We start from the raw sequence: 55,881 nt of genomic DNA on the forward strand, positions 1-55,881 counted from the left end.
TTCCCCACAAGACGCTCTTCCGATCTGGCTGCGCCGCGCCCGCCGACAGCGCGGCGGCCGACGCGGCCACTTCGGACGCCGGCACCCATTCCTCGACGATGCCCCCGGATGCCGCTTCGGGCACCGAGGCGGCCGATGCGGCCGACGCCTCGTCGGTATCCGCCTCGGGCGCCCGCTCCACCCGCTGCGTCCTGACCGGTGCGGGCGACTTCTTCGCGTCGGGCGGGAACCACGTGTCGAACAGGTCCGTCGCGCGTTCGCGCAGCGACGCGAACCAGCCCGGCGACGGCTCGGTGTCGAATTTCGCCTTCGTATCGACGAGCCGGGCGCGCTGCGCACGCTGGAAGAAATCGCCGACGATCGGCAGCGCACTGTGCGCGCCCTGCCCCCAGTAGTCGCTGCGCAGCGTCACGCGGCCGTCGTCGAAACCGACCCACGCACCGGCCACGAGGCCGGGCTGCATCAGGATGAACCAGCCATCCGCGTTGTCCTGCGTCGTGCCCGTCTTGCCGGCCACGTCACCGCGGATCCCGAAGCGCGTGCGGATGCTGCCGCCCGTGCCGCGCGTCACGACGTCGCGCATCACGCTGAGCAGCGTCTTGTCGGTTTCGGCGTCGAGCGCGCGCTCGGGCGGCGCCGGCGCGTATTCGGCGAGCACGTCGCCCTGACGGTTCTCGATGCGCGTCACCATCTGCGGCTCGACGTACAGCCCGCCATTCGCGATCGTCGCGTACGACGCGACCATCTCCTTCAGCGTGACCGGGCTCGTGCCGAGCGCCAGCGACGGCACGCGTTCGAGCGGGCTTTCGCGCACGCCCATGTCGCGTGCAAGTCGGGCCACGGCAGCCGGCCCGACTTTCTCCATCACCTGCGCGGTGATCCGGTTGCGCGACAGCGCGACCGCGTCGCGCAGCGTCATCGGCTTGCCGGTGGGCGGCACGTCGTCGTTCGGCCGCCAGATCTCGCCACCCTTCAACGGGATCTCGACCGGCTGGTCGATGAACGTGTCGTCCGGCTTCATCCCGTTCGCGAACGCGACGCCATAGACGAACGGCTTGAACGTCGAGCCCGGCTGGCGCCGCGCCTGCGCGACGTGGTCGAACGGCTCGTTGGTGAAGTCGCGGCTGCCGACCCACGCACGGATCTGCCCGTCGCGCGGATCGATCGCGAGGAAGCCGGCCTGCACGTCGGTCTTTGTCTTGCACAGCGTGCGCATGAAGCCGCGGTCGGCCGCGAGCAGCTTCATCGCGGCCGCGTCGTCCTTGCCGGCGTCCTGCGCGGCCTTGTACTCGGGCGACTCGCGCATGAAGGTGCGGAACACCTCGTTGTCGGTGCCGCAGCCGTCGCGGCCGCTCCACGCGCTGTTCGCGATGCCCTGCAGCTGGTTGCCCTGCAGCGTGAGCGCCTGCGTCGCCATCTGCTGCAGCCGCGCGTCGATCGTCGTGCGCACGATCAGCCCGTCCGAGTAGATGTTGTAGTCGTTGCGGTCGGCCCACGCGATCAGCCATTTGCGCAGCTGCTGCGCGAAGTGCGGCGCCGGCCCCGGCGGCTCCTTCTGGCGCTCGAAGTCGATCCGCAGCGGCCGGCGTTGCAGCTGCGCGAACTGCGCGGGCGACAGCTTGCCGTACTTCACCATCTGGCCGAGCACCGTATTGCGCCGCTGCAGCGCGCGCTCCGGGTTCAGCACCGGGTTGTAGTAGCTGTTGCCCTTCAGCATCCCGACCAGCGTCGCGCTGTCGAGCACGTCGAGCTCGTCGGCCGACTTGTCGAAATAGGTGCGCGCGGCCATCTCGACACCGTACGCGTTGTACAGGAACGGCACCGTGTTCAGGTAGGTTTCGAGAATCTGATCCTTGCTGTAGACCGCCTCGATCTTCAGCGCGGTGATCGCCTCCTTCACCTTGCGCGTGAGCGTCGGCGCACGGCCGATCTCGTCCGGATACAGGTTGCGCGCGAGCTGCTGCGTGATCGTCGAGCCGCCCTGGCGGCTGCCCGAGAACGTGTGGAGCGCGGCCGACGCCGTGCGCTTCCAGTCGAGGCCGTGGTGCTCGTAAAAGCGGTGATCCTCGGTCGCGATCAGTGCGTCGACCATGTGCGGCGAGATCTGCTTGAGCGACACCCACTCGCGGTTCGACGGCTTGAATTCGGCCAGCAGCTTGCCGTCGGCGGACAGCACCTGCGCGGGCTGGTCGACGCGCGCCTTGCGGATGTCGCCGATGCCCGGCGTGAACGGGATGAGCACGACCACGTACACCACGAACAGCGCCGGCACGGCGGCGCCGGCGAGCAGTACGCCGCGGCGCGTCGGGTGACGGAGATGGCGCCACGCGGTGGCGGCGAGAGGCTTGACCCGCGCGACGGCGGCAGCCGCGACGGGTTGGGCGCGCGCGACCCATCTGGCACAGAAGGCACGCACTGACGACACGTTTCGGCGATTCACGCGGGTGGAGCTCGGCTGAAAAGGGTGCATCGTACCAAACTCGCGCGGTCCGCCGGACGGCGATGGCCTGGCGGCGACCTACCCGGGGCGCCTGCACGGGCGGTCCCCACGCAAAAAAGGCGCGCGCCCCGCAACGGGAACGACACGCCAAGCCTGGTACGACAAACGGGTGGCCGCGCCGCGCGCAGCCGATCGGCGCGGCTGCTCAGCGCACGAGAAAACCGTAGGTCAGCGGATCGCGTTCGTCGACGATCCAGTTCGCGAATCCGCAGATATGGGCGCTGCCTTCCACTTCCGGAATCACGGCCGGGATGTCGCCGACCGTCGTTTCGCGCAGCACGCGCCCCTTGAAGACCGTGCCGACGATCGATTCGTTGACGAGTGTATCGCCGGCCGCGAGCAGCCCGCGCTGGTAGAGCTGCGCAACCCGGCCGCCGGTGCCGGAACCCGTCGGCGAACGGTCGACCTCGCGATCCGCGAACACGCAGCAGTTCGCCTGCGTCGAGCCCGGGTGGCGCGGCGCATTCGCGATGATCGTGCCGTAGATGTGGTTGATTTCCGGGATCTCCGGATGCACGACCGGGTACTTCGCGTTCGCGGCGGCCTTCACTTCCGCGCCGAAGCGGATCAGCCGTTCCACCGCCGCTTCGCGCACCGGCAGGTCGAACGGCGCACCGTCGACGTAGAAATAGAACGCGCCGCCGTACGCGATGTCGCCGGTCACTGTGCCGAACGACGGCGTCTCGACCGACACGTCGCGCTGCCAGATGAACGACGGCACGTTGACGAAGCGCACCGGCCCCGCATGCTCGCCGTCCCACTTGACGAACGCCTCGATGAAGCCGCACGGCGCGTCGATGCCGACCCGCGTTTCCGGCACCGTGCGCTGCACCCAGCCGAGCTCGACCGCCGCGGTCGACAGCGCGATCACGCCGTGTCCGCAATGGTCGCTGTAGCCCTCGTTGTGTACGAAGATCACGCCGAAATCCGCGTTCGGCGACACGGGCTCGGTCAGGTAGCCGCCGTACATGTCGGCATGGCCGCGCGGTTCGAACATCAGCGCGCGGCGGATCTCGTCGGCGTTGTCCTTGAGCCACGCGCGGCGCTGGACGATCGTGTCGCCGGGCGCGCGCGGCAGCCCGCTCGTGACGATGCGGAACGCTTCGCCGCCCGTATGGACTTCGACGGTGGAAAGGGATCGGGAAATTTTCATGAGGGAATCGAAAGCGTTGAAACGACGAACGGCGGCCGCGCCGCCGTCCGATGGCAGGCTGGCCGTTACTTCGCGTACGGTTCCGGCAGGCCGTTGCGGATCACGTAGACGGTGGTCGGTGCGCCCTTCAGGTCGCCGTTCGCGTCGAACGAATAGGTGCCCGCGACGCCCGTGTAGTTCGATTTCGCAAGCTGCGCGATCAGCTTCGCCTTGTCGGTGGTCGTGCCGGCCTTGACCATCGCGTCGGCGAGCAGCTTCATCCCGTCGTAGTAGTTCACGCCGTAGACCTGCGTATCGGTGTGATACGTGTCGTGGTACTTCTTCAGGAATTCGCGGCCGGCCGCCGTCTTCTCGAGCGCGACGCCGCCCTGCGCGCAGTAGACGATCGACGCCGCGTCGCCCGCGACCTTGCCCATGTCGGCCGAGCAGATGCCGTCGCCACCGAGCAGCTTCGCGCGCAGGCCGCGCTGCTTCATCTGCTTGGCCATCGGCGCGCCCTGTGCCGCATAGCCGCCGAGGAAGATCACGTCAGGGTTGCCGGCCTTGATCTTGGTGAGAATGCCGAGGAAATCGGTGGCCGACGAACTCGTGAATTCCTGGTCGACGATCTTGATCCCGTTCGCCTTCGCGACGTTCATGAACTGCTCGGCCACGCCCTGCCCGTACGCGGTGCGATCGTCGATCACGGCGGCGGTCTTGGCGTTCAGCGTCTTCGCGGCGAAGGTGGCCATCGTGCCGCCGAGCTGCTCGTCGCTCGCGCCGATCCGGAAGATGTTCTTGAAGCCCTGCTTGGTCAGTGCCGGGTTCGACGCGACCGGCAGCATCGGCACGCCGGCGCTCGAGTATACGCGCGAGGCGGGAATCGCGACGCCCGAGTTGTACGGCCCGAGCACCGCGACGACGCCCTTGTCGACGAGGTTCTGCGCCACCTGCACGCCGGCCTTCGGATCGGCCTGGTCGTCGTCGGAGACCAGTTTGAAGGTGATGGTCTTGCCGGCGACCTTGATGCCGGCCTTGTTGAGTTCGTCGACGGCCAGGCGCGCGCCGTTTTCATTGTCCTTGCCGTTCGCGGCCTGTGGACCGGTCAGCGGCGCCGAATGGCCGATCATGACAACTTCCTGCGCGTGCGCGGAAGTCAGCGCGCCGGCGGCGAGGGCCACCGAGAGCGCGGTAACGAGGTGTCGCATGATGTCTCCTGATTGGTTTTGTGTGAAACCAATGTAGGATACGCGTGGTCACCATGCAAGCAATTTCAAAATAAAAATGTCGATTCTGGTCATTTTTCAGACCAGAACGAGCCCGGCACGGTCACTTCGGCGTGATGTCGCGCCGCACGCGGCGGATGTGCTGCTCGACATAGAATGCCGCCGCATCGGCGTCGCCGGACACGATCGCCTCGTAGATCAGCCGGTGTTCGGACACGTAGAGCCGGATCCGGCCCGCATCGTAGATGCCGTCGTCCTTCAGCCGCTTCCACAGCGGCTGGTCCATCGTCTTCGCGACTTCGTCCGCGATCTTCACGATCAGCGCGTCGCCGGTCATCAGCGCGAGCTGCCGGTGGAACAACCGGTCGCTCTCGTTCCACAGCGCGCGCTGATGCGGATCGTCGACGTCGGTAATGGTTTCCATCTGGGCCAGATAGCGTTCGGCGCCGGGATCGGCTCGGCCGTGCGCAGCCGCGAGGCGCGCGATCGCGGGCTCCAGGATCAGCCGCACGTCGAGCGTCGACGTCGGGCTGAAATCGGCTTCGGACGCCCGGTGCGTGTCGCCGCGCGCCGCGAGCACGTCGAGAGGCGACGCGACGACGTAGGTGCCCGAATTGCGCTTCGTGAACACGAGCCCTTCGTTCTGCAGTGCGCCGAGCGCCTCGCGCACGGCCGGCCGGCCGACCTGGAACAGCCCCGCGAGCTCGCGCTCGGACGGCAGCCGCGATTCGGCGGCATAGCGCCCCGCGCGGATTTCGTCGCGGATCTTCTCGGCCACCTGCTCGTAGATCTGCAGCGGCCTGAAACCGCCTTCGAGTGTGTCGGGACGCGCGGACATCATCGTATGGCTCCTGCCCGGTCGCGGGCGTGAATCTGGAATGGGTTCGCACTATACCGGAGCGCGCCCGCATCGAGGCCATGGCGGCCCTTCTGGATAGATATTAGAACCAAAACCGGCGAGGCGCTTTATTTTCTGGGTTGCGGGTGGGCCAGCAAGTGGTATAGATTCGATCCACACTGCCCTGTGTCACGGTATCCGGCAGCTCTTGGCGGGCGCGGCATGCGCCCGTCGTCCACGCTCACCGACGCATGCGACGTACACGATGACCGCTCTTTCCCCGATTCCCGTTTTCGATGCGGCCGACACGGCTGCGCTGCTCGACTACCCGGCGCTGCTCGCCACGCTCAGGCAGGCCGTCGCCGACTATGCGGCCGGCGAGATCGTCAGCCCCGAACGCCTGGTCGTGCCGCTGCAGGCCGGCGGCGTGATGCTGTCGATGCCGTCGAGCGCACGCGACCTCGCGACCCACAAGCTCGTGAACGTGTGCCCGGGCAACGGCGCGCGCGGGCTGCCGACGATCCTCGGCCAGGTCACCGCCTACGACGCGACCACCGGCGAGATGCGCTTCGCGCTCGACGGCCCGACGGTCACCGGGCGCCGCACGGCGGCCATCACCGCGCTCGGCATCCAGGCGCTGCATGGCGCCGCGCCGCGCGACATCCTGCTGATCGGCACCGGCAAGCAGGCGGCCAATCACGCGGAAGCGCTCGCCGCGATCTTTCCCGAAGCGCGCCTTCACGTGCGCGGCACGCGCGCCGACAGCGCAGCGGCATTCTGCGCCGCGCACCGCGCACAGGCGCCGCATCTCGTGCCGCTCGACGGCGACGCGATTCCCGATGCGATCGACGTGGTCGTCACGCTGACGACGAGCCGCACGCCCGTCTATCGCGAAGCCGCGCGCGAAGGCCGGCTCGTGGTCGGCGTCGGCGCGTTCACCGCGGACGCGGCCGAGATCGACGCGAACACGGTGCGCGCCAGCCGGCTGGTCGTCGACGATCCGGCCGGCGCGCGCCACGAGGCCGGCGACCTGATCGTCGCGCAGGTCGACTGGCAGCACGTCGCGTCGCTCGCCGACGTGCTGGGCGGCGCATTCGACCGCAACGGGCCGCTGCTGTTCAAGAGCGTCGGCTGTGCGGCGTGGGATCTCGCCGCATGCCGCACGGCGCGCGATGCGCTGGCTGCGCGCCAGGCCGGCTGACCCGGCAACGTCCCCTTCAGCCGCGCTCGCGGCATCGCCCCCTCGGGGCCGCGCCGGCGATTTCCCGTGCGCGTTGTAGGAATCGCCCTACAACGCGTCGCAGCGGCCTACATCAACTTCCAATTCGGCCGATTTCATTTTCGGCGGCGCAACACGATACTGCCGGCATGAATGCCAGCCAGTTACCCGCCGCGCTCCGGGTGTTTCTCGTCGATCATGCCGCTGCCGTCCGGCAGCGGATCGCGCTGCTCGTCGGCGCGATCCGCGGTGTCGCCGTCGTCGGCGAGGCGGAAGACGGCCAGGACGCGTGGACCCATATCCGCAGCAGCCAGGCGGACGTGGTGATCGTCGACCTGCGGCTGGCGGACGGCAGCGGCCTCGAGCTGATCGGGACGCTGTCGAAGGCCGCGCCGCGCATCGTCACGATCGTGCTGACGAATCACTCGGCGCCGGCATTCAGAGAGGCATGCGCGTTGGCCGGAGCCGACTACTTCTTCGACAAGACCGTCGAATTCGACGCCGCATGCCAGGTCATCGAATCCCTGGTGCACGCTCGCGTGCACCACCCCTGACGAGCCGGAGTGACTCATGTCCACAGCCACCCCCTGCGCCGCCGACGTATCCATCACGCCCCGGCCGACGATTCCGCTTCGCGCGGTCACGCGCGCCGACGCCGCCAAACATCCCGCCGCGCGCTGCTCGGTGTGCGCGATGCGCTCGATGTGCCTGCCGCCGCACCTGACCGCGGCCGAATACGGCCGCCTCGACTCGATTATCTGCACGACCCGGCAGGTGCGCCAGGGTGAGGCACTGTTCCGCACCGACGATCCGTTCCAGAGCATCTATGCGGTGCGCGCGGGTTCGTTCAAGACGGTGATGATGCATCGCGACGGCCGCGAACACGTGACGGGCTTCCAGATTGCCGGTGAAACGCTCGGGATGGACGGCATCGGCGGCGGCCAGCATTGCTGCGACGCGATCGCGCTCGAGGACAGCGTCGTGTGCATCATCCCGTTCGGTGCTCTCGAAGCGGCGTGCCGCGAGATCAAGCCGATGCAGCACTTCCTCTACCAGATGCTGAGCAGCGAGATCGTCCGCGAATCGAGCCAGATGCTGCTGCTCGGCACGATGTCGGCCGAGCAGCGCGTCGCGCATTTCCTGCTGAACCTGTCGTCGCGCTTCGAGGCGCGCGGCTATTCGGCGACGGAATTCAACCTGCGGATGACGCGCGAGGAAATCGGCTGCTATCTCGGGATGAAGCTCGAAACCGTGAGCCGAATGTTCTCGCGGTTCCATCGCGAAGCGCTGGTCGAAACGCGCGGCAAGCGCGTGCGCATCATCGACTCGCAAGCGCTCGCACGGGTCTGACAACCCGGAACCCAGGCCGCGGCTGACGGCACCGCGCGCGATGCATCATCGCACCGCGCCATCGGCCGCCGCGTTGCGCAGCCCCACCCTTGCACCGGCCGCCGAGCACGCGAGCAGCGCCTGTTCGGCCTGCATGAACGCGCGGCGCAGCGCGTCGTCCAGGTTGCCGCCGACGCACGGCGGCAGCGGCCAGCGCGCCGTGTCGTGCATCACGAGGTCGAGTCGTACGTCGTACACGCGTGCGCCATCGGCGTCGGCGCTCGCTTCAATGGCGAGGTGACAGCCGTCGATCAGCGCGCGAAACCGTTCGAGCCGCACCAGCTGCGCGCCGGCTTCGGCTTCGACCGCGGCGGTCCCCGCGAATCCCAGGCAGGCGATCTGCATGCCTACGCCCATGTCGTGTCTCCTGACGGGGCCGCCCGCTCGTCGACCGCCTTGCATGTGCCGCCCGCACCGAAAGGCGGCGGCACGTGTTGCCCGTGGCACGGCGCGATTTCTGCGATCGCTGCCCGGCCGATAGTCTGCCCGTGCCGTCGCCGGCGCGGGTCCGTTCATACGTTGAAGGTCTGCGACGTCTTCATCTCGATCCACGTCATGCCGGCCCGCAGCCCTTCGATCATCGCCTCGCGTTCGGTCGGATACGCATGGCTGTGCTCGAACGTATGATGAAAACGCGCGGCGCCGGTGCCGTGCTCGACCGACACGCGGCAGCGGAATTCGCCCGATTCGCACGGGCGCGTCTCGACTTCGACGGACCAGTCGCGTTCGTGAATGTTGCCCTGCAGTGTCATGCGCCCTCCTGCGGTATCAGTCTCCGAGCCGGAAGTGCCCGCTGTGCAGCAGCACCGGCCGGCCGCCGATTTCCTCGAGCATGCGTCGTGCCATCGCCTCGATCGCCGACCGGTGCGCGTCGAATGCGGCCAGCAGGTCGCGTTCGAGCAGCGACGGCGCGCCGAAATGATCCTCCAGCGCTTCGGCCGTGACCGCGCACTGTACGCACCGTCCGTCGACCAGTGCCGAAAACGCCACGACCAGGTCGCGTGCGCAATATTCGGGGGGTTCCGGCGGGAAAACAATCTGCATCTGTCGGCCTGTCATCGTCGTGATGGCTCCATGACAAGAGCATAGTGGGGCGCGCGCCCGCACGCTTGACCCACGTCAACCGGTTCGCTGCACCGCACGATAACGACGCGGCAGCGTGCCGGCGCGGCTGCGCGATGCCGCTACGAACGGTTTTCAGCCCGCGTCGGGCTCGATCGCCGCGCCGCGCTCCGCGAGCAGCTCGCGCAGCACGCTGCGGTGGCAATGGCGCTCGTCGTCGCAGTAGCAGCCGATCGAGAACGCGGTGGTCGCCGACAGCGCCGCCAGCAGGTCGAGCACCTTCGGCGCATCGCCATGCGCCATCTCCGCACGGAAGTGACGCCGGAACGCGTTCCATTCGGCATCGGTTGCGGCGGCCTGCGCCTGGGCGACGAGTTCGGGGCTCGGCGACAACGTCGGCAGCCATACATCATAGTAGTTGCGCGACGCGAATTCCGCCTTCGGCACGCCGCGCGGCGGCCGCCGCACCGTGCCGATCCGCAGGCCCTCGCCGGCCGCGCGCGGCGTGCCGAGCTGGATGATCCGGATGCCCATGAGCTTCCTTCCGAGTTGGGTGGGATGCCGTGATCGTACCGCCGTGCGTGCCCCCGCGTCAGCCGGATGGCGCACCCTGCGGCCGCACAACGAAAAACCGGCTGCCCCCTTGCGGAGACAGCCGGTTCGGCCAGCCGTGTTGCGCGCCGGGGCGCGCCGCGCTCAGACGCCGCTCTTCAGCACCTTGCCGATAGCATCCGCGACGATGGCGACGTTCGAGTCGTTCAGGCCCGCGACGCACATCCGGCCCGAACGCAGGACGTACACGCCGTGCACTTCGCGCAGCGCATCGACCTGCGATTCGGTCAGGCCCGTGTACGTGAACATCCCGCGCTGCTTCACGTAGCGCGTGAGTGCCTCGCCGCTGACGTGGTCGCGCAGGCCGTCATGGATCGACTGGCGCATCCGCGCGATGCGGCGGCACATCGCCGCCAGTTCCTCTTCCCACTGCTTGCGCAGCGCGGGAGTGCCGAGCACGGTTGCCACGACCTTCGCGCCGTAGGTTTGCGGGTTGCTGTAGTTCGAGCGCACGGCGCCGGCCAGCTGGCCGAGCACGCGGTCGGCCGCGGCGGCATCCTCGCAGACGACGCTCAGGCCGCCCACGCGCTCGCCGTACAGCGAGAAGTTCTTCGAGAACGAGTTCGCGACCAGCGCCGGCACGCCCCGGCGGGCCAGTTCACGCACCGCGAACGCATCCGCGTCGAGGCCCGCGCCGAAGCCCTGGTACGCCATGTCGACGAACGGCAGCAGCCCGCGCGCCTCGATCACGTCGATCAGCTTCTCCCACTGGCCTTCGTCGAGGTCGACGCCGGTCGGGTTGTGGCAGCACGCGTGCAGCAGCACGATGCTGCGCGCCGGCAGCGCGTCGATCGCCGCGAGCATCGCGTCGAACTTCAGGCCGCCCGTCGCTTCGTCGTAGTACGGATACGTGTTCACCGTGAAGCCGGCGCGCTCGAAGATGAAGCGGTGGTTTTCCCAGCTCGGATCGCTGAGCCACACCTGCGAATCCGGGAAGTAGCGCTTCAGGAAATCGGCGCCCACCTTCAGTGCGCCGGAGCCGCCGAGCGTCTGCAGCGTTGCGATGCGGCCGGCCGCGCGGGCCGGGTGATCGGCGCCGAACACGAGCGCCTGCACGGCGTCGCGATACGCGGCCAGGCCGACCATCGGCAGGTACGGCTTCGCGCCGCTGTCGCGCTGCAGCGCGGTTTCGGCTTCGCGCACGGCGCCCATCACCGGAATCCGGCCTTCGGCGTCGAAGTAGATGCCGATGCTCAGGTTGACCTTCTGGTCGCGCGGATCTTTCTGGAAGTTCTCGTTGAGCGTCAGGATCGGGTCGCCCGGGTACGCGTCGATGTGTTCGAACATGGCTTGAATCGGTCTCGTTTGGAAGAGTGGTCGGTCGTGGCCTGTATCAGCGTGCGGATGCGCCGTCATGCACCGCATAGCCTGCATTCTTCTGACGGAAGCGATACCCGACCGCGAGCACCGCGAGCCATACCGGGATCAGGTACACCGACAGACGGAGATCCGGCGTCAGGTACATCACGACGAGAATGCCGGCCATGAAAGCCAGGCACAGGTAATTCGTGAAAGGATAGCCCAGACTGCGGAAGGAAGTCTCCTCCCCGGCCGCGCGCTTGGCCTGGCGGAACTTCAGGTGGATCAGCGTGATCATCGCCCAGTTGATGATCAGCGCCGACACGACGAGGCCCATCAGCACCTCGAACGCCTTGCCCGGCATGAAGTAGTTGACCAGCACGCACACGCCGGTCGCGAGCGCCGACGCGCCGAGCGCGGCGAGCGGAATGCCGCGCTTGTTCACCGAGCACAGCACCTTCGGCGCGTTACCTTGCTTCGCGAGGCCGAACAGCATCCGGCTGTTGCTGTACACGCCGCTGTTGTAGACCGACAGCGCCGCCGTCAGCACGACCACGTTCAGCACGTTGGCCACCAGGTTGCTGCTCAGCGCGTGGAAAATCAGCACGAACGGGCTGCCGCCGGTGACGACCTTTTCCCACGGATACAGCGACAGCAGCACGGCGAGCGCGCCGATGTAGAAAATCAGGATGCGGTAGATCACCTGGTTGGTCGCGCGCGGAATGCTGCGCTTCGGATCGTCGGCCTCGGCCGCGGTGATGCCGATCAGCTCCAGCCCGCCGAACGAGAACATGATCGCGGCCATCGACATCACGAGCCCCGACACGCCGTTCGGGAAGAAGCCGCCGTGCTGCCACAGGTTCCGGACACTCGCCTCCGGCCCCGCATGGCCGCTCGCGAGCAGCCAGCCGCCGAAGCCGATCATCCCGACGATCGCGGCGACCTTGATGATCGAGAACCAGAATTCCGTCTCGCCGTACGACTTCACGCTGGCCAGGTTGAGCAGGTTGATCGCGACGAAGAAGACCAGCGCCGACACCCAGGTCGGCACGCCGGGCCACCAGTACTGCACGTAGATCCCGACGGCCGACAGCTCGGCCATGCTGACGAGGATGTACAGCACCCAGTAGTTCCAGCCCGACAGGAAGCCGGTGAAGTGGCCGACGTATTTGTTGGCGAAGTAGCTGAACGAGCCGGCGACGGGCTCGTCGACGACCATCTCGCCGAGCTGGCGCATGATGAAGAACGCGACGATGCCGGCCACCGCGTAGCCGAGCAGCACGGACGGGCCCGCCATCTTGATCGTCTGCGCGATGCCGAGGAACAGCCCCGTGCCGAGCGCGCCGCCGAGCGCAATCAGCTGGATGTGCCGGTTCTTCAGCCCGCGCTTCAGGCCGTCGCTCTCGTTTCCAGAAACCATGTCTTCTCCACTCTGTCCGCGCCCGCCTGCAGCGGGGTGCGGCGCGCCTCGGTGTGCCGGGCGCTGTTTTGGTGTGCCGGGGCCGTTCGTGGAGCCGCCGGGTTGGGGACTGCAATCTTCGCGTGGCGGCGCCCGATTCGCGTCGGCGTGCCCGCCAGACCGGCCGCCGACCGTCGCCGCGCCCGCCTTGCTGCGCTCGCACACGAAAATCCGGCGTCAGTTTAGCGTCGCGACGGCGAAATCGGGTTGCGTAACCCGTTCATGCAAACCCTACATTATGAGATAAGATTGCATCCAGGAGACGGATGAGGAAACAAAAATGCATGAACCGGTTCTGGATCGCCTCGATCGCCACTTGCTCGCGATCCTGCAGGAGAACGGCCGCGCGTCGAACCTCGACCTGGCGAAGGCCGTCGGCCTGTCGCCCGCGCAGACGCTGCGCCGCCACCGGCGGCTGGAGGAAATCGGTGCGATCCGTCGCTATGAAACCCGGCTGTGCCCCGACACGCTCGGTTTCGGCGTGACCGCTTTCGTGCACGTGACGATGGAGCGCGGGCATATCCGCGACCTGTCGAAGTTCCAGAAACTGGTGTCCGATCTCGCGCAGATCCAGGAATGCTTCTCGGTGACGGGCGACATCGACTACGTGTTGAAGGTCGTCGCGCACGATCTGAAAGGCTTGTCGCGATTCCTGCTCGAGACGCTGATGCGCATTCCCGGCGTGAGCGGCGTGCATTCGAGCGTGTGCCTCGACGAGATCAAGTGCACGAGCGCGATGCCGGTCGAGGCCTGATGGGGCGGGCCGCGCGCCAGGCGGGCCCCGTTATCTCACCGCTTCAAACGCACTGATCAGCAACGCCCCCGCCGCGATCACCATGCAACCGGCCGCCCGGCGCGGCGTCAGCCGCTCGCCGAGAGACACGCGCGCGATCAGCGCCGCGAACACCACGCTCGTTTCGCGCAGCGCCGACACCGGCCCCATCGGCGCGCGATCCATCGCCCAGATCACGATGCCGTACGCGAGCGCCGCGAACACGCCGCCGCACGCGGCCTTCGCCGTTTCCCCGACCTCCTGCGTCAGCCGCAGCGGCCCTGCCCGCAGCCGGTAATAAGCGGCCATCATCGCGCCCGTCAGCACGAACATCCACGCGGTATAGCCGACCGTATTGCCGCTTTCCCGCACGCCGATTCCGTCGACCACGCTGTAGGCCGCGATCGACACGCCGGTCGCGAACGCGGTCGGCAGCACCTGCATCATCCGGTGCTTTGCGCCGCGCCCGCGCTCCAGGCCGATCGCCAGGATGCCCGCGCAGATCAGCACGAGCCCTGCCTGCGCGCCCAGGTTCAGCCGCTCGCCCGCGAACGCCGCCGCGCCGAGCGTGACGAGCAGCGGCGCGGTGCCGCGCGCGACCGGATATGCGACGGTGAGGTCGCCGTGCTCGTATGCGCGCACCAGCAGCAGCGTATAGACGACGTGCAGCACGGCCGACGCGACGACGCACGCCCAGCTTGCCGCCGTGATCGGCGCCGCGGCCGGCAGGAACAGCAGCGCGAACAACCCGATCGCGATCTGCAGCACCGTGGCCGACCGGAGCCGGTCGCCGCTGCTGCGGACGAGCGCATTCCACGATGCGTGCAGGAACGCCGCACACAGGACGGCAAACAGAACGGGGATCGGCACGGTGAATACTCGTTGACGGTCGGCCACGCGAAATCGTCGCCGCAGGGCGTTCATCGTAGGAATACGTCATCCGATTGTCAAAAAGCGGGCGCAGCACCGCATCGTGCGCCAACCGGTCGACGACGCGCTTTCGCCCGCCCCGCGCGGCATCCGCGGCAACCGGCCCATGCGCCGCGAGATGTGACGCGAGATGTGACGCGAAGGTGGCATGCGGCCCACCCCTTTCCGTTCGCTTTCGCATCGCATTCCGCCGTAATGAAATCGATACCGCAACGCAATCGCGACGAAACCACTCCGTCCCCATATCTTCATACGGGGCTGTTCCAATGCGCGTGCTCTCTCACGAGCTTCGCGCCGAACCGACACGGCGACGGGGCCGCTCTCCACCATCGAAGACCTTACCTGGAGTTTCCCGATGTTCCGTCAAGCTTTGCTCGTCACCGCCTGCGCAGCCGCGGCGCTGGCGCTGTTCGCCTGCGGCGGCAGCGACGATCCCACGTCGACGCCTGCCGTGTCGTCGCAGGATGCGCTGCAGACCGCCACGCCGATCAAGCACGTCGTCGTGATCTACGGTGAAAACATCTCGTTCGACCACTACTTCGGCACCTACCCGAACGCGACGAACCCGTCGGGCGAACCGGCGTTCACCGCCAAGTCCGGCACGCCGGCGATCAACGGGCTGACGGGCACGCTGCTCACCGCGAACCCGAACTTCACGAACACGGCCAACGGCACCGACGCGGCGAACCCGTTCCGCCTCGACCGCACGCAGGCCGCGACCGCCGACCAGAACCACGCGTACACGGCCGAGCAGCAGGCCGAGGACAACGGCCTCGCCGACCTGTTCCCGAAATACACCGGCAAGGGCTCGTCCGGCGGCGCCGGCGCATTCGGCACGAAGGGCCAGGTGATGGGCTACTTCGACGGCAACACCGTGACCGCGCTGTGGAACTACGCGCAGCGCTTCGCGATGAGCGACAACACGTTCACGACGGTCTACGGCCCGTCGACGCCGGGCGCGCTGAACGTCGTGTCGGGCCAGACCAACGGGATGCAGATCGTCAAGACGTCGAAGCAGCCGTCGACGCTCGCCGCGACCTCGTACTACATCAACGACGGCCAGGGCGGCCTCACGATGATCAACGACGTCGACCCGGGCTACGACGTGTGCTCGAGCACGACCGACCAGGCGATGATGACCGGCAAGAACATCGGCGACCTGCTGAACAGCGCGAAGATCACGTGGGGCGGCTTCATGGGCGGCTTCAACCTGTCGACGACGAACGGCAACGGTACGACGGGCTGCGCGCGCAGCACGGTCGCCACCGCCGTGAACGCCGCGACGGCCGACTACATCCCGCACCACAACTGGTTCCAGTACTACGCGTCGACCGCGAACCCGCAGCACACGCGCCCGAGCTCGGTCGCGGCGATCGGTTCGAGCTTCCAGACGGACGGCAAGACCGCCGAACCCGCGAACCACCAGTACGACTCGGACGACTTCTTCGCCGCCGTGAAGGCCGGCAACTTCCCGTCGGTCAGCTACCTGAAGGCGCCGGCCGCGCAGGACGGGCATGCGGGCTATTCGGATCCGCTCGACGAGCAGGCGTTCGTGACGAAGGTCGTCAACTTCCTGCAGCAGCAGCCGGACTGGCAGAACACGGCCGTGATCGTCACCTATGACGACTCGGACGGCTGGTACGACCACGTGTACACCGCGCCGACGCACGCATCGTCGGACCCGGTCGACCAGGTCAACGGCAGCGGCAAGTGCGGCACGGGCGGCACCACCGGCGTGAACGGCGCGACCGTGAACGGCCGCTGCGGCCCGGGCGTGCGCATTCCGCTCGTCGTGATCTCGCCGTACGCGAAGCAGAACTACGTCGACCACACGATGCTCGACCAGGCGTCCGTCGTGCGCTTCATCGAGGACAACTGGCTCGGCGGCCAGCGCATCGGCGGCGGCTCGTTCGATGCGACGGCAGGCGACCTGCGCGCATTGTTCGACTTCACGTCGAAGCCGAACACGACGCCGCTGTACCTCGACCCGACGCTTGGCACTGCATTGAGCGCGGCACCGGCGATCTGACCGGTACGTCGTGACCGCATGGCCGGCGCAGTAAGCGCCGGCCGTTTCCATTTCAACGCGTCGCTTCGTGCGGCGCCCGTTTTTCGACCGACAGCATGACAGCCCGCCCCGCGTTTCCGTCTCCCGATGCCGCCGGCACGCCCGCGCCGCGCGCCCCTTCCCGCCTGCTGCGCCGCGCGGCGTTCGTGATCGGCGCCGCCGTGCTCGGCTACGGCGCGTTCGCGATCGCGTTCCCCGCGCAGGTGCCCGCGGCGATCGGCACCGTCGTCGCCGACTGGACGGGCGCGAACCCGCATCCGGTCGTGCTGCAGCGGCCCGCCGCGCAACCGCTGTCGGCGGTCGCGCAGCTCGGCCGCGCGCTGTTCGCCGATCCGTCGCTGTCCGCGTCGGGCAAGCAGTCGTGCGCGTCGTGCCACAGCCCCGATCATGCGTATGGCCCGCCGAATGCGCTCGACGTGCAGCCGGGCGGCCTCGCGATGACGCAGCAGGGCTATCGCCCGCCGCCGTCGCTGATGTACCTGTACCGCCAGCCGAACTTCAGCATCGGCCCCGATGCCGGTGAAAACGACGCCGCGCCGAGCGTCGCGCAGCAGGCTGCATCCGCGGCCGGTGTCGTCAAGGCGCAGAAGGTGGCCGGCACGTCGGCCGCGCCGCAACTCGTGCCGCAGGGCGGGTTGTTCTGGGATGGCCGCGCCGATACGCTGCAGCAACAGGCGTTCGGCCCGCTGCTGAATCCGGTCGAGATGGCAAACGCGAGCGTCGACGACGTCGCGCGCAAGCTCAAGCAGTCGTCGCACCGCGCGCAGCTCGAGCAACTGTTCGGCCCGCGCGTGTTCGACAGCCCGCAGCTCGCGGTGTCGGAGGCGATGTTCGCGATCGCGCGCTACCAGGTGGAAGATCCGTCGTTCCATCCGTACAACAGCAAGTACGACCGCTGGCTCGAAGGCCGTGCACGCTTCACGCAGGCCGAACTGCGCGGGCTGCGCCTGTTCAACGATCCGGACAAGGCGAATTGCGCGGGCTGCCACCTGTCGAAACCCGGCAAGGACGGGCTGCCGCCGATGTTGACCGACTACCAGTACGAGGCGCTCGGCGCGCCGCGCAACAAGGAACTGGCGCAGAACCGCAACCCGGCGTTCCACGATCTCGGCGTGTGCGGGCCGTTCCGCGACGACCTGAAGGACCAGACCCAGTATTGCGGGATGTTCCTGACGCCGACGCTGCGCAACGCGGCGACGCGCCACGTGTTCTTCCACAACGGCGTATTCCACACGCTCGACCAGGTGATGGCGTTCTACAACGAGCGCAGCATCTCGCCGCAGAAGTTCTATTCGCGCGGCGCGGACGGCAAGGTCGACGAGTACGACGACATCCCGCCGAAGTATCGCGCGAACGTCGACGTGACCGATGCGCCGTTCGATCGCAAGCCGGGTGACCAGCCCGCGATGACGGCGCAGGACATCAAGGATATCGAAGCATTCCTCGGCACGCTGAACGACGAGCCGGTGCAGCATTGAGTGCGGGATGACCGCCGCGCCGCGTCGTGTCGTGTCAGCGGCGCGCGCGGATGCAGAGGAACGCCGGGGCCAGCGACAGCTCCGCATGAAGCCGCTCCGAGGCGGCCTTCATCTCCGGCAGCGGCTTCGGCTCGACGAACCGGTCGAGCTGCCAGCCGCTGTCGGCCACGGCGTTCAGGATGTCGGCGAGCGGCCGCCGCCATGCTTCGACATAGGGTTTCGGTTCGCCGAAACCCGACCAGTGGAAGCCGAAGCGGGACGTATCGAAATAGGTGCCCTCGCCGCGCGTGCGTTCGTCCATCCAGTCGCGCATCGGATGCGCCATCGAAAACACGAGCGTGGCGCCCGGCCGTGCGACCCGCCGGAATTCGCGCAGCGCCGGCGCAAGGTCGCGCACGTAGTCGAACGCGAGCGAACAGACGATCTTGTCGAACGCTTCGTCGGGCAACCACGTGAGCGGCCCCTCCAGATCGCCCTCCACGATGTCGACCGCGAGGCCCTCGCAGCGCGTTCTCGCGAGCGCGACCATCTCCGGCGTGACGTCGAACGCATGCACCGTCGCGCCCTGGCGTGCGAGGTGTTCGCTGCAGATGCCGGGCCCGCAGCCGGCGTCGAGCACCGCCAGGCCGGCGACGTCGCCCAGCAGCGCCATCGTTGCCGGACGTTCGTAGAGCGCGTTGTGCGCCTTCGTCGGCGCGATGTCGGCGTAGCGTTGCGCGAAGCTCGCGTATGCCTGGCGGCCGGGTGGTTCGTTCGGATCGGTCACGCGGACTCCGTCGATGGAAACTGGGGGAGCCGATTCTGCCTGATCCGCCGGCGGGTGGCGACTCGACGTCTCGCCTGCCTCACGACAGGCTGTCGAGCAGCCGATACCAGGCCACGCCGGCCGCGATGTAGAAGCGCTGCAGCCCGTGAAACGGAATGGGCCGGATCGGCGTGCGCCGGAACGGCAGCGGCAGTTGCGCATCGCCCGACAGGTGCGCGGCCAGATGCTTGCCGAGCGTCGTCGCCATCGCGATGCCGCGCCCGTTGTAGCCGAGCGCGATCGTCACGCCCGGCGCGGGCTCGTGCACGTGGGGCATGAAATCCGCGGTGATCGCGACACGCCCGGCCCAGCGGTACTCGAACCGGACCCCCTTCAGTTGCGGATACAGCAGCGTCGTCGCACGCTCGAGATGGCGCCAGTCGCTCGTCGCACGCGGTTCCGCGAACGGGCCGCGGCCGCCCATCAGCAGGCGTCCCGCAGCATCCCGCCGGAAGTACAGCAGCAGGCGCCGTGCATCCGATGCGACCTCGCCGCCGGCGAGGATGTCGCGACCGAGTTCCGGCGCGAGCGGTTGCGTCGCGACGATGAAGCTGTTCGCGGCGATCACCGACTGGCGCAAGCCCGGCCACAGCCCGTCCGTGTACCCGTTGGTCGCGATCACGACGCGGTCCGCCGATACCGTCGCGCCGCCAGCCGTCGCGACCTGCCAGCGGCCGTCGGCACGCGTCAGCCCGACGGCGCGCGTCAGCCCGTGCACGACCGCCCCGCTCGCCTGCGCGGCACGCACGAGGCCGCGCGTATAGCTGAGCGGCTGCACGCTGCCCGCGCGGCGATCGATCCAGCCGCCCGCGTACGCATGCGTGCCGAGCCGGCGCGCGACCTCGTCGCGACCGAGCAGTTCGACCGGTGCGCCGCGCGCGGCCCATTGCTGCGCACGCCGGGCGACCGTGTCGAGCATCGCGGCAGTCGGCGCCGGCTGGATCCAGCCGTGGCGTCGCGCATCGCAGTCGATCGCGTGCCGCGCGATCAGGTCGAATACCGTGTCGGCCGCACCACCGACCACGGCGGCAAGCTGCTCGCCGGCTTCGTCGCCGAACCGGCGGATCAATTCGTCGGGGTCGTATTTCAGGCCGGGGATCACTTGCCCGCCGTTGCGGCCGGACGCGCCCCAGCCCGGCTGCGCGCCGTCGATCACGCGCACGTTCACGCCGCGTTCGGCCAGGTGAAGCGCGGTCGACAGGCCCGTAAAGCCGGCACCGACGATCGCCACGTCGCACGACGCGGAAGCGTCGAGCGCGGGTGTCTCGGGCGCCGGCGCGGCGGTCGCCGCCCACAGCGAATCCGGCCACTGGGCGTCGGGCCATCCGGGTGCCGTGTTCCTTGCACTCATGTTCGATCCGGGTTGGCGGCGTCGTCCGACGCCAGCAGTCGACGCAGGAATTCCTGCGTGCGGGGATGCTTCGGCTGCGTGAGCACGTCGCGCGCGGATCCGCTTTCGCAGATGGTGCCGTCGTGCAGGAAACACACGCGATCGGCCACCTCGCGCGCGAATGCCATTTCGTGCGTGACGACCACCATGGTCATGCCGTCGCGCGCGAGGCCGCGCATCACGCCGAGCACTTCGCCGACGAGTTCGGGATCGAGCGCCGACGTCGGTTCGTCGAACAGGATCGCCTGCGGCTCCATCGCGAGCGCCCGTGCGATCGCGACGCGCTGCTGCTGGCCGCCCGACAGCTCGGCCGGGTACGCATTCATCCGGTGCGCGAGCCCGACCTTGTCGAGCAGCGCGCGGGCCTGCTCGCGCGCTTGCGCGGCCGGCGTGCGCCGCACGTGGACCGGCCCCTCCATCACGTTCTCGAGCGCCGTGCGATGCGAGAACAGGTTGAAGCGCTGGAACACCATGCCGACCCGCATCCGCAGCTCGTGGATCCGTTTCGAATGCGCGTCGACCTTCACGCCGTCGATCGTGATCGATCCTTCGTCGTAAGTCTCGAAGCCGTTGATACAGCGCAGCACGGTCGACTTGCCCGAGCCGGACGGCCCGATCAGGCACACGACCTCACCTTGCCGCACATCGAGGCTGACGCCCTTCAGCACCGCGTGTTGCTGAAAGCGCTTGTGTATCGCATCGATCCGGATCATGCGCTTCTCCTCAGCGAGAGCCGCTTGCCGAGCCGGTTCACGCCGAACATCAGCGGCAGGCCGAGCGCGAGATACAGCAACGCGACGAGCGTATAGACGCTCATGTTCTGGAACGTCGACGACGCGATCAGCTGGCCGGCGCGCGTGATCTCCGCGACCGTGATCGTCGACGCGACCGATGAATCCTTCAGCAGCATCACCAGCGTGTTGCCGTAAGGCGGCAGCGCGATCCGGAACGCCTGCGGCAGCACGACGCGCCGCATGATCATCGGCCCGCGCATGCCGATCGCGTGCGCGGCTTCGATCTGGCCACGGTCGATCGCCTCGATGCCCGCGCGGAAGTTTTCCGCCTGGTAGGCCGAATACGCGATGCCGAGACCGAGCACCCCGGCCTGGAATGCCGACAGCTGGATGCCGAGATCGGGCAACACGAAGTACATGTAGAACAGCTGCACGATGATCGGCAGGCCGCGGATCACGTTGACGATCGTGCTCCCCACCGTCGACACGGCACGGTTGGGCGACACCTTCAGCAATGCGAGGATCAGCCCGAGCACCGAGCTGAGCACGAACGCGCATGCCGTGATCTCGATTGTGACCACCGCCCCCTTCAGCAGGATCGGCAGGAAATCGATCGCGTTCTGAAAAAACATGAGATCTCCCATACGACGGCCCGGCGGCACGTCGCGGTGGATGCCCGCGATGCGCGGGCGATACCGCTCGGGAATTCCGGGCGCGCGCTCAGCTCATGTGCCACTTCTGCAGGATCTGCTGCAGCGTGCCGTCGCCTTTCATTTTCCGGATCGCGCCGTTGAGCTGCTCGAGCGTCGCCGTGTCGCCCTTGCGCACGATGAAGCAGACCTGCCCCTTCACGACGCTCTGGTATTCGGGCACGAGCCGGACCTGGCGGTTGACGCCGTGTTCGATCTGATACGCGACGATCGGCTGGTCGGCGAAGCCGGCCTTGATGCGGCCGAGCGCGACGTCGCGCATGATGTCGGCGATCGAATCGTAGGTCCGGACTTCCTTGAAGATGCCCTTCTTGTTGAGTGCGTCGACGAACGCCGTACCGACCTGCGCGCCGACCACCTGCCCCTTGAAGTCGTCCATCGACGTATAGCGGCCCAGGTCGTCCGCCTTCACGATCAGGCCTTCGCCGAACGTATAGACCGTGTCGGAGAAGTCGACGACCTGCTGGCGCGCCGGCGTTTTCAGCATCGCGGCCGAGATGATGTCGATCTTCTGCGTGGTGAGCGACGGGATCAGCGCCGAGAACACGGTCTGCTGCACGTCGACGCGGAACCCGGCCGACTTCCCGGCCGCGGTGATCGCATCGACCATCATCCCCTGGATCGAATTGCTCTTGACGTCGAGAAACGTGAACGGCACGCCGGTGGCCGTCGCGCCGACCTTCAGCGTAGGCTCGGCCGCGCCGGCGCCGGCCGGTGCCGTGGTGAGCGCGATGCAGGTGGCGAAACCGGCGGCCAGTGCGCCGAACCGCTTGATGAACGAAACCATGGTGTCTCCTTCTCGAATACTTCGGTGCGCCGGCCGGTCGCGGATCGACACTGCGACGATGACCCCATCTTAAAACGAATCAAAAATATCGCAAAAAGATTTTTACGTATCGATATGCGATACGATATGATGTGATATCGAATCGATTCGGCCCCTTGCCATGGAAACGTCGCCCGATCAGTCAAACGACCTGCTGTTCAACCAGTCGCTGGAGAAAGGGCTGAACGTGTTGCGCGCGTTCAGCGCGAAGCGGCGCACGATGACGCTGGCGGAAGTCGCCGACGCGGCCGGCATGACGAAAAGCTCGGCGCAGCGGATGGTCTATACGCTCGAGAAGCTCGGCTACATCCGCAAGCATCCGGTGACGCGGCGCTACCAGCTCACGCCGCACGTGATGCGGATCGGCTTCAACTATCTCGCGGCCGATACGCTGATCGACGTGGCGAATCCGTTCCTGTCCGAACTCACTAACCTGACCGGCGAAACCACCAACCTCACCGAGCCGGACGAGGACGAGATGGTGTACGTCGCGCGTTTCGTGTCGACGAAGTTCGTGCCGATCCATATGCCGATAGGCAGCCGCATCCCGATGTATTGCACCGGTTCCGGCCGTGCATTCCTGAGCGCACTGCCGCCCGCCGACGCGCGCGCGCGTCTCGACGGCATGGCGCGTGCGCCGCACACGCCGCGCACGGTCACGGCGCTCGACGAACTCGTCGCGCTGCTCGACAGCGCGCGGCTCGAAGGCTATGCCACGAACCAGGAGGAGCTGTTCATCGGCGACATGTCGATTGCCGCGCCCGTGCTCGGCAGCCAGGGGCAGCCGGTGGCCGCCGTGCACGTGGTGGCGCCGACGAGCCGCTGGACGTTCGACGACGCGCGCCGCAAGCTCGCGCCGGCCGTGATCGACTGCGCGCGCGGCATCAGCAATTCGATCCGGACGCTCGAGTAGCACGCGTGGCATGGCAGACGGTACGCCGTTGCATTGCGCAACGGCATCTGATTGCTACCGCAACTTCCGCGAAGTCTCGCTCCGATAAGTCCGGTTGGGGCGGAACACGAGCTGCTTCGCGACGCTATCCAGTTCCTTGCCGTGGTACAGGTCGACGCACTTCAGGAAGTCGAATTTCACGTCCCGGACTTCCGGTTCGACAACCGGATTCCGGTAGTCGCGACCAAGATACTTCGCCACCAGCGCGTGAATGACATCCGGTGCACGCTCCATGTCGTAGTAGGTCCAGTCGCGCAACGCGCTGGTGCTGCTGCCGATATCCTTGCCCACGCCTGGCTCCTGCTCGTACGCGGTAGCCAGGCACTCCGCGAGCACCATGTCCTTGAAGTTCTGAAGGTTGGTCCGTGAGCCGGCTTCGGGCGATGCTTGCGCTGCATCGTTCGCCGACACCATCGCAGGTTGAAGCGCGATGCACGTCAACACGGCGGCGATCCAGGCTCTCCTCATGACAGACTCCAGAAATTTGCGCGATCGGTACGATACCGCGCGCCCGGCTCGTTGAAATAGCAATGGTCGTAACACGTTCGTCCATTGAACAGCGTGGCGTGGCCCTGCGCGTCACTCCATCCCGACACCTCGAACAGGATGACACCTTGTCGCCCCGCCAGAGGCCCGCCGTTTGACGGCGGATACTTGACACCGTCTGCCTTCCCCCACCGTTGCTCGAGAAAGCGAATCAAGTCCCGGACACGAAAGAAGTATTGCCGATTGTCTCCCCCCGATACCGTTTGCCCGGGGATCCGCGGCATCACCATACCGGCTTCGCCGAGGATATAACTCATCCTCACCGCGCACGTATTGCTCCATCGCTCTGTCGGGCTTGGATTGTTGACGTTCTTCTCGACATATCCGCCAATGACTTTCGCAACGCGCGCACCGGTGTTCGCCGGATCGAAAATTCGCTGAGATGCCGCCCATGCGACGGCAAATGACGGTCGGTTCACTTTAGCCCCTTGTCGTTGAAATGGATTCAGCTGGAGGGCGCACATCGGAAAATCGCAACTGACCAACGTTCCCGAATTCCCGCGAGCCCCTCGAGCCAGCACGTCATCCTGCGCGAGACGAAAGTAATTTGTAAGACTCAACCCGTCCCGCCAGCCGCTCCACACACCCTCCTCCGCGTTTTCCCCGATCCCGTTCGCCTTGACTCGATGCCTTCGATCGTCAACACTTCGCACATCGCAAGTGTGATCACACATCACAGATCAAACCTCGGAGAACCCCGTCTTGGCGCCTCGTATCGTCACGCCCGCACTGAAAGCCGTTGAACAGGAAACGATGGCCGACAAGGTCTACCAGCAACTGCGCGAAGCGCTGATGAGCGGCCGTTTCGCGCCCGGCCAGGCGCTGAGCCTGCGCAGCGTCGCCGAGGCGGTCGGCTCGTCGACGATGCCCGTGCGCGCCGCACTCACCCGTCTGCACGCCGAGCGCGCGCTGGTCGACGGCCCGAATCGTGCGCTCGTCGTGCCGCCGATGACGCTCGACATGCTCGACGAGTTGCGCGACGTGCGGATCGCACTCGAAGGCTGCATCGCCGAACGCGCGTGCGCACGCATGAGCGGCGCGCAGATCGCGGCCGTGCGCAAGACCTGCGAGACGATGCAGGCGCACGTCGAGGCAGGCCGCTCGCGCGCTTACCTGCAAAGCAATTTCGCGTTCCACAGCGCGATCTACGCGCACGGCGCAAGCGACAGCACGCTCGCGATCGTCGAGAACCTGTGGATGCGCGTCGGCCCCTTCCTCAACATGGTCGCGCTCGACATCCCGCACATGCGGCGCTCGATGGATGCGCACCGCGCCATCGTCGATGCGCTCGAACGGCGCGACGGCGCGGGCGTGCGCGCAGGCATCGCGCTCGACATCGGCGGCGCGGCACACGATCTCGCCGAGACGCTGCGGGCGGAACAGACCCCGCGGACCGTGAACGCGAAGCCGTAGCGGCCGCCTGCCGCGGGCGCCCGGTCGCGAGCGTCCGCGATCCGACTACATCAACGATGGAGACAATCTGGCATGACAGCTTCCGACCTGCTGAAACCCTATGACGGCCTGCGCGTCCTCGTGACGGGCGGCGCATCGGGCATCGGTCTTGAAATCGCGAACGCCTTCGCCGAATGCGGCGCACACGTGCATGTATGCGACGCGTCGCACGCCGCGATTGCAGCGCTCGCCGACCGGCCGCCGCGCGCCGGAGCCTGCGCGATCAGCGCGACGCTGGCCGACGTCTCCGACCCGGCCGCCGTCGAACGCGTGTTCGCCGACGTATCGGCCACGCTCGGCGGCCTCGACGTGCTCGTCAACAATGCCGGCATCGCTGGTCCGACCGGCGGCATCGACGAAATCGACCCGGTGCAGTGGGAACAAACCGTCGCGATCAACCTGACCGCGCAATTCCAGTTCGCGCGCCACGCGGTGCCGCTGCTGCGCGACGCGAAACACGGCGGCGCGATCATCGCGCTGTCGTCGGTCGCAGGCCGGCTCGGTTACGCGTTCCGCACGCCGTATGCGGCAACCAAATGGGCCGTGGTCGGCCTCGTGAAGAGCCTCGCGATCGAACTCGGCCCGCTCGGCATTCGCGTGAACGCCATTCAACCCGGCATCGTGCGCGGCCCGCGGATGCGCCGCGTGATCCAGGCACGTGCGCAGCAGCTCGGGATCGGTTACGACGAAATGGAGACGCGCTATCTCGAGAAGATCTCGCTGCGGCGCATGACCGATCCGGCCGAGATCGCCGCGACCGCGCTGTTCCTGTGTTCGCCGGGCGGGCACGGGATCACGGGCCAAGCGATCTCCGTCTGCGGCAACGTCGAAGTGCTCTGACGCATCCTGCATCGTTCACCGAAAGGAATCCATCCGTGGCCAACGCTCGCAAAGTCATCATCACCTGTGCGCCGACCGGCGCGATCCATACGCCGTCGATGTCGCCGTACCTGCCTGTCACGCCGCACGAGATCGAAACCGCCGCCGTCGCGGCGGCCGAGGCCGGCGCAGCGATCCTGCATCTCCACGCACGCAATCCGTCCGACGGCAAGCCGACCCAGGATCCGGCCGTGTTCGCCGAATTCCTGCCGCGCATCAAGGCGCGAACCGACGCGGTGATCAACCTCACGTCGGGCGGCAGCCCGCACATGACGGTCGACGAACGCCTCCAGCCTGCCCTGCATTTCCAACCCGAAGTCGCATCGCTGAACATGGGCTCGATGAACTTCGGGCTGTACCCGATGCTCGAGCGCTTTCGCGAGCTGAAGCATCCGTGGGAACGCGAACATCTCGAGAAGAGCCGCGACCTCGTGTTCAAGAACACGTTCGCCGACATCGAAACGATCCTCACGCGCTGCGGGGCGAACGGCACGCGCTTCGAATTCGAGTGCTACGACATCTCGCACCTGTACAACCTCGCGCATTTTGTCGACCGCGGGCTCGCGAAGCCACCGTTCTTCGTGCAAAGCGTGTTCGGCCTGCTCGGCGGGATCGGCGCACACCCGGAAGACCTGATGCACATGCGCCGCACGGCCGACCGCCTGTTCGGCGGCGATTACGTGTGGTCGATTCTCGGCGCCGGCCGCAACCAGATTCCGCTCGCGACGATCGGCGCGGCCCAGGGCGCGAACGTGCGCGTCGGGCTCGAGGATTCGCTGTGGATCGCGCCGGGCACGCTCGCGGAATCGAGCGCCGCGCAGGTCCTGAAAATGCGACAGGTGCTCGAGGGCCTGTCGCTCGAGATCGCGACACCGGCCGAGGCGCGCACGATGCTCGCGCTCAAGGGCGGCGACGCGGTGAATTTCTGATCGCCGGGTAGCGCCCCAACACCAGAATCCGCAAGCGCAGTGACAAGGCGCCGGCCCGAGCCGGCCGGCGCCAGGACGCCCCTCATCGCCCCGCTCCGTTCGAGCGCTGCCGGCGCGGCTCCGTCGTCTGCCCATCCGCTGCATGCCTCGCAGCGGCATCTGCCGAACGCGGCGCACCGTGCTTGCCGTGCGCGCCGGTTCGCCCTTACCGGAGTCGTCCGCATGTCCACTCATCACGCCCAGGCCCTGTCTTCCGCCGGCGACGCGAGCGCGTCGCTGAACCGGCTGCTGTTCCGCAAACTCCTGCCGCTGCTGATCGCCGCGTATGTGATCAGCTTCCTCGACCGCACCAACATCGCGTTCGCCAAACATTCGATGGGGGTCGATCTCGGCATTTCGTCGGCCGCGTACGGGCTCGGCGCGGGGCTGTTCTTCCTGACCTATGCGCTCTTCGAAATTCCGAGCAACCTGATCATGCATCGCGTCGGCGCGCGCTTCTGGATCACGCGGATCATGATCACGTGGGGGGCACTGTCGGTCGCGATGGCGTTCGTCAGCGGCGAGACGTCGTTCTACGTGATGCGCCTGCTGCTCGGGGCCGCCGAAGCCGGCCTGTTTCCCGGCGTGATGCTGTACCTGACGTACTGGTTCGGCCGCGAGGAGCGTGCGCGCGCAACCGGCTATTTCCTGCTGGGCGTGTGCATCGCGAACATCGTCGGCGGGCCGCTGGCCGGCGCGCTGATCGAGCTCGACGGCACGCTCGGCTTCCACGGCTGGCAATGGCTGTTCGTCGTCGAAGGCATTCCGGCGATCCTGCTCGCATTCGTCGTGTGGACACGGCTGCCGGATCGTCCGAGCACCGCGCCGTGGCTCTCCCCGGAAACCGGGCGTGCACTCGAACGCACGCTGGCCGCCGAGCAGGATGCGGGCGTCGGCGCGCACGGCGGCCATGCGTTCGGCGCCGCGCTGCGCGATCCGCAGATCTGGCTCGCGATCTTCGTGTACTTCTGCCACCAGTTGACCATCTACACGGTGATTTTCTTCCTGCCGGGCATCATCGGCGCATCGGGACGCTTCTCGCCGTTCGCGGTCGGGTTGTTGACCGCGCTGCCCTGGCTCGCCGCCGCGTGCGGCGCCGCCACGCTGCCGCGCTTTGCGCGCGAGTCGCGGCATTCGCGCCGGATGCTGTGTGCGGGGCTGGTCGTGATGGCGGCCGGGATGGTCGGCGCCGCGCATGCGTCGCCTGCCGCGGGGCTCCTGTGCGTATGCGTGGCCGCCTTCATGTTCTTCGTCGTTCAGTCGATCGTCTTCACGTTTCCCGCGTCGCGGCTCGCCGGTAACGCTCTGGCCGGCGGACTCGGACTGGTGAATACGTGCGGGTTGCTCGGCGGTTTCGTCGGACCGACCGTCGTCGGTGCGATCGAACAGGCCACCGGCAATGCGAAGAACGGGTTGACGCTGCTGGCGGCCGCGCTCGTCATCGCGGCGTTCGCCAGCCTCGCGTTGCGGCACGGACACGAGCGCGCCGACATGCGGTCGCGCGGCTGAAGGCGCGTTGGTATCAAGCCGGCGAGAGGCGGCCTGACCCGCCGCATCTCGCTTCATGCGATCAGAACAGATGCATTGTCGCGGCGATCGGGCAGCCGCTCGACGAGGCGATATGCGTGTCGCCACGCGGGTCGCGAATCTCGATGGATCGGCGAATCAACGCGCCGCCGTCGCCGACGTATTCACAGGCGCCACCTCACTCGCCCTCCGCTCGGCCAGCCGCTGCGCGAACCGGTACGCGACGAGCGAACCGGCCACCGCAAGCAGCATCGGCACGAGGCTGTCGTGATCCGCGCGCGTGAATTCGAGCAGCAGCACGACCGCCGTGATCGGCATCTGCATCGACGCGGCGAGAAACGCGGTCGCACCGATCAGTGCGCATCCGCCGATCGACGCGCCCGGCCATACAAGGCTCCACAGCCCGCCGAGCACGACGCCGAGCAGTGCGCCGTTCGCGAGGCCCGGTGTCAGCAGGCCCCCTTCCGCACCCGCCCGCAGGCTGCCGGCCTCGATCAGCACCTTCAGCACGAGCAGCACAGCGGCGAGGCCGATCGTCAGCGTGCCGTCGAAGCCCAGCGACGCCGGGCCCTTGCCGTTGCCGAGCAATGACGGAAACCCCATCGCGAGCACGCCGATCATCGCGAAGTTGATCAGTGCGAGCACGGGCAACCGCCCGTCTTTCGGCGCGTTCGCCCGGGCACGTGTGGTGAGCCGCACGAAGCCGTACGCGGCAAGGCCGAACAGCGGACCGCAGACGATCGACCACGCCACCAGCGGCGTGCTCAGCACGAACGGCGGCACCGTGTACTGGTGTTCGTTGCCGAGGCCGATCCACGCAACGGCCGCGGCGATCGCCGACGTCGCGACCGCCACGACCAGCGCACGCAGTTCGAACGTGCCGAGCAGCACTTCGAGCACGAAGATCGCGCCGCCGAGCGGCACGTTATAGACGGCCGCGAGGCCCGCACCGGCACCGCACGCGACCATCAGCCGGCAGTCGTCGGGCGTGAGCCCCGCCGCATGCGCAAGCCGCCCGGCAAGCAGCGAACCGATCTCGCGCGGCGCGACTTCGCGGCCGAGCGGCGAGCCGAGCGCGACGGTGACGATCTGCAGCAGCGCGTGAACCGTCGTGCTGACGACCGGCATCCGCGGATCGGCTGCACGCACCGCGCGGCGGATGCTGACGAGCGGCCGGCCATACCGGTACAACGCCCACCAGCCGCCGCCGGCGACGATCCCGCAGACGATCAGCACCGCGAGGCGGCGCAACGGATCGGCGCCGGTCACGCCGGTGAGGAAGCTCTCGGGGCCGATCACGTGCGCGACGCTGTAGCCGTACGCGACGTGCTGGATCGCATGCAGCAGCAGCGCGAGCAGCATGCCGCCGAGGCCCGCGCCGACGCCGGTCAGGATCGTGACGACGGCCACGCGCGCGAACGGGCTGGCGGCCGGCGAGGAGGATGCGGGGGCGGACGGGAGATCGGGGCGCATGGGGTCGGCGAATGGATTCGAAAAGACGGCGCGCAACACGCGCGCCGCCGTCAGGACCGCATCGTAGGCCGAGGCCCATCATGAGACAAACGTATTTTTCGAATCGACTGATGCGTTTTGCGAATATACGATCTCGGACGGGCCGATCAACCGCCGTACCGCACGCCGTGCATGTTGCAACGACGCGACAGGCGCGCCTCGACGAACGGCTGCCGCCCGCGTGCGACCCCGCAAGAACCGCCAGCGTCACGCGCGCGCGGCACATCGTGTCAGTTTTGTGAAGGACTCTTGCCGGATCCGGAAAGGTGCGCTCGCGGCCCGGGCGGCCTTGCGCGCGCGAGGCGCCCCTACACTTGCGCCGAACTTTCGTTCCCAGTCCCACACGCAGGAGCCCTGACTTGAAAAAAACCCTCATCGCCGGCGCATGCCTCGCCGCCCTGTTCACTCCGCTCGCTCACGCACAGAGTTCGGTCACGCTGTACGGCCTGATCGACGCCGGCATCGTCTATACCAACAACGCCAACGGTGCGTCGCTGTGGCGCCTGAACAGCGGCACCGTCAACGGCAGCCGCGTCGGGTTTCGCGGCACCGAGGATCTCGGCGGCGGCCTGAAGGCGCTGTTCGTGCTCGAGAACGGCTTCAACGTGAACAACGGCGGGCTCGGGCAGGACGGCAAGCTGTTCGGCCGCCACGCGTACGTCGGCCTGAGCCAGAGCGGCATTGGCACGCTGACGCTCGGCCGCCAGTACGACACGATGGTCGACTTCGTCGCGCCGCTGTCGGCCACGGCCGGCGATTTCGGCGACGCGAGCTTCGCGCACCCGTTCGACAACGACAACCTGAACCACTCGCTGCGCATCAACAACGCGGTCAAGTACACGAGCGACACCTATGCGGGCTTCAAGGTCGGCGCGATGGTCGCGTTCTCGAACGCGACCAACTTCGGCGCGAACCGCGCGTACAGCGTCGCCGCAAGCTACACGAACGGCCCGCTGAAGCTGGCCGGCGCCTATCTGCAGATGAACGGCACGAAGGGCTCGACGAGCGCGAGCCCCGGCGCGACCGACGTGGCCGAAGCGAAGAGCCTGAACCAGGGCGGCTGGTCGATCGGCTCGGACCGCATGCGTTCGTACGGCGGCGGCATCAGCTACGGGTTCGGCCCGGCCACCGTCGGCTTCGTCTATACGCGTTCGCAGTACGACAACACGGGCTCGTTCGGCTCGACCGGCCAGGTCGCGTTCAACAACTACGACGTGAACGTGCGCTATGCGGTGACGCCGGCCGTCAGCGTCGGCGCGGCCTACGTGTACACGGACGCCAGCGTGTCGAACCCCGACGGCAAGCACGGCACCGATCCGAAATGGCATCAGGTCGACCTGCAGGCCGTCTACAAGCTGTCGCGCCGCACGGACGTCTACGCGGAAGCGATGTATCAGCACGCAGCGGGCCGCGGCTACCAGGCGTTCATCAACGGCTCGGGCGGCGCATCGAGCACGGCGAACCAGATCGTCGGCACGATCGGCATGCGCACGCGCTTCTGACGGGCGCGACGCCTCGCCGCCCGGCGGCCACGAACCTGTGTTCGCACGCGGGTTCGCCGGCCGCGGGCGGCCTCCATCAATGTTGTGCCATCTGGAAGGCAGCCTGCCTGGAATCGGGGTTTTTACGCGCGGGGGCGCTGCGTAGACTGCCTGCAAAGGTCGGGGTCACGCATCGCGCGTCGAACCGGCCACCCACCCCGTCCCCAGGAGAACCTCGTGAAATCGCTCGTCGTAACCGCCGCCGCTGCCGTCCTGCTCGCTGCACCGGCCCTGTCCTTCGCCCAGTCGGCCCGGTCGCCCGTCACGCGCGCGCAAGTGCTGCAGGAGCTGATCAATCTCGAGTCGGTCGGCTACAACCCGGCGCGCGGCGAAGTCAACAACTATCCGGACGACATCATGGCGGCACAGGAACGACTCCACGAAAAGCGTCTCGCGGAACAGAAGGCAGCGCAGGCCGCCTACGGCCACGCCGGCGCACCGGCGACGGAATCGGGCGTGGCGACCAAGCCCGCACTGTAACGGCATGACGAAGCGCCGCGCCCGCGTGAACGATGTCATGCAGGCGCGGCGCGGTTGCGTTCGCTCGATTGGCTCGAAGAGAATACGCCGGCAGCTTGGCCATGCGCCGGTGCGCACCCGCCGCTCAGGCGGCTTGCGGTTCGCGATCGATCGCGTTCAGCATCTCGACGTCGCGCGCGATCATCCCCGGCACCTGGGCCCGCAGCATCTCGACCCAGGTCCGCACCTTCGCATCGACGAAGCGGCGCGACGGATACAGCGCGTACACGTTCATCTTCTGCAGGATATGCGCGGGCAGCACGCGGACGAGCGTACCGTCACGCAGCGCGTCGATCGCCGAGTACAGCGGCAGCATGCCAATCCCGATGCCGTCGCGGATGGCAAGCGCAAGCGATTCGGCCGTATTGGTCTGCACCGGCCCCGCGACGTGGATCTGCTCGACGCCTTCCGGCCCTTCGAGCACCCATTCGTGCGTCGGGAACGCCGGCGTGCACAGCGTCAGGCACGCATGCGCGGCGAGATCCTGCGGGCGTACCGGCGCGCCGTGGCGTTTCACGTAGTCGGGCGACGCGCACAGGATGCTGAAGGTCGAGCCGAGCAGGTGCGACACGAGTTCCGAATCGGGCAGCGACGACGCGGTCACGACGGCCATGTCGCTCGTGCCGTCGAACAGGTCCGGCATGCGCTGCGACAACGACAGTTCGATCGACACGTCCGGGAACTGCGCGTGATAGCGCGTCAGCGCAGGCAATACATAGTGATGACCGACGCTCGCGAAGCTGTGCATGCGCAGCACGCCGGCCGGCCGTTCGTGCGCGCAGCTCGCCTCTTCTTCCGCGCGGTCGACGTCGGCGAGGATCTGGCGGCAGCGGCGCAGATAGCTTTCGCCGGCCGACGTGAGCGCGAGACGGCGCGTCGAACGATTCATCAGGCGGGTGCGCAGGCGCGCCTCGAGTTCCGACACCGCGCGCGACATCGCGCCCGTCGTCGAATTCAGCGATTGCGCGGCAGCGGTGAAACTGCCCGTCTCGACGACGCGCGAAAACACCCGCATGTTTTGTAGGGTATCCATTCCTGTGAGCAACCTGTAGCGGAGCCGCTATTTTCCTCCACCGGATGCGACAGATTGTTACTCCGGCTGCAACTATCGTTTCCCCGCAGCTGCGTTAATGCGCGGGCGCCGCACTCCTACAATCGGCGCCTCAACAGTCGAACGGACCCGTTCGGACGCGCCGCGCACCGTGCCCGGCCCCGTACCGCCCCCCCTCTTTTCATGAAGCCACAACCTGTGATCGAGCGTCCTTCCATCGAACCGGCACGATGGAGAACCTGGCTCGATCCACTCGGCGCCGCGGCACGCGACTGGGCCGCGAGCGACGGGCTGATCTGGCTGCACCTCGCGAAAACCGTGTTCGCGGCGCTTCTCGCGATGGGCATCGCGATGCGCCTGGAGATGTCGCAGCCGCGCACGGCGATGACGACCGTGTTCGTGTTGATGCAGCCGCTGTCGGGGATGGTGTTCGCGAAGAGTTTCTACCGCGTGCTCGGCACGGCGGCCGGCCTCGTCGCCGCGCTCGCGCTCGGCGGGCTGTTCGCGCAGCAGCCCGAGCTGTACATGGCCGGCATCACGCTGTGGATCGGCACCTGCATCGCACTCGCGGTGCGCAACCGCCACTTCCGCTGGTACGGCTTCGTGCTCGCCGGCTATACGGCCGCGCTGATCGGCCTGCCGTCCGTGATGACCCCGCAGACGCTGTTCCAGTCCGCGCTCACCCGCGCCGCGGAAGTCGCGCTCGGCATCGCATGCTCGGGCGCGGTCAGCGCGCTGATCCTGCCGCTCAGCTCCGCGAAGGCGCTGATGCGTTCGCTGGGCACCCGCCACACGACGTTCGCGGCGTTCACGGCCGGCGCGCTCGCGGGCGACGTCGCCCGCGGCGATTTCGAACGGCGCTTCGCCGATTTCGTCGACGACATCGTCGGCTTCGAGGCCAACCGCGCGTTCGCGTCGTTCGAGGATCCGCACATTCGCGCGCGCAGCCGTCGCCTCGCGCGGCTGAACAGCGAGTTCATGAACGCGTGCACGCGGCTGCATGCGCTGCACCAGCTCGTCAAGCGACTGCGCGCCAATGGCTCGGACGCGGTGCTCGATGCGCTGGCGCCGCACGTCGACGCGCTCGCGCAACGCTTCGCCGCGCTGCGCGACGAGCGGCAGCGCGGCATCGCGCCGGCCACCGGCGCACTGCTCGAACTGCGCCGCTTCCACAGCGCGTTGCCGAAAGCCGCGCGGGCATCGCGGCGAACCATCGAGGAACACGCGGCCGGCGGCCTGCTCGACTTCGATACCGCGATCGAGCTGCTCTACCGCTTCATCGGCGAATATCTCGGCTACGCCGACACCTATGCGTCGCTCGACCAGGACGATCACGCGTTCGAACGCTCGGTCACGCATTACGCGGTGAAGACGAATTCGTTCTTCGTCGGGTTCGCGTTCCTGCGCACGATCGTCGCCGTCGGCGCGATGAGCGCGTTCTGGCTTGCGTCCGAATGGCCGAGCGGCCCGCTCGCCGTGATCGCCACCGCGATTGCGTGCGCGCTCAGCTCGACGTCGCCGCGCGCGCCGAAGTTCGTCGCGCAGATGAGCGTCGGCGCGGCGTTCGCGACCGCCGTCGGCTACGTGTTCCTGTGCTACGTGTATCCGAACATCGAGGGCTTCCCGCTGCTGTGCGCCGCGCTCGCGCCGGTGCTCGGCCTCGGCGCGTTTCTCGCGATGCGGCCGGGCTTGTCCGGCTACGGGATCGGCTTCGCGGTGTTCTTCTGCCTGCTCGCGGGGCCCGACAACGTGATCGCCTATGCGCCCGAGGTGCTGATCAACAACGGGCTGGCGATCGTCGTCGCGATGCTCGCGTGCTCGCTCGTGTTCGCGGTCGTGTTCCCCACCCACATGCCGTGGCTCACGGGCCGCATCGCGCACGACCTGCGCCGCCAGGTCACGCTGGCGTGCGAAGGGCCGACGGAGCGCCTCGCGCAGCGCTTCCAGTCGAGCACGCACGACCTGATGGCGCAACTGCGCACGCTGCTCGTGCGGCGCACGCGGCAGCATCGCGACGCGCTGCGCTGGATGCTGTCGACGCTCGAGGTCGGCCACGCGGTGATCGACCTGCGCGACGAACTGAACGCGTTCCGCGCATCGAAACCGCCGCAAACACTGCGCTGGACCGGCTCGATCGACGCGGTGCTGCACGAGTTGCCGCGCTTCTTCGACGACCCGACGCCCGGCCACCACGCGCGCACGCTGAAATCGGTGAACCTGGCGATCCGCGCGGCGCAGCACACGCTGCAGGCGTGGTATGCGGTGCCCGACGAGCGGCACCGGATGCAGCGCATCGTCGGCTGCCTGCACTTCATGCGCAGCGCGCTGCTCGACAAGGATGCGCCATTCAACCGGCATCGCCATTGACGATCGATGCGCGCGCAACGGGATCCTTGTTCCGGATGGAAATAAGCTCTACAGCCGCGGTGATTAATCTTTAAGCAGTGCGAGCCTATAGTTTCCTCACTGCCAGCGAGACTGGCACCCACCCAGGAGAAACCTAAATGAAGCCGCTGCACCTCGCCCTCGTTGCCCTGTCGCTCGCCGCTGCTGTTGCTCACGCACAGCCGGCACCGGCAGACGTCGCACAGCAACCGGCGAACCGCGCTGAAGCCGTGAAGGCCGCCGGCCGTGTCGATCGTTCGCAATCGAAGCAGGAAGACCCGAACGCGTGTGTCGGCCCCGTCAGCTTCTGCAACATCTACTTCGGCAGCTGAGCATGACGCCGCGTCGTCACGGCCAGGCCCGGACCGCCCGCAGCATCGCTTGCGCGGGCGAGCGGCGGCCCGGCCGATCGCGGCCCGGCCGATCGCCGCATCGCCGCTCCCCTTCGCGCCGCTTCGATTGAAGCGGCGCATGCCGTTTCAGGCGCCGCGCCCCGGCCGCCAGCCCACTTCGCGCAACGCATCCAGCAAGCGCGCCTGCCCCAGCCCTTCGACCCGCGCGCCGCGCGACTCGACGTCGCCGCCCGCGACGAGCGCATTCACGATCGCTTCCTCCACCGCTTCCGCCGCCGCGACGAACAGCGCGGAAATATGGTCGTTGTTGACCATCTTCACGCCGGTGGTCGGCGCGCCCTTGCTGCCGTAGTTCGCCGCCGGCAGGCCGTCGTTGCCGGTTGCAAACGCAAGGAAAATGTCGCCGCTCGAATCCTCCGTGCCGCCGCCGACACGCGCCAGCCCGACGCTCGCGCGCTGGGCCAGACGCGTGCACTGGTGCGGCAGCAACGGCGCGTCGGTCGCGATCGTCACGACGATCGAGCCCATCCCGGCCTCGCCTTGCGCGTCCGGCGCGCGGAACGGCGAAGGCACGTGGCGCAGCACTTCGCCGACCGGGTAGCCGGCCACGCGCAGCATTTCACGTACGCCGTAGTTCGCCTGCACGAGCGCGCCGACGGTCCACCCGCCCGCGCCGGCCGCGAGCACGCGCGACGCGGTGCCGATGCCGCCCTTGAACTCGTGGCAGATCATCCCCGTGCCGCCGCCCACGCCGCCTTCGACAACCGGCCCCGACTGCGCGGCGGCCAGCGCGCGCTGCACATGCGCGGCGCTCACGTGCTGGCCCCAGATATCGTTCAGCAGCCCGTCATAGGTTTCCATCACGACCGGCATGCACCAGTACACGCGGCCGGCCGCCGCTTCGCGCTCGTTCGCGATGAGCGCATCGCGCACCGCGCCGACGCTGTGCGTGTTCGTATAAGCGATCGGCGTGGTCAGCAGGCCGGCCTCGCGGATCCATTCGAGCCCCGTCGCGTCGCCGTTGCCGTTCAGCACGTGCACGCCCGCGAAGCACGGCGAATCGTGCGCGGCGCCCGCGCGCGGCTCGATGACGGTGACGCCGGTGCGGATCGACGCGTCGCCGTTCTCGACGTTCAGCGTGCAATGTCCGACCCGCACGCCCGGAACGTCCGTGATCGCGTTGAAGCGGCCCGGCGTGCCGAGTCCGATGCGGATGCCGAGATCCCTCGTGCGCATGATGCAATTCCTCCAGTCTTTCAATGGTTCGGTGTGTCAGTGTTTCGATACGGCAAGCTTTGATCCGCCGCTCAGAGCGTGCGGAAAGCTTCGCTGTGGCGCGCCCAGACCGCATACATCACGAGCGCGGCGACCAGCAACCCGGCAATGATGATCAGGTCGGTCGGCTTCGTGGCAGTCGCCAGCGTCGTGTAGAGCGTATAGGCCGCGCCGATTACCGCGACGAGCGGCGTCACGGGCCACAACGGCATCCGGTAATGATGCTCGACGTCACGGCGCACGAAGCGGCTCGCGAGCGCGGCCAGCCCGACGACCAGATAGATCAGCAGCAGCAGGTCGACCGTGAACGCGGTCAGTTCGTCGAGGCTCGACACGAACACGAGCCCCGCCGACGGTACCGCGAGCGCGATCGTGGCAAGCCACGGCGATTCGAAGCGCGGATGGATCGTCGAGAACGCGCGGTTGCAGGTGCGCGACCAGAGCGCGTGCCGGCCGCTGCTGTACAGCAGCCGGCCCATCGTGATCACGATCGCGATGATCGCGTTGAACACCGACAGGAAGATCCCGCCGCTGACCACGCGCGACACGGCCGGGTTGCTCAGCGAACGCACGACATAGCCGATCGGATCAGCGCTCTTCGTCAGCTCCGTCAGCGACGGCGCACCGAGCACGATCGCGGTGAGCGGAATGAGTTCGACGACGAGGATCACGAGCAGCGAGTAGATCACCGCCTTCGCGACATTGCGGTTGCCGCCGCGCAGGTCTTCCGCGAGATAGGCGGCTGAGCCGAAGCCGTTGTAGCAGAAGATCGCCGTGCCGATCGCCGGGACGATCGCGGCCAGCGTCGCCGGCACGAGCGCGTTGCCGCTCGCGACGACCGGTGCGATCAGCGCGTCGGCGCCGCGATGCGGCGACCCGAAGCCGAGGCCCGCGATCAGCATCAGCACGCCGATCTCGACGACGAGAAACGCGCCCGTGATCCACGCGTTCGTCTTGATGTTCAGCATGCCGAGCAGGTAGCTGAGCAGCACGATCGTCAGCGCGACCGACTGGTTGCTGAAATGCGTGCCGAGCGCGTTGTTCAGGTAGGGCGCGGCGCCGCTCGCGAGCACGGCCGGGATGAACACGCTGACGGACAGCACCGTGATGAAGGTCAGGTAGCCGGGCAGCGTGCCGAACACGCGCTTGGCCATCACGTACTCGCCGCCCGCGCTGCGGTGCGCGGCGCTCAGCTCCGCATAGCAGAGCGCGAACGCCAGCGCGAGCACGCCGCCGAGCAGGAACGACAGCACGGCGCCGCTGCCGGCCTGCTGGATCGCGAACGGCGCGATCACGAAGATCGAGCTCGCGGGCGTCACGCCCGACACGGTGATCATCACCGCATCGCGCACGCTGAGCGTCTGCGACAGCGCGCGCGGCGCGTCTTCCGTTGCAGGCGCCGCTTGCAGCGTGCCCGTCGATTCCGACATCATCGCCATTTCGTTCTCCTGTGCTTGGGTCAATCCTTTGCCACTCTTTTTTGAACGCCCATACTCGGGCCCGATTGATTGCGTGGCAGTCTAGGAAGCCAATTTCAGGACCGCTATTCCCCCTTCGTGTTACGCCCTTCCGGTGGTGGTATGGATCGTCTCTTTTCCGAAATCGCGATGCACCAGGCGCTCGGCCGCGCAATCGATCATCTCGGCCAGCCGCGCTTCTGGCGGTTCCTGGTGCTGCTGCTCAATGAAATGGCGCCGTTCGACAATGCGCTCGCGACCGCGATCGGCCGCGACGGCGTGCCGCTCGTGCTCGACGAATACGACACGGGCGGCACCGACGCCGCGTCGCCCGTGCCGCTCTACCTGAACGGCTTGTATCTGCTCGACCCGTTCCTGCAGGCCGCGCACGACGGGCTCGCCGACGGCTGCTACCGGCTCGAGGAAGTCGCACCCGACCTGTTCCGGCAGAGCGAATATTTCCTGAGCTACTTCCGCGATGCGGTCGGCGACGACGAGATCCAGATCCTCGTGCGGCCGAACGCCGACACCCTGCTGTCGCTGTCGCTCGGCGCGGGCACGCGGTTCGACGTCGAGCCGCTCGGCAAGCTGACGGCCGCGATGCCGTGGGTGCTCGCGGCGATCCGGCAGCACTGGCGGCTGGTGGGTGACGCGGCGCGCGCGACGCCCGATGCCGATCTCGGCGCGCGAGTCGAGCAGGCGCTTGCCCGCTTCGGCGCGGGCGTGCTGACCGATCGCGAGATGTCGATCGCGCGAATGGTGCTGCGCGGCAATTCGTCGAAGGCGATCGCCGAGCGGCTGGCGATCTCCCCCGAAACGGTGAAGGTGCACCGGCGGCATTTGTACGCGAAGCTCGGGATTGCGTCGCAGCCCGAGCTGTTTTCGCGCTTCATCCAGGCGCTGGGGGAAGACGCGGCCGGATGACGGCATCGGTGCCGACGGATGGCAACCGGCGTGGAATCGGGCACACTCCGGGAAGCGCCGCATGCCGTGGTCATCCTGCAAGGCCGATCCGGATGCACCGTCGACAACAGGATTGCCCGAAAACAGGAGCCCCGACTCATGTCGCTCATTCCGATCATCGGACTTGGCTGGCTGTTTCTGTGCGCGATCAGCGCCGCATCGATCGTGCTCGTCCCGCCCGTGATGCTGGTCGCCTGCCTGATGGGCAAGGACGTCTGGTCGCTCCTGACCCGCGGCCGGTTGCAGTTCGCATTCCTGGCCTACCTGGGTTCCGCACCGGTGCCGGCAGTCTTCACGTTCCTGCTGGAGGCTGGCGCCTCGGCCGGGAGTCACGGCGGCGTGGCGTCCGACAGCCTGCGCCGATGGAACGAGCAGTTCTTTTTCGTGTTCGTCGCGGCGGCGGCACTGAGCGGCCTGCTGTTGCTGGTGCGGCCGAAACACGGGAAAGCGGCGAACGCCGAACCGTCGCAGCCTGCGCGATAGCCGGCACGCGAACGACGGCGCGCCAAGCCGCCTGCCCGGGTCTCGAGCAGGGGCATCGTCCTGCGCTGATTCCCGCTACGTCTATGTCGACTTCCACTTCGCGCCGATCTGCGCGAGCCCGGCGTGCTTGAGATCGTCCGGCAACATCACCACGCGGAACTCGCAGTCCGCATTCAGCATCAAGAACCACGGCTCCGCGAGCGCCGGGATCTGCGACGGATCATTCAGGTCGACGATCACGACCGCCCCGCGCCCGCCGTTCTGCTCAGTGAAATACACGGCCTCGGGCTTGACCGCTTCGAGTATTCGCCCGATCACGTCGCCGACGCTGCCGTCGCGCACCAGCGTGTTGAACGGCTCATGAGGGATTCGTATGTTGAGAAGCATGCGCATGACCATCCTCCTTGGGCTGCGCCCGGCCTGGGCTCTTCAAGCATAGGTGCTGCGCGATGCCGCGCCAGGGGCGTCGAAGGCGGTTGCCGGCAGACATTCACATTCCGACGATTCGATTGCGTTGCGCGTCGCGAACGGCAAGCGTTCGCGACGCGCGAATCAGCCGAGCCTGCCGTCGCGTTCGATATCTGTCGTCGACTCGGCGGCCCGATCGCCCGGCCGTGCCGTCGGGATCACGCGGAACGCCCATCCGCCGCCGGCGCGATCGCGAGATGCAGCGGCCGGTCCGGCCGCAGCGTCACGTTCAGCACCGGCCGCGGCGGCATCATGCCGGGCTGTGCCGACAATTCGTAGCGCTGCAGGATCATCGCCGCGACGACCGTCATTTCCGTCATCGCCAGATGCTGGCCGAGACACACGCGCGGGCCCGTGCCGAACGGCATGTAGGTTCCGCGCGGTGCGGCCGGCGCGTCGTCGGCAAAACGCTCGGGGCGAAATACGTCGGGCGCGTCGAACCATCTGGCATCGCGCTGCATGAGTTGCAGCGGCAGCATGAACAGCGTCCGCGCGGGAAACTGCCACGGCCCCAGCACGACCGGCCGCGACGCGCGGCGGCTGATCAGGATCGGCGCCGACGGATACAGGCGCAGCGTTTCCTCGAGCGTGTGCGTCAGGTAGCGTAACGACGTGCGCGTCTCGGCGGACGGCGCGCAACCGCCCAGCACGCGCGACACTTCATCGCGCGCGGCGGCCTGCGCCGCCGGATTCGTCGCCATGCACCACGCCCACCAGGTCAGTGCCCCGGCCGTCGTCTCGTGGCCCGCGAGGAACGCGGTCATGCATTCGTCGTGCACGGCCTGCAGCGGCCATCGCCGCGCGTCGTCCCGATGCAGCCGCAACAAACGCGACAGCAGATCGTCGGGCCACGCACGCGCCGGCAGGTCGAGACGCGCATGCAGTTGCCGGTCGATCAGCCCGTTCAGCACGGCCATCGCCCGGGCCTTGCCGCGCTTCCACGGCACCCAGTCCGGCGTGCTCGCGGGCCAGTAAAAATCGGCGTTGGCCGCCGCGCTCACCGCTCGCACGGCTTCCTCGGCCGCGCGGGCATCGTCGCCGATCGCGTCGGAGAACATCGTGCGCATGATCACGTCCATCGCCAGCGACGTCAGCGCGCTTTCGATCGGCCAGTCCGGATCGCGCGCGGGCCACTGCGCGAGCGCATGTCCGGCCGTCGCCGCGATCGACGGCACGAACGTCTGCACCGCCTTCGGCATGAAATTCGGCTGCAACGCCTGCCGCTTGTCGCGCCACGCGTCGCCTTCGGCGATCAGCACGCTGTGGCCGTGGACCTGCGCAAACACGCGGACGGCGCGCTCCCAGCGCCCGAGCGCATCGTGATGCGTGACCAGGAGTTCGCGCACGAGCACGGGATCGGTCACGACCACCGCGTGCTCGGGCCACATTCGCAAGTGCATGACATCACCGTATTCGCGCTGCCAGCCGGCCAGCGTGCCGAGCAGGTCACGCGACATCGCGCGCAGCAGCCCCCAACCCGTCAGGCCGGCAGGCGGCCCCGGCGGCCATACGCCGGGCGGGTGAAGCACGGGCGCCGCCGCAGCAGTGCCCGTATGGAATGGACATGAGGATGTGGATCGCGTGTTCATGGGCCGGATTGTCCGCACCGGCATGGCGGCGGTCTTGAACGCAAACGACATCGACACGCGGCGGGCCGCTCCCTATACTCCAGCGTCATGTTCTCCGACCCGTCATCGATTCCGCCGTCGTGCCCCGATCCGCTGGCACGCGCCCCTCGCGTGCCGAGCGACGGCCGGGCGCCGCGTGGACGGCTGTACCCCGCGCCGGCTGCCCTGCAGGGCGCGGTGGTCGCGATCGTGTTGCACGATACGCGCGGGGTCGCATTGAGCGACGCGCAGCGGCTCTCGCATTTTCCGGCCACGCCGCTCGTGTGCGTGTCGTGGTATCGGGATCTCGACGTGGGCTTCGTCGAACACGCGGCCGACGGGCCCCGGTGGCGCCCCTTCGGTGCCGCGGCGACGCTGTCGGGCAGCCATTCGGCCCCGACCGTGGCCTGGGCGCCGACGGGTGGAAGGATCGGCATGATCTGCTTCACCGCCGATGCGGCGCGGGCGCTGTTCGGCATCGCGCTGGCGGACATCCACGATCGCGTGCTCGACGCCCATGCGTGCCTCGGCGACGACTGGCATCCGCTGCTCGATGCGCTGGTCGGCGCGGAACGCGATGCCGATGCGCTGGCGGCGATCGAACGTCATCTTGCACGTCGCTGGCAGACATTGCGGCCCGCCACGCCGCTGTCGTCGCTACGCAATGCGGGACGCAGTTGGGTCGAGCGCCTCGCGCTGCAGGCGCGCGAATGGCGGCATACCCACAGCCCGCGCCAGGTCGAGCGACGGATCAAGACCTACAGCGGCCGATCGCTGCGCGAATGGCAAACGCTCGTCAGGACGGAAAGCGCGTTCTTCGCGGCGCGCGACCGGTACGAAGCCGGCGCCGCGTTCAACTGGGCCACGCTGGCGCTGGACGAGGGGTTCGCCGACCAGGCGCACCTGAGCCGCGAGGTCAAGCGCATCACCGGTTTCTCGCCGAGCGAATTCACGCAACGCTTCATCGACGACGAATCGTTCTGGATGTATCGGCTGTGGGTGTGACGCGACGGCGATCGCGCTTCGGCCGCCGTTGCCGTACCGGCTCCCGGTTGCCTGATCCAACCCGTGCGGGCACGATGGGCGCGGACCCTGCGCATGCCTGTCGTCCGCTGCCCATCCCGCCCCTCACGTGACTTCACCCATGTCATTACGCGCATTCAGAACGCTGGTCGCCATCGCCCGATACCGGACGTTCGCGCGCGCCGGCGAAGCCATCGGCCTCACGCAATCGGCGGTGAGCCTGCAGATCAAGACGCTCGAAAGCGAATACAACGTGCAGTTGTTCGATCGCTCGCGCCGGCAGCCGGTGCTCACCGAGGCCGGCAACATCCTGCTGGCCCAGGCCGAGCAGGTGCTCGCGATGGTCGACCGGATTCCCGACGCGCTCAGCGACGAGAAGAAGCTGGTCGGCCGCCTGCGGATCGGCGCGATCCAGACCGCGCTGTCCGGCCCGCTGCCCGACGCGCTGCTCGCGCTGCGCGCGGCGCACCCGCGGCTGCGCGTGCACGTGTCGGCCGGGATGTCGGCCGAACTCGCGAACCGCGTCGCGGCCGGCGAACTCGATGCGGCGATCACGACGCGCCCCGTGCGCCCGCATCCGGCGGAACTGACGTGGACCACGCTGTACGAGGACCGCTTCTGGCTGCTCGCGCCGCCGGACCAGGCGGAACGCGATGCGGTCACGCTGCTCGATTCGCTGCCGTTCATCCGCTTCGATGCGCAGGCATGGGCCGGCCGCATGATCGCCGCGGAGCTGCGCCGCATTGGCGTGCGCGTGCGCGAGGAGATGGTGCTGGACAGTGCGGAAACGATCGCGCGCATGGTCGCGAGAGGGCTCGGCGCGGCGATCGTCGCGCTCCCCGATGCGACGCTCGCGCGGCTGCCGCCCGTCACGCGCTTGCCGTTCGGCCAGCCGCAGATGGCGCGCGCGGTCGTCCTGCTCGAACACCAGTCGCGTCCGGCCGAGCGTTTCGCACGTGCGCTGGCAACAGAAGTCACCGCGTCATCGATGAGAATTTCTCATTGAACACCCGATAATTAACCATTATTCCTGTTGCTTGCGCGTGTTAACTTGGCGGCATCGTCATTCTTTCGATTGCGTGTCGCCATGTTGCCCGCCGGATGGATTCCCGCCTCGTTCCGCCGTTTTGCGTGCCCGCCGATCTCGGCGGCCCGCACCACCCGCACGGCTCGCGTGAAGGCGCGTCGATGATCGGCCCGATCCTGCTCGCGCTGGCGCCAGTTGCGCTGCTGGTCGCGTTCGGCCACGGCCTGCGGCGCACGGGCTTCATCGGCGATGCGTTCTGGCCGCAGGCCGAGCGGCTGTGCTACTACGTGCTGCTGCCCGCGCTGTTCGCGGACAGCCTCGCGAACGCACGACTGCAATCACTGCCCGTTGTACCGCTCGCGGCGGCACTGGTCGGTTCGACCGCACTCGCCGCGGCGCTTCTCCTGCTAGTCCGCCGGTTCGTGCGGGTCGACGGCGCCGGCTTCACGTCGGTGTTCCAGGGCGCCGTGCGCTTCAACAACTATGTCGGCACCGCATTGGCGGCTGGCCTGTTCGGCGCAAAAGGCATCGCGCTCGCGGCCGTATGCGTCGCGGCGATCGTCCCGACCGTCAACCTGATGTGCGTGCTCGTGTTCGCGCGCTACGGCGACACGCGGCTCGGCGCGGCGGCGCTCGCGCGCCAGATCCTGTCGAATCCGCTCGTCGTCGCGTGCGCGCTCGGGATCGCGATGCAGGCCGGCGGCGTCACGTTCCCGGCGGCCGTCGAGCCTGCCGTGCGCGCGCTCGGCGTCGCGTCGATGCCGCTCGGCCTGCTGTGCGTGGGCGCGGCGCTGCAATTCGATGCGGCGCGTGCGTGGCTGCAGCCGGTATGCGTCGCGTCGGCGTTCAAGTTCATGGCGATGCCGCTCATCACGCTCGCCGCCGGCCGCCTGTTCGGGCTCGGCGATACGGCGCTGACCGTCGCGCTGCTGTTCCAGGCGCTGCCGACGTCGTCGGCGTCCTACATCATGGCGCGCCAGCTCGGCGGCGACGCGCCGCTGATGGCCGGCATCACCGCGTTCCAGACAGTCGCCGCGGCGCTCGCGATGCCGATCGTGCTGACCGCGCTCGCGTCGGCGCCCGTGTTTCGCTGACGACGCAACATCCGCCCGCATTCCCCGGAATCGAGACTGCCAGCCGGCCATCGCGCGATTCGGCATCGTCGGCCGCGCGCGGTCGCTCACGCGTTGCCGCAGGCGCAAACCAAGAAACCCCGTCACATGAACGCCCCCGCCCCGCCCGCCGCCCTTGTCGCCACCCGGCCGCACGCGGCCATCTACGTGAAGCTCACGCTCGTCGCGCTGTTCTGGGGCGGCACGTTCATCGCGGGCCGGATCCTGGCCGCGTCGATGTCCGCGACCGCCGCGGCCACCGGCCGCTTCGCGATCGCCGCGCTGCTGCTGGTCGTGCTGACGTGGAAGATCGAAGGCGGGCTGCCGAGGCTGAGCGGCCGTCAGATCCTGACGACCTTCGGGCTCGGCGCGACCGGCATCTTCCTGTACAACGTGTGCTTTTTCGCGGCACTGGCGCGGATGCCGGCGGGCCGCACCGCGCTGTTCGTCGCGCTGAACCCGGTGGCCACTGCCGTGCTGCTGTCGATCGTCGTGCGCGCGGAGCGCCTGTCGCTGTCGCGCTGGGCCGGCATCGCCGTCGCGCTGTTCGGCGCGCTGGTCGTGATCAGCCGCGGCGACTTGCTGCGGGTGCTGACCGATCTCGGCGACACGTTCGGCTCGGGGGAACGCTTCATGCTGTGCGCGGTGCTGAGCTGGGCCGCCTATACGGTGATCGGCCGACGCGCGCTCGACGGGCTGTCGCCGCTCGCGGCCACGACGTATGCGGCGCTGTGGGGCCTCGCGCTGCTGATCGGCGCGCACCTGTTCGGCTCGCCCGCCGGCAACGGCACGCCGCTGACGTGGCAGGCCGTCGCGTCGATGCTCTACCTCGGCGCGATCGGCACGGTGGTCGCGTTCGTCTGGTATTCGCAGGGGATCCGCGAACTCGGGCCGGCCCGTGCGGCCGTGTTCACCAACCTGGTCCCCGTGTTCGGCGTGCTGCTGTCGGTCGCGCTGCTCGGCGAGCCGTTGTCGCCGTCGATGCTGGCCGGCGGTGCGCTCGTGATCGCGGGCGTCGCGCTGACCAATCGCGCGAGGCGCTGACGCATCGGCATGCGTCCCTCGCGCCTAAGGGGACGGATGTCGAATCCCGGCGCCGAAGCATGACGGCCGTCGTGTCACGCCCACGCGCGGCCGATACGCCCCCCGATGTTCTCGCAGCCCCGCCAAAAACCGCCTATCGTGAATGGAGCGCCCCGTTCACCGCCACTCGACCCTGCGTCGCTCGCACCGGCGGTCACGGCACCGCGTTCCGGCACCATTCATCGCGATCCCGGCGCACGCTCGCCCGTGCGCGATCGCGGCCGCCCACCGGATTACAGGAGGCCCTCATGAAAGCCGCGCTGCTCGTCAGTTCCGCCCTGCTCGCCATTGCATCCGCTTCGGCGTCGGCCCAAGGCTCGATCACGAAAGTCGAAAACGGCGCGCTCGTCGCCGCAAACGGGATGACCGTCTACACGTTCGACAAGGACAAGGCCAACGCCGGCACCAGCGCGTGCACCGGCCAGTGCGAATCCTTCTGGCCACCGTACAAGGCCAGCGCGACCGACGTTCCGGTCGGGCCCTACACGATCGTCAAGCGCGACGACGGCAGCCCGCAATGGGCGTACAAGGGCAAGCCGCTGTACTTCTTCTCGAAGGACATGAAACAGGGCGACCGCAACGGCGACAACTTCAAGGACATGTGGCACGTGGTGGCACCGTAACCTTCCTCCCGCCGTCGTCCGCGCGCGCCGCGCGGACGTGAAAAAGCCCGCGCGGATCGTCGATCCGGGCGGGCCTTTCCGCGGTCACGCCGGCCGCCTTGCATTGCGTTGCCCGCCGTCAGACAGGCAGGCGATGCATGCAGCCGGATGGCGCGTCAGCGGTTCGACGGGAAGCTGAACACGGTGCCTTCGCGCACGCCGGCCGACGGCCAGCGCTGCGTGATCGTCTTGCGCTTCGTGTAGAAGCGCACGGCGTCCGGGCCGTACGCGTGCAGGTCGCCGAACAGCGAACGCTTCCAGCCGCCGAACGAGTGGTACGCAACCGGCACCGGCAGCGGCACGTTGATGCCGACCATGCCGATCTGGATGTTGTCGCCGAAGTAGCGTGCGGCCTCGCCGTCGCGCGTGAACAGGCACGTGCCGTTGCCGTACTCGTGCGCGTCGATCAGCGCCATCGCCTCGTCGAGCGACTTCAGGCGGATCACGCCGAGCACCGGCCCGAAGATCTCGTGCTGGTAGATCGGCATGCCGGGCTTCACGTTGTCGAACAGGCACGGGCCGAGGTAGTAACCGCCGTCGTGACCGTCGACCTTCACGCCGCGGCCGTCGACGACGAGCGTCGCGCCCGCTGCCACACCGGCTTCGACGAAGCCCGTCACCTTCTCGAAATGCTGCTGCGTGACGAGCGGGCCCATGTCGACGCCCGCGCCGTTGCCCGGGCCGACCTTCATCTTCTCGATCTCGGCCTTCAAGCCCGCGACGACCTGGTCGCCCGTCTCGTCGCCGATCGCGACGACCAGCGGAATCGCCATGCAGCGCTCGCCGCACGAACCGTACGCGGCGCCCATCAGCGCGTTCACCGCGTTGCCGATGTCGGCGTCCGGCATCACGACCGCGAAGTTCTTCGCGCCGCCGAGCGCCTGCACGCGCTTGCCGTGCGCGCAGCCGGTCGAGTAGATGTATTCGGCGATCGGCGTCGAGCCGACGAAGCTCACCGCCTTCACGCGCGGGTCGGTCAGCAGCGTGTCGACCGCTTCCTTGTCGCCGTTCACGACGTTCAGCACGCCCGGCGGCAGGCCGGCCTCGAGCGCGAGCTCGGCCATGCGCAACGTCGACGACGGCGTGCGCTCCGACGGCTTCAGCACGAACGTGTTGCCGCACGCGACGGCCATCGGCCACATCCACAGCGGCACCATCACCGGGAAGTTGAACGGCGTGATGCCGGCCGCGACGCCGAGCGCCTGGAACTCGCTCCACGAATCGATCGCGGGGCCGACGTTCTTGCTGTGCTCGCCTTTCAGCAGCTCGGGCACGTAGGTCGCATATTCGACGTTCTCGATCCCGCGCTGCAGTTCGCCCATCGCATCGGCGAGCACCTTGCCATGCTCGGCGGTGATCAGCGCGCACAGCTCGTCGGCGTGCTCCTCGAGCAGCGTCTTGAAGCGGCTCATCACGCGGGCGCGCTTCAGCGGCGGCGTATTGCGCCAGGCCGGGAACGCGGCCTGCGCGGATGCGATCGCGGCTTCGACGGTCAGCTTGTCGGCGAGCGCGACGCTCTTGTGCGATTCGCCGGTAGCCGGATCGAACACCGGCTGGACGCGGCTGCCGCCGCCGACGCGCTTGCCGTCGATCAGGTGGCCGACGGTGGAGGTTACGTTGCTGTCGTGTTTCATCGTTGAGGCTCTTTCGTGAATTCGGTTATCGCTCAGGGCAAGCCGCGGCTCAGTCCACTTCGTTCAGCGCGTCGGACAGCGCGTTGACCAGGTTGTCGATCTCGCGCTTCTCGGAGATGAACGGGGGCGCCAGCTGGATCGTGTCGCCGCCGTAGCGCACGTAGAAACCCTTCGCCCAGCAGCGCATCGCGATCTCGTACGGGCGCCGGGCCGGCTCGCCCGGCAGCGCCGCGATCGTCAGGCCGGCAGCCAGCCCGTAGTTGCGGATGTCGGTGATGTGGCGCTGGCCCTTCAGCCCATGCACCGCGGCCTCGAAATGCGGCGCGAGATCGCGCACGCGGGCCACCGCGTCTTCCTTCACCAGCAGGTCGAGCGCCGCGACGCCGGCCGCGCATGCGACCGGGTGCGCCGAATACGTGTAGCCGTGCGGGAACTCGAGCATGTACTCGGGGCCGCCCGCGGCCATGAACGTGTCGTAGATTTCCTTCGTCGCGATCACGCCGCCGAGCGGCTGCACGCCGTTCGTGACCTGCTTCGCGAAGTTCATGATGTCCGGCACCACGCCGAACGCATCGGCGCCCGTCATCGCGCCGGCCCGGCCGAAGCCCGTGATGACTTCGTCGAAAATCAGCAGGATGTCGTGCGCGGTACAGATGTCGCGCAGGCGCTTCAGATAGCCCTTCGGCGGCACGACCACGCCCGCCGAACCGGAGAACGGCTCGACGATCACGGCCGCGATGTTCGATGCATCGTGCAGCGCGATCAGCTCGAGCAGGCGGTCGGCCAGTTCGGCGCCGTGCTCGGGCATCCCGCGCGAGAACTTGTTGTCGGCGAGTTGCGTATGCGGCAGGAAGTCGGCGTCGAGGCCCTGGCCGAACAGCTTGCGGTTCGGCCCGATCCCGCCGACCGAGATGCCGCCGAAGTTCACGCCGTGATAGCCCTTCTCGCGGCCGATCAGGCGCGTCTTCGTGCCCTTGCCCTTTGCGCGCCAGTACGCGCGGGCCAGCTTCAGCGAGGTATCGGCCGCTTCCGAACCCGAACCCGTGAAGAACACGTAGTCGAGGCCGGCCGGCGTCAGGTCCTTGATCTTGTTCGCGAGCTCGAACGATTTCGGATGGCCGAACTGGAATGCCGGCGCGTAGTCGAGCTGCGCGACCTGGCGGCTCACGGCTTCGACGATTTCCGTGCGGCCGTGACCCAGGCCCGTGCACCAGAGACCCGACAGGCCGTCGAAGATCTTGCGGCCTTCGGCGTCCGTGTAATACGCGCCCTTGCCCGACACGATCAGGCGCGGATCGGCCTTGAACTGGCGGTTGGCCGTGAACGGCATCCAGTGCGCGTCGAGCCACGCGGCGTCGGTGCGGAGGGTGGTTTCGTCGTGCTGGGCGGTGGTGATGTCGGTCATGTCGGTCGGCGCGGGGCGCCCCTCCTCCTTATGTTGATATTGCGCATTGTCGGGAGGCCAATTAGTCTTTTGAATATCGCAATATCAATGTTCACTTGCGCATCTATGCAAGCAAAGCAACCGAAGAGTCGCGCGCTGCTCGGGCAGCTCAGCGACATGGATCTCCGCCTGCTGCGGGTCTTCAAGGGCGTCGTGCAGTGCGGCGGGATGGCCGCGGCCGAACTGGAACTGAATATCGGCATCTCGACGATCAGCCGGCACGTGAAGGATCTGGAAACGCGCCTCGGCCTCGTGCTGTGCCGGCGCGGCCGCGCGGGCTTCACGCTGACGCCCGAGGGCCAGACGGTGTACGAGGAGACGCTGCGGCTGCTCGCGTCGATGGAAGCATTTCGCAGCAGGATCGACGGCATTCACGACCGGATGGGCGGCGAACTGCACATCGCGGTATTCGACAAGACGGCCACCAACGCGAACGCGCGGCTCGGCGACGCGATCCGCCAGTTCGCCGACGAAGCGCCCGACGTCGCGCTGAACCTGCATGTCGCGTCGATCAACGAGGTCGAGCGCGGGATCATCGACGGCAGCTATCAGGTCGGGATCATTCCCGCGCACCGCAACTCGGGCAGCCTCGTGTATTCGGAGCTGTTCGACGAACGGATGCTGCTCTACTGCGGCCGCCAGCATCCGCTTTACGATGCGCCGCACGGCAAGCTCACGTGGACGACGATCCGCAACCATGCGTTCGCGGGCCTCGGCTTCCATTCCCCGAACATGGAGCTGAGCCATCGCGCGAAGCTCACGCGCAGCGCGACCGCGTCGGACCAGGAGTCGATCGCGACGCTGATCCTGTCCGGCCGTTATCTCGGCTTCCTCCCCGACCATTACGCGGAAAGCTTCGAAAACAAGGGGCTGATGCAGCCGATCGCGCCGCACCGGTTCAATTACCGGTGCCGGTTCGTGAGCCTGCTGCGGCGCTCGCCGCGGCCGTCGCGGGCGGCATTGCTGTTTCAGTCGTGTCTGGAAGCCGCGCATGCGGCGGCGCGGCCGGTCGCTTAACGGCCGTCGTGGCTGAGTGGCTGAGTGGCTGAGTGGCTGAGTGGCTGAGTGGCTGAGTGGCTGAGTGGCTGATTGGCTGATTGGCTGATTGGCTGACTGGCCGAGTGGCTGGCTGAGCGGCGAAGTAGTCGGCTATGCAGCCTGCGACGGCTCAGCGGTCAATCAGACACCCTCGCTGCTGCCCGCCTGCGCACGCATCCGCTTCATGAAATGCGTCGCGACGAGCGCCGCGGTAAAACCGGACATCGCGCCGACACCGAGCGCCCAGCGCGGGCCGAGATGATTCGCGACCCAGCCGGCCACCGGCGCGCCGATCGGCGTGCCGCCGAGCGCCACCGCGAGACGCAGCGCCATCACGCGGCCACGCATCGCTGGCTCGGTCGACAACTGCACGAGGCTGTTGGTCGAGTTCATGAAAGTGATCGCGGCGATCCCGGTCAGCACGAGCGCGGCGCCGAACAGCCAGTAACCCGGCGCCAGCGCCGCCAGCGTGCAGCCGAGCCCGAACAGCGCCGCGCCGATCCACAGATGCCGGAAACGCGGCCGGTCGCGGCGCGCCGCGAGCAGCGCACCGGTGATCGTGCCGACGGCCATCATCGACGACAGCACGCCGAAGCCACGTGCGTCGACGTGAAACACGCTGGCCGCCATCGTCGAGATGAACAACTGGAAATTGAGCCCGAACGTGCCGATCAGGAACAGCATCACGAGGATCGCCTTCAGGTCCGGGCGCTGCCACACGTAACGGAACCCGTCGAGCAGGCTCCCGCGCGAGCGGTCGGCCCGCGCATGGGCACGAAGCTCGTCGGCACGCAGCATCGACAGCGACGCCAGCACCGCGACGAAGCTGAGCCCGTTGAGCAGGAACGCCCAGCCGGTGCCGACCGACGCGATGATGAAGCCGGCCACCGCCGGCCCGATCATCCGTGCCGCGTTGAACGACGTCGAGTTGAGCGCGACGGCGTTCGCCAGCTCCCGATCGGCGACCAGCTCGGCAACGAACGTCTGCCGCACCGGCGCATCGAACGCCGACGCACAGCCGAACAGGAACGCGAACAGATACACGTGCCACAGCTGCGCGACGCCGGTCACCGTCAGCAGCCCTAGCAGGAGCGCAAGCCCGCCCATCAGCGCCTGGGTCGCCATCAGCAGCTTGCGCTGGTCGAAACGGTCGGCCGCGTAGCCCGTCCACGGCAGCAGCAGAAGTTGCGGGCCGAACTGCAGCGACATCACGATGCCGACGGCCGACGCGTCGTGATGCGTGAGCTGCGTGAGGACGAGCCAGTCCTGCGCGGTGCGCTGGATCCACGTGCCGATGTTCGACACGAGCGAGCCGATCGCCCACACCCGATAGTTGAAGCTGCGAAGCGAGCGGAAGACGCCCGCCGCCGGCACGCTCATGGCCGCTCCCGGTCGGGCTCGTTGCCGCCGTGCAGCTCACCGAAGCGCCGCGCGAGGAACAGCCCGAGCAGAAGGATGCCGAGGCCGAACGCCGCCGCGTCAGCCGTGACGCGGAGGTCGAAGTCGCCGACCCTGCACACCAGCACGTAGGCAATCACGAGGTTCGCGACACCCCACAACACATTCACCGTGGACGACGACAACCCGCGCCCGGGCGGATTCGCGAACGGGGTCTGGAACGGCTCCCCGCGCAACCCGCTGACGAGATGCGGCACGACGTTCGCGAGAAACGCGCCGCCGAAGAAATACGACACGAGATGCGGGAGGTTCATGCGGATTGCCCTTTCGGCTAGCGGGTCGATGCGGGTCGACAGGGGTTACGAACGCGGCGGTTCCTGGAATTCGGCGAGCCGCTGCAGCAGCTTCACGGCCGATGCCAGCTCGGCCTGCTCGGCCTCCGACAGTTGCGCGTGCAGCGCGCGGAACAGCCAGTCGTCCTTGGCCGCGCGGTTGGCCTGCAGCGCCTTGCGGAAACCAGGCGTGAGCGCGATCAGCGTCTGCCGGCCGTCGGTGGGATCGGGCTCGCCGATGACCGCGCCCAGCGTCTCGAGCGTCGCGACCGTCACACGCATCGACTGCGGCCGCACGCTCTCGGCGCGCGCGAGCGCCGACACGGTCGCAGGGCCGTCGCGGTCGAGCCGCAACAGCACCGACTTCTGCGATGCCGTCAGGTCGTTCGGGTGGACCTGCTCCCGCATCCGTCGCATCAGCTTGCCGACCGAGATGCGGAGTTCGCCGGCAAGGCCGGCCAAGGGGAGCGCTTCGGGGGGAGTCGATGGCGTGTTCATGAAGCCACGATAGCAGATATGCAGTCAAACTGTACAGTTTAGCTGCATATTTCAGGTTGTAAGAATCGCCGCTCCCCCTGAGCCCGAAAGCCGATGCGAAACGTCCCGTTCGGCTGCGCGAGCCGGCTCTGCGATAATGCGGGCTCCCCATTGCCGCTCTGCCGCCCGCCATGACGCAGCCGTCCGCCCCGCTCTCCACCGACCTGCCGCCGATCTCATGCCTGCCCGGCGATGCGCTGCCGTGGCTGCCGATGAGCGCCGACCTGCCGGGGCTGGCGATCAAGTACCTGCACATCAATGCGGCCGAGGACACCCTCACCGCGCTGCTGAAGATGCCGGCCGGCGGCACGCTGCCGCGCCACCGTCATGAAGGCGAGGTGTTCGTCCATACGTTGCAGGGGGCGTGGCGCTACCGCGAATACGACTGGGTGGCGCACGCCGGCTCGACGGTGCTCGAGCCGGCCGGCTCGGTGCACACACCGGAAACGCTCGGTGCGCCGGGTGAGGACGTGATCACGCTCAACGTGATGCGCGGCGATCTCGTGCTGCTCGACGACGACGGCCGCGAGACCGCGCGCGAGAACTGCCGCGTCGCGCTGCTGCGCCAGCGCAAGCATGCGCGTACGGCGCCGGACGACGCCGCGCCGTTCGTCACGCGTTAACGCAGGCGCCACCGTCGCGTCACGATCCGCGTGGCGCTCGCGTTCCTTGTCGACCGGATGGCCGCCGGTGCGCTTCGCCGGCCGCCCCGATCGTCACCGAACGCGCCGGAAAAATGTCCGAATATCGTCGGCCAGGCGATCCGGCTCTTCCATCGCCGCGAAATGGCCGCCGCTCGGCATGTCGGTCCATTGCACGACGTCGAACACGCGTTCGAGCCAGCTGCGCGGCGGACGGCTGATTTCCTTCGGAAAGCGCGCGAACGCGACAGGCACCGTCACGCGTTGCCTGGCTGCGAAGCGCATGGGCTGCAGGCGGTTTTCCCAATACATCTGCATGGATGAGCCGATGCAGCCGGTGAACCAGTAGAGCGAGATGCCGGTCAGCAGCGCATCGTGCGAAAACCGCCGTGCGACGTCGCCGTCGCAATCGCTCCATGCACGGAATTTCTCGGCGATCCAGGCGGCCAGTCCGGCCGGCGAATCGTTGAGCGCGACGGCCAGCGTCTGCGGCTTCGTCATGTGCACATGCGCGTAGCCGCCTTCCAGCGCGGCCCACTCGCCGCGCTGCGTCACGAAGGCCCGTTCGTCGTCGGTCAGCGGCACGGCCGCGTCGGCCGGCGGTTCGTAGCTGCCGGGCAGGTAGTTCAGGTGGATGCCGTCCACCCGGTCGGCATGCCGCGCGCCGAGCGCGATCGACACACCTGCGCCGAGATCGCCGCCTTGTGCGCCGAAGCGTCGATAACCGAGGCCGGACATCAACGCCGCCCAGCAGTCGGCAACCTGCAATGCCGACGTGCCGGGCGCCGTTGGCGCGGGCGAGAACAGGAAGCCGGGCAGCGACGGTACGACGACATCGAATGCGTCGTCAGGATCACCGCCGAATGCGGCCGGATCGCAAAGGCGCTCGATCAGCGCGGCGAATTCGAACACGGAGCCCGGCCAGCCGTGCGTGATGACGAGCGGATAAGGTCTTGGTCCCGCCCCGCGCCGATGGATGAAATGCACGCGCTGCCCGCCTGCGTCCGCGACGAACTGCGGCAACCGGTTCAGCGCACGCTCCTCCGCGCGCCAGTCGAAGCGCTCGGCCCAGTAGTCGGTCAGTTCGCGCAGCCACGCGCCGTCCACACCCTGCTGCCACGGCTCGGCGGGCGTGAGCATCGGCGGGCGACGGGCGCGCAGGCGCCGGCGCAGGTCATCCAGCGCGTGATCGGGTATCGCAATCTCGAACGGCTCGGCGTGCATGGTGTCTCCTCACGAAGCGTGCCGGAGATTCTGCGCGATTTTTCCGACGCTCGCTGGCGTGTCGCCCCGCGGGCATCAGCCCGCTTCCCGCTCGTCCGTACGCGCGTCACGCCGCATCGCCTGCGGCGGGACGCCGAACCCGCGCACGAACGCCTCGCGCATGTGCCGACGGTCGCGAAAGCCGTTTTCCTTCGCGATCACGTCGAGCGAATGGCGGCTCTGCTCGATCATCAGGCGCGCCGCCTCCAGCCGCAGCCGCTCGATCGCCTTCGCCGGCGACTGCCCCGTTTCGAGCGTGAACACGCGGCTGAACTGGCGCGGGCTCAGGTGGACGGCTTC

General features: G+C 68.0%; 55 protein-coding genes (1 of these 55 only partly in view). 24 read left to right on the forward strand and 31 right to left on the reverse strand.

Features of this window, described 5'->3' with window-relative positions; all coding sequences use genetic code 11:
• The 4 genes from G3N96_RS13150 to G3N96_RS13165 all read right to left on the reverse strand — a co-directional run.
• Positions 1–2,470, reverse strand: a 2,470-nt coding sequence (locus G3N96_RS13150; protein ID WP_206137481.1) for a transglycosylase domain-containing protein, incomplete at its 3' end; no start/stop codon positions are given.
• A 175-nt stretch (positions 2,471–2,645) separates the two neighbouring features.
• Positions 2,646–3,653, reverse strand: a complete 1,008-nt coding sequence (gene lhpH, locus G3N96_RS13155; RefSeq protein WP_089432659.1) for a trans-3-hydroxy-L-proline dehydratase — start codon at positions 3,651–3,653, stop codon at positions 2,646–2,648.
• 65 nt (positions 3,654–3,718) lie between these two features.
• Positions 3,719–4,840, reverse strand: a complete 1,122-nt coding sequence (locus tag G3N96_RS13160; protein ID WP_206137482.1) for a branched-chain amino acid ABC transporter substrate-binding protein — start codon at positions 4,838–4,840, stop codon at positions 3,719–3,721.
• 121 nt (positions 4,841–4,961) lie between these two features.
• Entirely contained in the window at positions 4,962–5,699 is a 738-nt protein-coding gene (locus G3N96_RS13165; protein WP_206137483.1) for a GntR family transcriptional regulator, read from the reverse strand.
• A 262-nt stretch (positions 5,700–5,961) separates the two neighbouring features.
• On the opposite strand from G3N96_RS13165, the gene lhpI reads away from it, so the two are divergent.
• From lhpI to G3N96_RS13180, 3 genes are all read left to right on the forward strand, one after another.
• Positions 5,962–6,897 carry a bifunctional Delta(1)-pyrroline-2-carboxylate/Delta(1)-piperideine-2-carboxylate reductase gene (lhpI, locus tag G3N96_RS13170; RefSeq protein WP_206137484.1) on the forward strand — a complete coding sequence of 312 codons (936 nt, stop codon included), beginning with the start codon at positions 5,962–5,964 and terminating at the stop codon, positions 6,895–6,897.
• Positions 6,898–7,064: 167 nt separating this feature from the next.
• On the forward strand, positions 7,065–7,469 hold the full coding sequence (locus G3N96_RS13175; protein ID WP_206137485.1) for a response regulator transcription factor: 405 nt from the start codon (positions 7,065–7,067) through the stop codon (positions 7,467–7,469).
• A 16-nt stretch (positions 7,470–7,485) separates the two neighbouring features.
• Positions 7,486–8,265, forward strand: coding sequence for a helix-turn-helix domain-containing protein (locus G3N96_RS13180; protein ID WP_124577945.1), 780 nt, complete (start codon positions 7,486–7,488; stop codon positions 8,263–8,265).
• A gap of 45 nt (positions 8,266–8,310) precedes the next feature.
• On the opposite strand, the gene G3N96_RS13185 is transcribed toward G3N96_RS13180, so the two are convergent.
• From G3N96_RS13185 to G3N96_RS13210, 6 genes are all read right to left on the reverse strand, one after another.
• A complete protein-coding gene (locus tag G3N96_RS13185; protein WP_206137486.1) occupies positions 8,311–8,661 on the reverse strand; it encodes a metal ABC transporter ATPase in 351 nt (116 codons plus the stop codon).
• 155 nt (positions 8,662–8,816) lie between these two features.
• On the reverse strand, positions 8,817–9,056 hold the full coding sequence (locus G3N96_RS13190) for a hypothetical protein (RefSeq protein ID WP_039367346.1): 240 nt from the start codon (positions 9,054–9,056) through the stop codon (positions 8,817–8,819).
• A gap of 16 nt (positions 9,057–9,072) precedes the next feature.
• Positions 9,073–9,363 (reverse strand): DUF1488 domain-containing protein, encoded by a 291-nt coding sequence (locus G3N96_RS13195; protein WP_089427535.1) that lies wholly within the window; start codon positions 9,361–9,363, stop codon positions 9,073–9,075.
• 138 nt (positions 9,364–9,501) lie between these two features.
• Positions 9,502–9,900: a DUF488 family protein gene (locus tag G3N96_RS13200; RefSeq protein ID WP_089427536.1), complete on the reverse strand. Its 399-nt coding sequence runs from the start codon at positions 9,898–9,900 to the stop codon at positions 9,502–9,504.
• A 162-nt stretch (positions 9,901–10,062) separates the two neighbouring features.
• Entirely contained in the window at positions 10,063–11,265 is a 1,203-nt protein-coding gene (locus tag G3N96_RS13205) for an amino acid aminotransferase (RefSeq protein WP_206137487.1), read from the reverse strand.
• A gap of 46 nt (positions 11,266–11,311) precedes the next feature.
• Positions 11,312–12,697, reverse strand: coding sequence for an amino acid permease (locus G3N96_RS13210; RefSeq protein ID WP_069251526.1), 1,386 nt, complete (start codon positions 12,695–12,697; stop codon positions 11,312–11,314).
• Positions 12,698–13,016: 319 nt separating this feature from the next.
• Between G3N96_RS13210 and G3N96_RS13215 the strand changes: the two genes are divergently transcribed.
• The gene (locus tag G3N96_RS13215) at positions 13,017–13,490 is read left to right on the forward strand and encodes an Lrp/AsnC family transcriptional regulator (protein WP_039367332.1); all 474 of its coding nucleotides are present in this window, start codon (positions 13,017–13,019) and stop codon (positions 13,488–13,490) included.
• A 30-nt stretch (positions 13,491–13,520) separates the two neighbouring features.
• Here G3N96_RS13215 and G3N96_RS13220 read toward each other — a convergent pair whose 3' ends face one another.
• Positions 13,521–14,432, reverse strand: coding sequence for an EamA family transporter (locus G3N96_RS13220; protein WP_206137488.1), 912 nt, complete (start codon positions 14,430–14,432; stop codon positions 13,521–13,523).
• A gap of 361 nt (positions 14,433–14,793) precedes the next feature.
• On the opposite strand from G3N96_RS13220, the gene G3N96_RS13225 reads away from it, so the two are divergent.
• A complete protein-coding gene (locus tag G3N96_RS13225) occupies positions 14,794–16,467 on the forward strand; it encodes an alkaline phosphatase family protein (protein ID WP_124577929.1) in 1,674 nt (557 codons plus the stop codon).
• 95 nt (positions 16,468–16,562) lie between these two features.
• Positions 16,563–17,984 (forward strand): cytochrome c peroxidase, encoded by a 1,422-nt coding sequence (locus G3N96_RS13230; RefSeq protein ID WP_206137489.1) that lies wholly within the window; start codon positions 16,563–16,565, stop codon positions 17,982–17,984.
• 34 nt (positions 17,985–18,018) lie between these two features.
• On the opposite strand, the gene G3N96_RS13235 is transcribed toward G3N96_RS13230, so the two are convergent.
• The 5 genes from G3N96_RS13235 to G3N96_RS13255 all read right to left on the reverse strand — a co-directional run bounded on the left by G3N96_RS13235 (position 18,019) and on the right by G3N96_RS13255 (position 22,410).
• Positions 18,019–18,750: a class I SAM-dependent methyltransferase gene (locus G3N96_RS13235; protein WP_206137490.1), complete on the reverse strand. Its 732-nt coding sequence runs from the start codon at positions 18,748–18,750 to the stop codon at positions 18,019–18,021.
• A gap of 79 nt (positions 18,751–18,829) precedes the next feature.
• Entirely contained in the window at positions 18,830–20,140 is a 1,311-nt protein-coding gene (locus G3N96_RS13240) for an FAD-binding oxidoreductase (RefSeq protein ID WP_206137491.1), read from the reverse strand.
• Positions 20,137–20,892, reverse strand: a complete 756-nt coding sequence (locus G3N96_RS13245) for an amino acid ABC transporter ATP-binding protein (protein ID WP_206137492.1) — start codon at positions 20,890–20,892, stop codon at positions 20,137–20,139. The genes G3N96_RS13240 and G3N96_RS13245 overlap by 4 nt, the downstream gene beginning before the upstream one ends.
• On the reverse strand, positions 20,889–21,545 hold the full coding sequence (locus G3N96_RS13250) for an amino acid ABC transporter permease (protein ID WP_124577919.1): 657 nt from the start codon (positions 21,543–21,545) through the stop codon (positions 20,889–20,891). Before G3N96_RS13250 ends, G3N96_RS13245 begins: the two co-directional genes overlap by 4 nt.
• Positions 21,546–21,633: 88 nt before the next feature.
• Positions 21,634–22,410 carry an ABC transporter substrate-binding protein gene (locus G3N96_RS13255; RefSeq protein ID WP_206137493.1) on the reverse strand — a complete coding sequence of 259 codons (777 nt, stop codon included), beginning with the start codon at positions 22,408–22,410 and terminating at the stop codon, positions 21,634–21,636.
• A 160-nt stretch (positions 22,411–22,570) separates the two neighbouring features.
• On the opposite strand from G3N96_RS13255, the gene G3N96_RS13260 reads away from it, so the two are divergent.
• A complete protein-coding gene (locus G3N96_RS13260) occupies positions 22,571–23,362 on the forward strand; it encodes an IclR family transcriptional regulator (protein ID WP_124577915.1) in 792 nt (263 codons plus the stop codon).
• Positions 23,363–23,416: 54 nt separating this feature from the next.
• On the opposite strand, the gene G3N96_RS13265 is transcribed toward G3N96_RS13260, so the two are convergent.
• The gene (locus G3N96_RS13265; RefSeq protein WP_206137494.1) at positions 23,417–23,869 is read right to left on the reverse strand and encodes a type VI secretion system amidase immunity protein Tai4; all 453 of its coding nucleotides are present in this window, start codon (positions 23,867–23,869) and stop codon (positions 23,417–23,419) included.
• The gene (locus tag G3N96_RS13270) at positions 23,866–24,411 is read right to left on the reverse strand and encodes a type VI secretion system amidase effector protein Tae4 (protein WP_241022621.1); all 546 of its coding nucleotides are present in this window, start codon (positions 24,409–24,411) and stop codon (positions 23,866–23,868) included. The genes G3N96_RS13265 and G3N96_RS13270 overlap by 4 nt, the downstream gene beginning before the upstream one ends.
• 238 nt (positions 24,412–24,649) lie before the next feature.
• Between G3N96_RS13270 and G3N96_RS13275 the strand changes: the two genes are divergently transcribed.
• The 4 genes from G3N96_RS13275 (at position 24,650) to G3N96_RS13290 (ending at position 28,755) form a co-directional block, all read left to right on the forward strand.
• Complete coding sequence (locus tag G3N96_RS13275; protein ID WP_124577913.1) at positions 24,650–25,360, forward strand: GntR family transcriptional regulator; 711 nt, start codon at positions 24,650–24,652, stop codon at positions 25,358–25,360.
• A 72-nt stretch (positions 25,361–25,432) separates the two neighbouring features.
• Positions 25,433–26,239 carry an SDR family oxidoreductase gene (locus tag G3N96_RS13280; protein ID WP_206137495.1) on the forward strand — a complete coding sequence of 269 codons (807 nt, stop codon included), beginning with the start codon at positions 25,433–25,435 and terminating at the stop codon, positions 26,237–26,239.
• 35 nt (positions 26,240–26,274) lie between these two features.
• Positions 26,275–27,207, forward strand: a complete 933-nt coding sequence (locus tag G3N96_RS13285) for a 3-keto-5-aminohexanoate cleavage protein (RefSeq protein WP_124577909.1) — start codon at positions 26,275–26,277, stop codon at positions 27,205–27,207.
• Positions 27,208–27,429: 222 nt separating this feature from the next.
• Positions 27,430–28,755, forward strand: a complete 1,326-nt coding sequence (locus G3N96_RS13290) for an MFS transporter (protein ID WP_124577907.1) — start codon at positions 27,430–27,432, stop codon at positions 28,753–28,755.
• Between the two features lie 156 nt (positions 28,756–28,911).
• Here G3N96_RS13290 and G3N96_RS13295 read toward each other — a convergent pair whose 3' ends face one another.
• Entirely contained in the window at positions 28,912–30,246 is a 1,335-nt protein-coding gene (locus G3N96_RS13295; protein ID WP_206137496.1) for a chloride channel protein, read from the reverse strand.
• Positions 30,247–30,644: 398 nt separating this feature from the next.
• Between G3N96_RS13295 and G3N96_RS13300 the strand changes: the two genes are divergently transcribed.
• Both G3N96_RS13300 and G3N96_RS13305 read left to right on the forward strand, forming a co-directional pair.
• Positions 30,645–31,787, forward strand: coding sequence for a porin (locus G3N96_RS13300; protein ID WP_206137497.1), 1,143 nt, complete (start codon positions 30,645–30,647; stop codon positions 31,785–31,787).
• A 216-nt stretch (positions 31,788–32,003) separates the two neighbouring features.
• The gene (locus tag G3N96_RS13305; protein WP_206137498.1) at positions 32,004–32,306 is read left to right on the forward strand and encodes a DUF4148 domain-containing protein; all 303 of its coding nucleotides are present in this window, start codon (positions 32,004–32,006) and stop codon (positions 32,304–32,306) included.
• A 124-nt stretch (positions 32,307–32,430) separates the two neighbouring features.
• Here the strand turns inward: G3N96_RS13305 and G3N96_RS13310 are convergent, their stop codons facing one another.
• Positions 32,431–33,378, reverse strand: coding sequence for a LysR family transcriptional regulator (locus G3N96_RS13310; protein WP_089427555.1), 948 nt, complete (start codon positions 33,376–33,378; stop codon positions 32,431–32,433).
• Positions 33,379–33,579: 201 nt separating this feature from the next.
• Between G3N96_RS13310 and G3N96_RS13315 the strand changes: the two genes are divergently transcribed.
• The gene (locus G3N96_RS13315; RefSeq protein WP_206137499.1) at positions 33,580–35,763 is read left to right on the forward strand and encodes an FUSC family protein; all 2,184 of its coding nucleotides are present in this window, start codon (positions 33,580–33,582) and stop codon (positions 35,761–35,763) included.
• Positions 35,764–35,900: 137 nt separating this feature from the next.
• Positions 35,901–36,113, forward strand: coding sequence for a hypothetical protein (locus G3N96_RS13320; protein ID WP_206137500.1), 213 nt, complete (start codon positions 35,901–35,903; stop codon positions 36,111–36,113).
• A 147-nt stretch (positions 36,114–36,260) separates the two neighbouring features.
• On the opposite strand, the gene G3N96_RS13325 is transcribed toward G3N96_RS13320, so the two are convergent.
• A complete protein-coding gene (locus G3N96_RS13325) occupies positions 36,261–37,370 on the reverse strand; it encodes a P1 family peptidase (protein WP_206137501.1) in 1,110 nt (369 codons plus the stop codon).
• 71 nt (positions 37,371–37,441) lie between these two features.
• Complete coding sequence (locus G3N96_RS13330; protein WP_089427558.1) at positions 37,442–38,848, reverse strand: APC family permease; 1,407 nt, start codon at positions 38,846–38,848, stop codon at positions 37,442–37,444.
• A gap of 141 nt (positions 38,849–38,989) precedes the next feature.
• Between G3N96_RS13330 and G3N96_RS13335 the strand changes: the two genes are divergently transcribed.
• A complete protein-coding gene (locus G3N96_RS13335) occupies positions 38,990–39,790 on the forward strand; it encodes a helix-turn-helix transcriptional regulator (RefSeq protein WP_206137502.1) in 801 nt (266 codons plus the stop codon).
• A gap of 138 nt (positions 39,791–39,928) precedes the next feature.
• Entirely contained in the window at positions 39,929–40,312 is a 384-nt protein-coding gene (locus G3N96_RS13340) for a hypothetical protein (RefSeq protein ID WP_206137503.1), read from the forward strand.
• An 81-nt stretch (positions 40,313–40,393) separates the two neighbouring features.
• On the opposite strand, the gene G3N96_RS13345 is transcribed toward G3N96_RS13340, so the two are convergent.
• Complete coding sequence (locus G3N96_RS13345; RefSeq protein WP_089474805.1) at positions 40,394–40,705, reverse strand: panthothenate synthetase; 312 nt, start codon at positions 40,703–40,705, stop codon at positions 40,394–40,396.
• A gap of 233 nt (positions 40,706–40,938) precedes the next feature.
• Positions 40,939–42,369 (reverse strand): cytochrome P450, encoded by a 1,431-nt coding sequence (locus G3N96_RS13350; protein WP_206137504.1) that lies wholly within the window; start codon positions 42,367–42,369, stop codon positions 40,939–40,941.
• An 87-nt stretch (positions 42,370–42,456) separates the two neighbouring features.
• Between G3N96_RS13350 and G3N96_RS13355 the strand changes: the two genes are divergently transcribed.
• From G3N96_RS13355 to G3N96_RS13375, 5 genes are all read left to right on the forward strand, one after another.
• Positions 42,457–43,392: an AraC family transcriptional regulator gene (locus tag G3N96_RS13355; RefSeq protein WP_206137505.1), complete on the forward strand. Its 936-nt coding sequence runs from the start codon at positions 42,457–42,459 to the stop codon at positions 43,390–43,392.
• Between the two features lie 139 nt (positions 43,393–43,531).
• Entirely contained in the window at positions 43,532–44,416 is an 885-nt protein-coding gene (locus tag G3N96_RS13360) for a LysR substrate-binding domain-containing protein (protein WP_206137506.1), read from the forward strand.
• A gap of 182 nt (positions 44,417–44,598) precedes the next feature.
• On the forward strand, positions 44,599–45,531 hold the full coding sequence (locus tag G3N96_RS13365; protein WP_206137518.1) for an AEC family transporter: 933 nt from the start codon (positions 44,599–44,601) through the stop codon (positions 45,529–45,531).
• 126 nt (positions 45,532–45,657) lie between these two features.
• Complete coding sequence (locus G3N96_RS13370) at positions 45,658–46,593, forward strand: DMT family transporter (RefSeq protein WP_206137507.1); 936 nt, start codon at positions 45,658–45,660, stop codon at positions 46,591–46,593.
• 287 nt (positions 46,594–46,880) lie between these two features.
• The gene (locus G3N96_RS13375) at positions 46,881–47,255 is read left to right on the forward strand and encodes a hypothetical protein (RefSeq protein ID WP_089442553.1); all 375 of its coding nucleotides are present in this window, start codon (positions 46,881–46,883) and stop codon (positions 47,253–47,255) included.
• Positions 47,256–47,410: 155 nt separating this feature from the next.
• On the opposite strand, the gene G3N96_RS13380 is transcribed toward G3N96_RS13375, so the two are convergent.
• Together G3N96_RS13380 and G3N96_RS13385 are read right to left on the reverse strand one after the other, a co-directional pair.
• Complete coding sequence (locus G3N96_RS13380; protein ID WP_206137508.1) at positions 47,411–48,928, reverse strand: CoA-acylating methylmalonate-semialdehyde dehydrogenase; 1,518 nt, start codon at positions 48,926–48,928, stop codon at positions 47,411–47,413.
• Between the two features lie 49 nt (positions 48,929–48,977).
• Entirely contained in the window at positions 48,978–50,333 is a 1,356-nt protein-coding gene (locus G3N96_RS13385) for an aspartate aminotransferase family protein (protein ID WP_206137509.1), read from the reverse strand.
• 105 nt (positions 50,334–50,438) lie between these two features.
• Here G3N96_RS13385 and G3N96_RS13390 point away from each other — a divergent pair, with 105 nt between their 5' ends.
• Entirely contained in the window at positions 50,439–51,389 is a 951-nt protein-coding gene (locus G3N96_RS13390; RefSeq protein WP_179255304.1) for a LysR family transcriptional regulator, read from the forward strand.
• Between the two features lie 162 nt (positions 51,390–51,551).
• Here G3N96_RS13390 and G3N96_RS13395 read toward each other — a convergent pair whose 3' ends face one another.
• From G3N96_RS13395 to G3N96_RS13405, 3 genes are read right to left on the reverse strand one after another with little or no spacing between them, the layout of a single operon-like run.
• Positions 51,552–52,790, reverse strand: coding sequence for an MFS transporter (locus G3N96_RS13395; protein WP_206137510.1), 1,239 nt, complete (start codon positions 52,788–52,790; stop codon positions 51,552–51,554).
• A complete protein-coding gene (locus tag G3N96_RS13400) occupies positions 52,787–53,122 on the reverse strand; it encodes a hypothetical protein (RefSeq protein WP_206137511.1) in 336 nt (111 codons plus the stop codon). The genes G3N96_RS13395 and G3N96_RS13400 overlap by 4 nt, the downstream gene beginning before the upstream one ends.
• Positions 53,123–53,167: 45 nt before the next feature.
• Positions 53,168–53,638, reverse strand: a complete 471-nt coding sequence (locus G3N96_RS13405; RefSeq protein ID WP_206137512.1) for a MarR family transcriptional regulator — start codon at positions 53,636–53,638, stop codon at positions 53,168–53,170.
• Positions 53,639–53,808: 170 nt separating this feature from the next.
• Between G3N96_RS13405 and G3N96_RS13410 the strand changes: the two genes are divergently transcribed.
• Complete coding sequence (locus tag G3N96_RS13410) at positions 53,809–54,300, forward strand: 2,4'-dihydroxyacetophenone dioxygenase family protein (protein WP_047850045.1); 492 nt, start codon at positions 53,809–53,811, stop codon at positions 54,298–54,300.
• Between the two features lie 93 nt (positions 54,301–54,393).
• Here the strand turns inward: G3N96_RS13410 and G3N96_RS13415 are convergent, their stop codons facing one another.
• Together G3N96_RS13415 and G3N96_RS13420 are read right to left on the reverse strand one after the other, a co-directional pair.
• On the reverse strand, positions 54,394–55,542 hold the full coding sequence (locus tag G3N96_RS13415; RefSeq protein ID WP_206137513.1) for an epoxide hydrolase family protein: 1,149 nt from the start codon (positions 55,540–55,542) through the stop codon (positions 54,394–54,396).
• A gap of 75 nt (positions 55,543–55,617) precedes the next feature.
• On the reverse strand, positions 55,618–55,881 hold the 3' portion of the coding sequence (locus G3N96_RS13420; RefSeq protein WP_206137514.1) for a GlxA family transcriptional regulator. 696 nt of this gene lie beyond the right edge of the window; the window shows 264 of its 960 coding nt (coding positions 697–960); the start codon falls outside the window, past its right edge; it ends in the stop codon at positions 55,618–55,620.

The organism is Burkholderia sp. Se-20373, from assembly GCF_017104705.1.
GTDB lineage: Bacteria > Pseudomonadota > Gammaproteobacteria > Burkholderiales > Burkholderiaceae > Burkholderia.

Coding starts and splice junctions, on each gene's coding strand:
- G3N96_RS13325 (WP_206137501.1), bottom strand. CDS start 37,370: ATGCGCACGAGGGATCTCGGCATCCGCATCGGACTCGGCACGCCGGGC.
- G3N96_RS13370 (WP_206137507.1), top strand. CDS start 45,658: ATGAACGCCCCCGCCCCGCCCGCCGCCCTTGTCGCCACCCGGCCGCAC.
- G3N96_RS13400 (WP_206137511.1), bottom strand. CDS start 53,122: ATGAACCTCCCGCATCTCGTGTCGTATTTCTTCGGCGGCGCGTTTCTC.
- G3N96_RS13225 (WP_124577929.1), top strand. CDS start 14,794: ATGTTCCGTCAAGCTTTGCTCGTCACCGCCTGCGCAGCCGCGGCGCTG.
- G3N96_RS13230 (WP_206137489.1), top strand. CDS start 16,563: ATGACAGCCCGCCCCGCGTTTCCGTCTCCCGATGCCGCCGGCACGCCC.
- G3N96_RS13210 (WP_069251526.1), bottom strand. CDS start 12,697: ATGGTTTCTGGAAACGAGAGCGACGGCCTGAAGCGCGGGCTGAAGAAC.
- G3N96_RS13320 (WP_206137500.1), top strand. CDS start 35,901: ATGAAGCCGCTGCACCTCGCCCTCGTTGCCCTGTCGCTCGCCGCTGCT.
- G3N96_RS13345 (WP_089474805.1), bottom strand. CDS start 40,705: ATGCGCATGCTTCTCAACATACGAATCCCTCATGAGCCGTTCAACACG.
- G3N96_RS13405 (WP_206137512.1), bottom strand. CDS start 53,638: ATGAACACGCCATCGACTCCCCCCGAAGCGCTCCCCTTGGCCGGCCTT.
- G3N96_RS13365 (WP_206137518.1), top strand. CDS start 44,599: ATGATCGGCCCGATCCTGCTCGCGCTGGCGCCAGTTGCGCTGCTGGTC.
- G3N96_RS13180 (WP_124577945.1), top strand. CDS start 7,486: ATGTCCACAGCCACCCCCTGCGCCGCCGACGTATCCATCACGCCCCGG.
- G3N96_RS13295 (WP_206137496.1), bottom strand. CDS start 30,246: ATGCGCCCCGATCTCCCGTCCGCCCCCGCATCCTCCTCGCCGGCCGCC.
- G3N96_RS13335 (WP_206137502.1), top strand. CDS start 38,990: ATGGATCGTCTCTTTTCCGAAATCGCGATGCACCAGGCGCTCGGCCGC.
- G3N96_RS13205 (WP_206137487.1), bottom strand. CDS start 11,265: ATGTTCGAACACATCGACGCGTACCCGGGCGACCCGATCCTGACGCTC.
- G3N96_RS13310 (WP_089427555.1), bottom strand. CDS start 33,378: ATGGATACCCTACAAAACATGCGGGTGTTTTCGCGCGTCGTCGAGACG.
- G3N96_RS13265 (WP_206137494.1), bottom strand. CDS start 23,869: ATGAGGAGAGCCTGGATCGCCGCCGTGTTGACGTGCATCGCGCTTCAA.
- G3N96_RS13350 (WP_206137504.1), bottom strand. CDS start 42,369: ATGAACACGCGATCCACATCCTCATGTCCATTCCATACGGGCACTGCT.
- G3N96_RS13190 (WP_039367346.1), bottom strand. CDS start 9,056: ATGACACTGCAGGGCAACATTCACGAACGCGACTGGTCCGTCGAAGTC.
- G3N96_RS13255 (WP_206137493.1), bottom strand. CDS start 22,410: ATGGTTTCGTTCATCAAGCGGTTCGGCGCACTGGCCGCCGGTTTCGCC.
- G3N96_RS13215 (WP_039367332.1), top strand. CDS start 13,017: ATGCATGAACCGGTTCTGGATCGCCTCGATCGCCACTTGCTCGCGATC.
- G3N96_RS13380 (WP_206137508.1), bottom strand. CDS start 48,928: ATGAAACACGACAGCAACGTAACCTCCACCGTCGGCCACCTGATCGAC.
- G3N96_RS13390 (WP_179255304.1), top strand. CDS start 50,439: ATGCAAGCAAAGCAACCGAAGAGTCGCGCGCTGCTCGGGCAGCTCAGC.
- G3N96_RS13340 (WP_206137503.1), top strand. CDS start 39,929: ATGTCGCTCATTCCGATCATCGGACTTGGCTGGCTGTTTCTGTGCGCG.
- G3N96_RS13415 (WP_206137513.1), bottom strand. CDS start 55,542: ATGCACGCCGAGCCGTTCGAGATTGCGATACCCGATCACGCGCTGGAT.
- G3N96_RS13360 (WP_206137506.1), top strand. CDS start 43,532: ATGTCATTACGCGCATTCAGAACGCTGGTCGCCATCGCCCGATACCGG.
- lhpI (WP_206137484.1), top strand. CDS start 5,962: ATGACCGCTCTTTCCCCGATTCCCGTTTTCGATGCGGCCGACACGGCT.
- G3N96_RS13410 (WP_047850045.1), top strand. CDS start 53,809: ATGACGCAGCCGTCCGCCCCGCTCTCCACCGACCTGCCGCCGATCTCA.
- G3N96_RS13290 (WP_124577907.1), top strand. CDS start 27,430: ATGTCCACTCATCACGCCCAGGCCCTGTCTTCCGCCGGCGACGCGAGC.
- G3N96_RS13240 (WP_206137491.1), bottom strand. CDS start 20,140: ATGAGTGCAAGGAACACGGCACCCGGATGGCCCGACGCCCAGTGGCCG.
- G3N96_RS13185 (WP_206137486.1), bottom strand. CDS start 8,661: ATGGGCGTAGGCATGCAGATCGCCTGCCTGGGATTCGCGGGGACCGCC.
- lhpH (WP_089432659.1), bottom strand. CDS start 3,653: ATGAAAATTTCCCGATCCCTTTCCACCGTCGAAGTCCATACGGGCGGC.
- G3N96_RS13165 (WP_206137483.1), bottom strand. CDS start 5,699: ATGATGTCCGCGCGTCCCGACACACTCGAAGGCGGTTTCAGGCCGCTG.
- G3N96_RS13355 (WP_206137505.1), top strand. CDS start 42,457: ATGTTCTCCGACCCGTCATCGATTCCGCCGTCGTGCCCCGATCCGCTG.
- G3N96_RS13385 (WP_206137509.1), bottom strand. CDS start 50,333: ATGACCGACATCACCACCGCCCAGCACGACGAAACCACCCTCCGCACC.
- G3N96_RS13245 (WP_206137492.1), bottom strand. CDS start 20,892: ATGATCCGGATCGATGCGATACACAAGCGCTTTCAGCAACACGCGGTG.
- G3N96_RS13195 (WP_089427535.1), bottom strand. CDS start 9,363: ATGACAGGCCGACAGATGCAGATTGTTTTCCCGCCGGAACCCCCCGAA.
- G3N96_RS13395 (WP_206137510.1), bottom strand. CDS start 52,790: ATGAGCGTGCCGGCGGCGGGCGTCTTCCGCTCGCTTCGCAGCTTCAAC.
- G3N96_RS13160 (WP_206137482.1), bottom strand. CDS start 4,840: ATGCGACACCTCGTTACCGCGCTCTCGGTGGCCCTCGCCGCCGGCGCG.
- G3N96_RS13270 (WP_241022621.1), bottom strand. CDS start 24,411: ATGTGCGCCCTCCAGCTGAATCCATTTCAACGACAAGGGGCTAAAGTG.
- G3N96_RS13220 (WP_206137488.1), bottom strand. CDS start 14,432: ATGAACGCCCTGCGGCGACGATTTCGCGTGGCCGACCGTCAACGAGTA.
- G3N96_RS13250 (WP_124577919.1), bottom strand. CDS start 21,545: ATGTTTTTTCAGAACGCGATCGATTTCCTGCCGATCCTGCTGAAGGGG.
- G3N96_RS13315 (WP_206137499.1), top strand. CDS start 33,580: ATGAAGCCACAACCTGTGATCGAGCGTCCTTCCATCGAACCGGCACGA.
- G3N96_RS13330 (WP_089427558.1), bottom strand. CDS start 38,848: ATGGCGATGATGTCGGAATCGACGGGCACGCTGCAAGCGGCGCCTGCA.
- G3N96_RS13260 (WP_124577915.1), top strand. CDS start 22,571: ATGGAAACGTCGCCCGATCAGTCAAACGACCTGCTGTTCAACCAGTCG.
- G3N96_RS13175 (WP_206137485.1), top strand. CDS start 7,065: ATGAATGCCAGCCAGTTACCCGCCGCGCTCCGGGTGTTTCTCGTCGAT.
- G3N96_RS13375 (WP_089442553.1), top strand. CDS start 46,881: ATGAAAGCCGCGCTGCTCGTCAGTTCCGCCCTGCTCGCCATTGCATCC.
- G3N96_RS13280 (WP_206137495.1), top strand. CDS start 25,433: ATGACAGCTTCCGACCTGCTGAAACCCTATGACGGCCTGCGCGTCCTC.
- G3N96_RS13200 (WP_089427536.1), bottom strand. CDS start 9,900: ATGGGCATCCGGATCATCCAGCTCGGCACGCCGCGCGCGGCCGGCGAG.